The following is a 56886-nucleotide window of genomic DNA, read 5'->3' as shown; positions in this document are numbered from 1 at the left end:
TCACGCTCGAGGGCGTCGACGGCGCCGGCAAGTCCACGCAGGCGCGCCTGCTTGCCCGTGCGCTCGAGCTCGCTGGCTACCAGGTTGTGAGCCTGCGCGAGCCGGGCGGCACTGCCATCAGCGAAAAGATCCGCGCCCTGCTGCTCGACCCCGCCAATACGGCGATGGGCGACACCTGCGAGTTGTTGCTCTACGAGGCGGCGCGCGCCCAGTTGGTGCACGAGGTCATAGCTCCCGCCCTCGCTGTCGGCAAGGTAGTCCTGTGCGACCGCTTCTACGATTCCACGACCTGCTACCAGGCGTTTGCCGACGGCCTCGACCGCCAGATGGTGCGCGATGCCAACAACCTGGCTGTCGCCGGTACGCATCCGGCGCTCACGCTCGTCTATCACATCACGCCCGAGCAGGCGGCACTGCGCATGGCAGCCCGCGGTGCGGCCGATCGCATGGAGGCCAAGGGCATGGCCTTCCAGGAGCGCGTCTACCAGGGATTTTGCGCTATCGCTGCCGAGGAACCCGCCCGCGTAAAGCTCATCGACGCCACTGCGTCGATCGCAGACGTCTTCGCGCAGACGGTTGAGCAGGTTCGCGTCTACGGCCTCGACATTTCCCAGGACGCTGTCACCGCCGCGCTTGCCAAGGAGGCCGAGTAACATGGCCCCCGCTCAGGCAAGTCTGCTGGCCAAGCTCGACACCCAACAGCGCGTGCGCGACTTCTTGACCAACGCCATCGCAAGCGGCCGCGCATCGCACGCCTACCTGTTTTTGGGCGCGCCCGGCGCCGGTAAGCTCGACGCCGCATGGGCGCTTGCCCAGGCATTCCTGTGCGAGCAGGGCGGCTGTGGCTCGTGCGACAGCTGCGTACGCGTCGCCCGCCATACGCATCCCGACGTGCACTATTACACGCCCGAAAGTGCTACGGGCTACCTCATCGCGCAGACCCGCGAGCTGCTCGACGACGTGCCCCTGGCACCCATCCGCGCCAAGGCAAAGGTCTACATCATCGACCGTGCCGAGCAGCTGCGCGCCAACACCGCCAACGCGCTGCTCAAAACACTCGAGGAGCCGCCCGAGGGCGTTATGTTCATCTTGCTGGGCACCTCGGCAGACGTGATGCTGCCCACCATCGTGAGCCGCTGCCAGTGCGTGCCGTTTCGGCTGGTGTCGCCCGCCGTGGCCGCGCAGGCTGTGAGCCGCGCCACCGGCCAGGACCTCGCGCGTTGTCGCATGGCGGTCGCCGTGGCGGGGAGCCCTACGCGCGGCATCGAGTTCCTTAGGAGCGCCGAGCGCCAGGACGCCCGCCGCCAGATGGTTCGCGCCATCGATTCGCTCGTCGCCGCCGACGAGGCCGACGTGCTCAGCCGCGCCAAGTCGCTGATCGTCGCCGTCAAGGCTCCGCTCGCCGAGGTCAAGTCCACGCAGGAAAAGGTGCTCGAACAAAACGCCGACTACCTGTCGCGTGGAGCATTGAAGCAGCTTGAGGACCGCAACAAGCGCGAACTCAACGCGCGCGAGCGTTCGGGTATCATGGAAGCGCTGGCGAGCGCGCGGACGCTCATGCGCGACGTGCTGCTGACGCTTCAGGACGAGGCGGCCGACGTGGTGAACGAAGACGTGCGCGACACGATCGCCCGGCTTGCCGCGGCGACGAATGTTGCGGGTGCCACCCAGGCGCTCGAGGCGGTTGCCACCGCTGAGCGCAACATCGCCAGAAACGTTACTCCCCAGCTGGCCATCGAGGTCATGCTGTTCGATATCAGGAAGGCACTGAAATGCCGTTAGTCGTACCCGTTAAGTTTACCTACGCCTCGCGCGACCTGTGGTTCGACCCACAGGATCTGGATATCCTCGAGGCCGATTATGCCATTTGCTCCACCGAGCGCGGAACCGAGATCGGCCTGGTTACGGCCGATCCCTTCGAGGTGCCGCTCGACGAAATCGGTCAGCCGCTCAAGCCCGTGTTGCGCGTAGCGAGCGACATCGACCTGCAGCTTGCCGATGACCTGGCTATCCAGGGTGACGAGGCCATGGTCGACTTCCGCCGCCTGGTCAAAGAGCTCGACCTCGAGATGAAGCCGGTCGGCGTCGAGTACCTGTTTGGCGGCGAGAAGGCCGTGTTCTACTTTGCGGCCGAGGAGCGCGTCGATTTTCGTCAGCTGGTCAAGGACCTGTCCTCGACGCTGCACATTCGCGTCGACATGCGCCAGATTGGCGTGCGTGACGAGACCCGCCTGGTGGGCGGCTATGCCCAGTGCGGCCAGGAGCTCTGCTGCACGCGCTTTGGCGGACAGTTTGAGCCGGTTTCGATCCGCATGGCAAAAGAGCAGGACCTGCCGCTCAACTCGTCCAAAATTAGCGGCGTCTGCGGCCGCCTGATGTGCTGCCTGCGCTACGAGTTCGAGGCGTACAAGGACTTTAAGAGCCGCGCGCCCAAAAAGAAGACGCTTATCGATACGCCGCTTGGCAAGGCGCGTATCCAGGAATATGACACGCCGCGCGAGCAGCTGGTGTTGCGCCTGGAGAACGGCAAAGTCTTTAAGGTCAACCTGGCCGATATGACCTGCTCTGAGGGCTGCAAAAAGAAGGCCGCCGAGCAGGGCTGCAACTGCCGCCCCGACTGCGTGACGCGCGATGTGCTCGAGCGTATCGAGTCGCCCGAGATGCGCCTGGCGCTTATGGAGCTCGACCGCGAGAACGGCGTCGACGTGGGCGATGGCCTGTCGAGCGCCGACCGTCTGGCGGGGACGACGATGCCCAAGCGCCGCCGTCGCGATGCGGACGCCGATACCCGTACCGGTCAGAGCCAGGGCGAGGGTCGCGGCCGCGGTAAGGGTCGCGGCAAGGCCGAGGCACCCGAGGCCGAGGAGACTGCCGGTGGACGTCGCCGCCGCAAGCGCTCGGGTTCGGGCGATGCCGGCGAGGCCGCTCCCGCAGGCAAGAATTCCCCCCGCGAGCGCGAGGCTCAGCAGCCCCAGCAGCAAAACCGCGGCGGTGGCATGAATCCCACGCGCCGTCGCCGCCGCCATTTGTCGAGCGAGGAGCGCGAGGACGCCTTCCGCGCCGCAGCCGCTCGCGAAGCCGGTGCCGCCCCCAAGGGTGGTTCGGGTTCCGATGCGCCTGCCGACAAGGGCGGCAAGCAGCGCAACGATGACGAGCGCACCCCGCGTCCGCGTCGTCGCCATTCCTCGGGCACGCAGCAAAAGCCCTCGGTGCCCTCCGTGGCCGATCAGGTCTCGGATGGCGAGGTCAAGGTCACGCGCCGTCGCCCCGGAGATGGCGGAGGGGCGGCCGCCAAGGCCGCGCGCGGCGCTGCTCGCGACGAACACGAGTCGCGCGAAGATCGTGGTGGCGAGGGTTCGGCCGACCAGGGCCAGAAGCGCCGTCGCCGTCGTCGTTCCCGCAAGCCGCGTCAAGATGGCGGTGAGGGCTCGACCCAAAACCCGTCCGCATCGCAACCGCCCACCGGCGAATAGTGCCCGCAAACGGATTTAACCTGCCTGACCCCAAACGCGTCGGGGTACCATAGCGCTGAATCAACAACCCTCCCTGCGACCGAGCGTAGGGAGGGTTGTGTCGTGAAGAGACATTTGAATGTGTTGGGATGCCTGCAAGGTGCCGGCATCCTACCGTTTGCGGACGAATTGTTACCGTTTGCCGAGCAGGCGGCGCACGAGGCGCTTGAGGCGTTGTCGCCCACGCGATGTGCTGGCTGCGAGCGCGCCGGCGCGCTTATTTGCCAAGACTGCCTGGCCGCGCTCGCGCTCATTGACCCACGTTATAGCTGCACCCGATGCGGAGCCCCGTTTGGAGACTTGCTGTGCACCGAGTGCTCGGTCGAGGGTGCGTCTTCGGCGATGGCCGAAGCGCTCGACCGGTGCCTGGCATGTGCCGTTTACACGCATCCGCTGCCGCGGATCATTAAAGCGTACAAAGACGCGGGCGAGCGACGTCTGGCGCCGTATCTGGCAGAGCTGCTATACGACACCGCCTTACATGCCCAGGTCGCGGCACCCGAACGCTACGGCGGTGTGTTGTCCGGCGCCGATGCCGTGGTGTTTGTGCCCGCGACGGCGGCGGCGTTTCGGCGACGCGGTTTCGATCATATGGAAGCCATCGCGCGCCCATTTTGCGAGCTGTCTGGTGTTCCGCTGCTCGACGCCCTCGTTAAGTACGGCCATGGCGACCAGCGTGAACTCGGTCGTGAAGAACGCCGTGAACGCGCCCGAGGCATGTACGAGACCGTTGAGGACGTGCGGGGCCGCCGCCTGCTGCTTATCGACGACGTTATCACCACGGGTGCGACGATGGCAGCGGCTTCGGCGGAACTCAAGCGCGCCGGTGCCGCGGCCGTTGATGGCCTCGCTATCGCACGCGTTTGGTAGGGGTGATTCGTGTGGCGGTAAAGATTGAGCGGTGCAACGAGCCGACAGGCGAACAGCTAGCGGCTTCCATAATCCTAACAGGCGCCTCGGCGCTACGCATGATGCGCGCCGAGCGCCGGCAGATGGGCTACATCGGCTGGAAGGACCTTAAGCCCGATGAAGAGCGCCATATATTGTACGCGGCGCTCCCAAACGGGTGCCTCGGGGCTCCCCGTAGGGGAGCTCCGGGCTTCATGGGGACACGAATGGTCCGCTCCGACCTGCAAAATCTGTGCTCACGGTGCGAATGACGCCCCTAACCTTAAACTTTAGCTTGAACTTAGCTATAATGCGCTACGTTCCTGCCAGGCTGTGGTTGCGGACGGACGAAATGTCCATCCTAGTCCAAGACAGACGCGGTCAAAGGGATCCACGTAAGCGACCGCGTGCGCGCGGCGCGATCATGGCGCGTCCTAGATGTAAGCCGCACCGTCCGTTCTACTTTCTTTGGGGCAATACCGCCTCGCGGGCGAGCGGGCCAGTCGTGAAGGTGGCTATGGCCTCCCGAGCAAACACCCCGGTGCGCAAGTGTGGGGTCAAATACCAGGTCAGCTGGTGGGAACACCCGTTATTCCGCGCAACGCACGGATTGTATACGACACAGAAGGCAGGGTAGTGGACATGGTGAGGGGCAGCTTGATGCACGCGGCTCGGTTAGGTGCTGGGACCGCGGCGGTCATTGCCGTATTGGGCTTGAGCGGATGCGCGTTCAACCCACTGTCCACGTTCACGACGCCCACGATTGACCAGATCGAGCGCGAGACCGTTACCCCTACGGTGTCGGACGATGCCCTGGTCACTCCCGGTACCCTGACGGTTGCCCTCGATACCTCCGATGCTCCGCAGGCCATGCAGGGCGCCGATGGTAACCTCACGGGCTACGCGGTCGATGCTGCCCGCGCCCTTGCAAGTCGCATGGGCCTCAAGGTTGCCTTCGTCGATGCGTCTTCTGCCGATTCCGCGCTTGGCGACAAAAAGGCCGACATCTTCATTGGCGACATCAATTCCACGGATGGTGACATCAGCACGCTTGGTACTTGCCTGTACGACGCTGCGGCAGTGTTCGGAAAGACGAGCGACGGCGAGTCGCTGAGCGTTTCCACCGAAACGCTTAACACCGCTACCCTGGGCGTTCAGACCTCTTCGGCCTCGCAGGAAGCGCTCGCCAAGCAGAGCATCACGGCCAACCAAAAGACCTTCTCCAACATCAACGAGTGCTTTGAGGCGCTCGAGTCCGGCGAGATCGACTACGTGATTTGCGACTCCACGGCCGGCGGCTACCTTGCGCGCCTGATGAGCCAGGTCTCTTACGTCGGCGCGCTCGAGACGCCCTCGACGCTCGGCGTCGCGGGCCTCGCGGCCAACGATGAGCTATGCCGTGCCGTGAGCGATGCCCTCGACGGTATCACGGTCGATGGCACGCTCGAGGCGGTCCACTCCGTCTGGTACGGCACGATGCCCTATGACCTCACCACCAAGACGGTCTCGGGCGCCGACGTGCAGTCGACCGACACCGGATCCAGCGAGTCCGCATCCTCCGACTCGAGCAGCGAGGGTGCAACCTCCGAGGATAAATCGTCCAGCCAGGAGGGCATTATCACCGACGACGACATTAACAAGCTCAATAGCTAGTTATTGCTAGGGGTGGCGTCTCCCATGCGCTAGGAGAGAGGCCTCTTCACGGTTTCAACACGCATTGCCGGGCTTTCCCAACAGGGGAGCCCGGCTTTTTTGTTTCCATAAAACCAGCAGGTCAAAGACATTTTTTAGGTGCAAAGCCAAAGTCGCCGTCGCCCTCCTATAGCGCACTTTGCCACAGAAAAGTGCGAGACTTCGGTATGCGGTATCAAGCAATCGTTATTCGGGTCTTTGGGAATCCGCGTGATTAAATGCACGGCAATGGGTACATAGCCAGTACAGTAAGTCCCCGAGGCAGATTGGAGCCACGTATGGATATCAAGGTTTCTGGACGCAAGACGACGGTAACCGATGCTCTGCGTGCGCATGTGGATGAGAAGATCGGCGAGGCGCTCAAGGTTTTCGATATCGAGCCCATGACGGTCGACGTTGTACTTCGCTATGAGAAGAACCCCTCGAACCCCAACCCGGCAATCGTCGAGGTTACGGTTCGTGCCCGCGGTTCGGTGATCCGCGTTGCCGAGCACGGTGCAGATATGTACGCCGCCATCGACCTCTCCGCCGATAAGGTCACCCGCCAGCTGCGCAAGTTCAAGACCAAGGTCGTGGACAACCGCCAGGGCGGTGCTAGCGCGGCGGATGTCGCACCGGTCGAGCGCGTCGAGGATCTGGCCGACCTGCTGCTGCCCGAGGAGGAGGACGACCTGCTCGTCCGCGAGAAGGTCATCGATGTCACCCCGATGACTGAGGAGCAGGCACTGGTGCAGACCGATCTGCTCGGCCACGACTTCTACGTGTTCGAGAACGCGACGACTGGCCTCATCAATGTGGTGTATCACCGTAAGAATGGTGGATATGGCATCATCAAGCCCCGCATCGAAACACTTGACGAGTAAAATACGTTAACTTGCATGAGTTAACGGTTGGCGGCCATCCCATGCGGGTGGCCGCCTTTTTACGTAAGGAGTCGCTTTGATGGACAAGGCTGCATCTACCGGCCATTCTGACCGCTGCCGCATCGTCGTCGATACCTGCTGCGACTTTAGCCCCGAGGTCGCCGCGAACCTCGATGTCGATATCCTGGGTTTCCCCTTCATTATCGATGGCGAGGAGCGCACGGACGATATCTGGTCGAGCATGAGTCCTAAGGAGTTCTACGACCGCATGCGCGCCGGCGCTCGCGTGTCTACCTCCGCCGTGTCGCTCGGTCGCTATATCGAGTTCTTTACCGAGTGCGCCAAAGAGGGCACGCCCACGGTCTACCTGTGCTTTACCTCGGCGCTGTCGTCGAGCTACAACTCCGCGTGCCAGGCGGCAGATGCCGTGCGCGCCGAGTATCCCAACTTTGAGCTCTACGTGGTCGACAACGCTCTGCCCTGCGCGACCGGTGCGCTCTTGGCGCTCGAGGCCGTGCGCCAGCGCTCAGCGGGACTGACCGCCAAGCAGCTGGTCGATTGGGCAAACGAGGCAAAGACCTACGTCCACGGCTACTTTACGCTCGAGAGCTTTGACGCGCTGGCTGCCGGCGGCCGCATTCCGCCCGCGGCGGCACAGCTCACGGCAAAGCTCGACGTCAAGCCCGAGCTCTCCTACGACCTTGCCGGCTCGCTTTCGCTGATCGGCGTCAACCGCGGCCGCAAGAAGGCGCTCAAGTCCATCCTCAAGTCGTTCCGCGAGAACTACGTGCCCGACCGCACCATGCCCATCGCCATCATGACGGCCGATGCCGAGAAGGACGGTGATTGGCTCGAGGCCGCCATCCGCAAGGAGGAAGGCTGCGCCGACGTCACCATCATCCGTAGTTCCGTCGGTCCCACCATCGGCTCGCATGTGGGCCCCGGCATGGTGGCTTGCGCGTTTTGGGGCAAGAACCGCGCCGAGAAAGCCTCGCTTTCCGACCGCATCGCACGCCGTGTGCGCGGTGAGTAGACAGGCGCTGCGGCTGCAAGTGCCCTCAAGTCACGGCCGAAACGCTGGCACCGAGTATTTAACCTGGTAACAACACCCAACCCAAAAGGAAAGGTTTCATGGCAAACAAGCTCTCCGTCGCATTTATCGGCACCGGAATCATGGGTGCCCCCATCGCCGGCCACATCCTGGATGCCGGCTATCCCGTCACGGTCAACAACCGCACCAAGTCCAAGGCCGCCGCGCTTATCGAGCGCGGCGCTGTCTGGGCCGATACGCCGGCAGATGCCGTGGCGAACGCCGACGTCGTCTTTACCATGGTGGGCTATCCCTCCGAGGTCGAGGAGCTCTACCTGGCGGGCGACGGCCTGCTCGCGTGCACCAAGCCGGGTGCGGTCTTGATCGACCTCACCACGAGCTCGCCCGAGCTTGCCCGTGACATTGCCGAGGCCGCCCAGGTTTCTGGTCGCATGGCGTTTGACTGCCCCGTCACCGGCGGCGAGTCGGGCGCTATCGCCGGTACGCTCACGGCTATCGTGGGCGCCACCGAGAACGACATTGCCCCGGTTCGCGATATCCTTTCCACCTTTGCGGCCAACATCTGCTGCTTCGATGGCGCCGGCAAGGGCCAGGCTGCCAAGCTCGCCAACCAGGTGTCGCTGGGCGCCTGCATGGTCGGCATGGCAGACGCCATGGCATTTGCCGAGCTGAGCGGCCTTGATCTGGAGAAGACCCGCGAGATGATCCTGGGCGGTACCGGCAAGTCCGGCGCCATGGAGAGCCTGGCACCCAAGGCGCTCGACGGCGATTACAAGCCCGGCTTTATGGTCGAGCACTTCATTAAGGACCTGCGCTTGGCGCTCGCTTATGCCGATGACCGCGAGCTCGCGCTGCCCGGCGCCGACGTCGCCTTTACGCTCTATGACATGCTCGACGCCATTGGTGGCGCCAAGCTGGGCACCCAGGCCATCACGGTCCTCTACAAGGAGGAGGCCGACGCCATCGCCGCCGGTCTGGACTGGTCGCAGTATCGTCCCGAGGAGCACGGTGCCCACGAGGAAGGCTGCGGTTGCGGTGGGCATGGCGACGACCACGAGTGCGGTTGTGGCCACCATCACGGCGAGGACCACGAGTGCTGCGGCGGCTACGGCCACGATGACGGCCACGAGTGCTGCTGCGGCCATCATCACGAGGAGTAGCGCCCATGAGCTGGACGTTCGTGGTGCTTGCGCTGGTGCTTTTTCTCTTTGCGATCTACATCGGCTTTTTGTGCGGCCAGTGGGCGTGCGAAAAGCGCGTCATCACCAAGCGCGACTACTGGATTGCCAACTTTGCAGGAGCGGCGGCAGTCGTCCTGCTGACCTGGGTGTTCTCGCTGTTCCCGCTGGTGCAGTTTGCGCCGATCGGCTGGCTCGGCGGCTTTATCGCCGGCCTTAAGATGAGCTTTGGCGAGTCCGTCGGTCCGTGGCGCAAGCACGACGAGGTCTTTAACGTCAACAAGGCTCACCGCGCCGCCGCCGACGCGGGCGATGCCGAGGAGCGTCGCCGCGCACGCCGCAATGGCGCGGCCGACCGACAGCTCATCTCGGTCACCGATGACAGCAAGGGTGCTGGCAAGCACGCTAAGAAATAGTAAGAAGAGGTAACTATGGCAGAAAACAAGGAAGAACAGCTCACCGACGAGGAGCTGGCACAGCTTCAGCTGGCAGAGGAGAACGAGAACGCCGTCGACCGTCTGGTCAAGGAGCTCGGCTGCCCCACGCGCCGCATCCGTCAGTTTGCCGCCCGCGTGCTGCACCTGCTTGCCGAGCGCGATCCGCAGCGCGTCGTGCCCTGCGTGCCCGCGCTGATCGAGGCACTCGACCGCCCCGAGGCTCAGACCCGCTGGGAGGCCCTCGATGCCCTGGCGGCGCTTGCCACCACCTGCCCCGAGCAGCTGGGCGATGCCTTTGAGGGCGCCGAGACCGCGCTGTTCGACGAGATTTCCTCCACGCTGCGCTATGCCGCCTTCCGCCTGCTGTGCGTGTGGGGCGCCACGAGCGTCGAGCGTTCGCGCGAGGCTTGGCCCATTCTGGACGAGGCCATCCAGTGCTACCACGGCGACCTCGAGTATCGCGACATGCTCGGTTGCCTGTACGAGTTTGGCCAGGGCGAGATCGACGCCGAGGTCGCCGAGAAGCTTGCGCTGCGCCTTAAGTTCGATGCCGAGAACGGCAAGGGCAGCTATCTCAAGGCCCGTTCGAGCGAGATTTGCGAAATGCTTGTTAAACGTTTTGGCCTGGATCTCTCCAAAAAGAAGAAGCGTGCTAGCGTTAAAAAATCTGAGGCCGCCGAAGACGAGGAGTAACAGATTATGGCGCACGATGTAGTCCTGATTCCCGGTGACGGTATCGGTCCCGAGATTACGCAGGCCATGCGCCGCGTGGTCGAGGCCACCGGTGTCCAGATCAATTGGAACGTCCAAGAGGCCGGTGCCGGCGTCATGGACGAGTTTGGCACGCCACTGCCTCAGCACGTGCTCGACGCGGTCGCCGAGACCAAGGTTGCTATCAAGGGCCCCATTACCACGCCGGTCGGTACGGGTTTCCGCAGCGTCAATGTGGCCCTGCGAAAGCACTTCGACCTGTATGCCTGCGTGCGCCCTTGCCTGTCGCAGCCGGGCGACGGCTCGCGCTTCCGCGACGTCGACCTGGTCATCGTGCGTGAGAACACCGAGGACCTCTACGCCGGCATCGAGTTCGATGAGGGCGCTGCCGAGGTCGAGGAGCTCTCGCAGCTCGTCGAGCGCTCGGGTCAGAAGACCTTCGCCGCGGATTCCGCCATCTCAATTAAGCCGATTTCCATCGCCAAGAGCCGCCGTATTGTGGAGTACGCCTTTGAGTACGCCCGCCGCTGCGGTCGCAAAAAGGTGACGGCCGTGCATAAGGCCAACATCATGAAGGCGACCGATGGCCTGTTCCTGCGCGTTGCGCGCGAGGTGGCCGCCAACTATCCCGATATCGAGTTCAACGACAAGATCGTCGACGCCACCTGCATGGGCCTGGTCCAGAACCCCAACGACTTCGATGTCCTGGTGCTGCCCAACCTGTACGGCGACATCGTGAGCGACCTGTGCGCCGGCCTCGTGGGCGGTTTAGGGATGGCCCCCGGCTCCAACATCGGTGCCGACTGCGCCATTTTCGAGGCTACGCACGGCTCCGCGCCCGATATCGCCGGCCAGGATATCGCCAACCCCACGGCCGAGATCCTCTCTGCTGCGATGATGCTCGATCACCTGGGCGAGAACGATGCTGCCAATCGCATTCGCGCCGCCGTATCCGCCACGCTCGACGAAGGCGAGCAGGTTACCGGCGACGTGCGTCGTGCCCAGACCGGCTCCGTTGAGGGCGCTGTGGGCACGCAGGCCTTTGCCGACGCCGTTATCGCTCACCTGGCCTAAGGCAGGCACACTGCAAACGCCTAAATAGTACTTAAGTGTTTGCGTATAACCTAAGAATCAATACGCCCGGCGTCTCGTCGGGCGTATTCTATTGAGGACTATGTTTCCTAACAAGGAGTAACTGATATGGGTCTGATTCAAAAGAAGGACGAGAAGGACGAGATCGACGGCATCCAGATCATCGAGCGCGGCGAAGGCCCCGACGGTGACGAGGACGAGAAGATCGACTTGGTCGCCGGTACGTCTGCCGAGCACATTGCTGCCGGTACGACGGCCGAGGAGGAGGACGCCCGCCTGGAGGCTCAGATTGCCGCGGATGCCGCTGACGAGAACCTCATGCCCGAGGAGCAGGACGAGGACGACTCCGACGTGGACGACCATGCATCCAAGCACAAGAAGACGATGATTGCCGCCTTCGTGCTTGCAGTCGTGATCGCTGCTGTGGTCGGCTTCTTTATCGGCAACGGTGGTTTTGGCGGCAAGGGCGTCGGCTCGGCGACCCTCACCGAGGACCAGCTCGATTCGACCGTGGCAAGCTATAGCTACAACGGCAAGAAGAGCGACATCACCGCGCGTGAGGCCATCGAGAGCCAGTACAGCCTCGACACCGTCAAGGATAGTGACGGCAACTATACTGCTCCTTCTGCCGACGTCATCCTGTCCTACGTGCGCAACAAGATCCTGCTGGATGCTGCCGAGGACGAGGGCATTACCGTTTCTTCCAAGGAAATGAAGAAGTACGCCGAGGATTCCATCGGCACCTCCGACTACAAGACCATGGCCACGCAGTATGGCGTGTCCAAGGACCAGGCCAAGCAGATCGTCCGTCAGTCCGCGACGCTGCAGAAGCTCTACAAGAAGAAGGTCGGCGATAGCTCCGCAAGCATGCCGACCGCCCCGACCGAGCCTGCTGATGGCAACGAGGAGACCGCGAGCAAGGACTACGCCGACTACATCATCAACCTTGCCGGCGACGAGTGGAATAGCGAAAAGGGCACCTGGAAGGACGCCGATAGCACCTACGCTAAGGCCTTCGCTGACGATGCCTTTACGGCCGATAGCGCTACCTATAAGCAGGCCATGACCGCCTATTACACCGCCTACCAGCAGTATTCCTCGCAGGCTTCGAGCGCCAGCTCCAAGTGGACCGAGTATGCTAACGGCCTCTACGCCAAGGCCAACATCAGCATCTACGGCCTGTTTGCGTAAGGTTTGCCTGCACTACTGCGCGCTAACCGATTTACCTGGTCAAGCCCGCTAGGACGACAACGTTCTAGCGGGCTTTTTGTTACCGAAACCACTAGGGTAGGCCTCGCGCCCGCGCAAATGCTTCATCGGGTTTCCCTGATTCATCTGGGAAAACAACTGCAAGCGATTGCAAGTAACCGGTGAACGGTCGAAAACTACCGTTCACCGATAATCTCAAAACTGGTTCTAACTGGTATTAAGTCAAAAAGACCAATTCACATATCTTCACAATGACCTGCAATTTTTCTTCACGCTATTTTTAGCCGCCCTGCGTTGTTTAGACACCGGGAAAGATCCGATTTTTTGCCAAAGCATTTCGAAACGGTTTCAAAACCGCAGGTAGAAGTGTTAACGACCGGTAAACGGTCGATTTATCACCGTGAGCGGTGCAAAAACGTTTTACCGTATGAATCAACGAAAGCGACCTCTTCTGGGGTGATATAGTGACAACAACACGTCACGTGGTTACTACCAGTTTAGAAACCACTGGTCTTCAAAGAACGCTTTCTAAGAAGCTTTAAGGGCGAGCGCCCGCTGGCTTCCGAAAATCATCGGACTCAGATCGTACACACCTTCGGAAGGGAAATTTGAATGGTTGGCTTTATTCTTACCGGTCATGGACAGTTCGCACCCGGCCTTGCAAGCGCTATCGCTATGGTTGCCGGCGACCAGCCTGCTTTTACCGTCGTTCCTTTTGAGGGCGACCAGGCCGCATCCTACGGTGAGGATCTCCGCGCCGCTATTACCGCCATGCGCGAGGAGTGCGATGGCGTGCTCGTCTTTACCGACCTGCTTGGCGGCACCCCGTTCAACCAGTCGATGATGATTGCCCAGGATGTCGACAACGTCGAGGTTCTGACTGGCACCAACCTTCCCATGGTTATTGAGCTTCTGTTCCTCCGCGGCAATGCCACGCTCGCCGAGCTTGGCGAGCAGGCCGTGACCGTTGGCCAGACGGGCGTCACCGCCCAGACGGTCGCATCCGTTGCCGGCTCCGAGGAAGAGGATATCTTCGGCGACGAGGACGGCATCTAATGGCCGATTTCGGAGCCAACGTCCTGAGCTCCTCGGTCGCCCTTTTGGGCCTGCTTGTCATCATGGGCTTGATTTACACCATCTGGTCGCAAATCAACATGAAGAAGAAGCAGAAGTACTTCAAGGAGCTGCACACCGAGCTCAAGCCGGGTCAGGAGGTTCTTTTCGCCGGCGGTATCTACGGAACCGTCAAAGGCATCGAAGGCGAGAAGGTCCAGATCAAAGTCCGATCCGGAGCCGTCGTAGATGTTTCGCGTTACGCGATTCAGGAGATCAAGTAACTGTCGTCAGCAAATATCGAAAGGAAGCTGATCAACATGGCAGAACCCAACATTCTTCTTACCCGCATCGATAACCGACTGGTTCATGGTCAGGTTGCCACCCAGTGGAACTCCACTCTGGGCTCCAACCTCATCCTCGTCGCCAACGACGACGTGGCGTCCAACACCATGCGCCAGAACCTCATGAAGATGGCCGCTCCCGCCGGCGTTGCTACGCGTTTCTTCTCCCTGCAGAAGACCATCGACGTCATTGGCAAGGCGAGCCCGCGCCAGAAGATCTTCATCGTGGCCGAAACACCGGAAGACGTGCTTACGCTCGTCAAGGGCGGTGTGCCTATAAAGAAGGTAAACATCGGCAACATGCACATGTCGGAAGGAAAGCGCCAAGTCGCCACCTCCGTCGCAGTTAACGACGAGGATGTCGCTGCGTTTAAAGAGCTGCAGGAATTGGGGGTGGAGTTGGAGATCAGGCGCGTTCCGAGCACGCCTGTTGAGGACACGAGCAAGCTCTTCTCGTAATCCTCGTGATCCACGTTGTCAGGAGTGAAACCCTGACGTTCTGTACGTGATATCCAAAGTGCGTACATACATTTTGAAAGGAGGAGCAAGATGGAATACTCGATCATCCAGATCGCTCTGGTCTTCGTCGTCACGTTCATCGCGGCAATCGACCAGTTTGACTTCCTCGAGTCTCTCTATCAGCCCATCGTCACCGGCGCCGTCATCGGTCTTATCCTTGGCGACCTCAACACCGGTCTTCTCGTGGGTGGTACCTATCAGCTCATGACGATCGGCAACATGCCGATCGGAGGCGCTCAGCCGCCTAACGCCGTCATCGGCGGCATCATGGCAGCCATTCTCGCTATCGCCACGGGTCTCGAGCCCAACGCGGCAGTCGGCCTTGCCATTCCGTTCGCTCTGCTTGGCCAGCTTGGCGTTACCCTGGTCTTCACGCTTATGTCCCCGCTTATGTCCACGGCCGATAACATGGCTCACAACGCGGACACCAAGGGCATCGAGCGCCTGAACTACTTCGCCATGGCTCTGCTCGGCCTGATCTTCGCTGTCGTCGTCACCCTGTTCTTCATCGCTGGCGCTACCATCGGTCAGACCATCGCTTCTGCCATCCCGACTTGGCTGCAGACCGGTCTGTCCGCTGCAGGCGGCATGATGCGCTTCGTCGGCTTCGCCGTCCTGCTCAAGGTTATGATGAACCGCGATATGTGGGGCTTCTTCCTCATGGGCTTTGGCCTCGCGCTCATCACCGTTGCCAACGATTCGCTGGCAACCCCTGCTCTGCTCATCCTCGCTCTCATCGGCTTCGGCATCGCTTTCTGGGACTTCCAGCAGCAGACCGAGCTGAAGGGTGCAGCTGTTTCTGACGGAGGTGACTTCGAAGATGGCATCTAATGAGTATGTGATCCCGGAGCACTACGAGGATCTCACTCCTGCTCCGCAGCTCGACCAGAAGACCCTCAACAAGATGGCTTGGCGCTCCTGCTTCCTGCAGGCATCGTTCAACTACGAGCGCATGCAGGCCGCTGGCTGGCTTTACTCCATCATCCCCGGTCTGGAGAAGATCCACACCAACAAGAACGACCTCGCGGCTTCCATGAGCCACAACCTGGAGTTCTTCAACACCCACCCGTTCCTCGTCACCTTTGTTATGGGCATCGTGCTTTCGCTCGAGCAGAACAAGGTTGACATTCCCACGATCCGCGCCGTCCGCGTCGCCGCAATGGGCCCGCTCGGTGGTATCGGTGACGCCCTGTTCTGGCTGACGCTCGTGCCTATCACGGCCGGCATCACCTCCAACATGGCCATCAACGGCAACGCCGCTGCGCCGATCATCTTCCTGGTGATCTTCAACGCCGTCCAGTTCGCTCTGCGCTTCTGGCTCATGAACTGGTCCTACAAGCTTGGCACCAGCGCTATTGACGCTCTGACCGCCAACATGCAGGCCTTCACGCGTGCCGCTTCCATCATGGGCGTCTTCGTCGTTGGTTGCCTGGTCGTCACCATGGGTGGCACCCAGATCAACCTCGAGATCCCCAACGGCACCACCCGTGGCCTCTCCGCCACTACCGTGATCGTCTCCGAGAAGGAGGCCGAGAACTTCACTGGTATGGAGGGCATCGATACCGAGACCGCTGAGGCCGGTACCATCGCCATGACTAATGAGGACGGCGACGCCCTCACCGCCACCGATGCCGACGGCAACCCTGTCGAGTGCGGCGTCACCGATCTGGGCAACGGCATGGAGTCCGTTACCTACGGCACCGTTACCGAGGATCCGGTCAACTTCTCTGTTGCCGACACCCTCAACACCATCGTCCCGAAGCTCGTCCCGCTTATGCTTACGCTGCTGCTTTACTACATGTTCGCTAAGCACAGCTGGACCCCGACCAAGGGCATTCTCCTGCTCTTCGTCCTTGGCATCCTGGGCGCTGGCCCGCTTGGTCTCTGGCCGAGCATCTGGTAAGGCTCTAGCTTGAGGGGTGTGTCCCTACGCGGCTCACACCCCGACCCCTTAAGCCATGTGTATGTTAAAAGCCGCGTGCTCGAAAGAGCGCGCGGCTTTTGTTTTCTTGATGATTCGGGTGTGGCAGACAGATAATGCTAAACACCCTAGGTAGTTAGCCGAATTCGAGCAAAAGGGAGGATAGGATGGCGATCGGAGCGCGTAAGCAACCGCTGTACGATCAGCTGGTCGATATTCTGACCGAAAAGATCGACCATGAATATCGCGCCGGTGACATGATTCCTTCCGAGCGCGAACTTTCGGAGCGCTATGGTCTCTCGCGCACTACGGTACGCTTGGCTCTGCAGGAACTGGAGCGTTTAGGACTGGTGGTTCGGCAGCACGGTCGCGGTACCTTTGTGACCGACCGTTCGGCAAAGGCAACCAATCTCATGCAGTCCTACAGCTTTACCGAGCAGATGCGCGCGATGGGTCGCGACCCCGAGACCACGATTCTCGAGTTTTGCGAGATGGAGGCCGATAAAAATCTGGCCGAGCATATGGGATTGCGTATCGGTGATCGCATTTTTAAGCTTAAGCGCCTTCGTTCTGCCGACAACATGCCCATGATGGTCGAACGCAGCTATCTACCAGTTCGTCAATTTTTGTCCCTAAAGCGACCGCTGCTGGAGCGTAAGCCGCTTTACGATGTGATTGAGCAAGACTTTCAGCAAAAAATACGCGTGGCCGAAGAGGAGTTCTATGCGAGCATAGCCCGTCCCACCGATGCCCACCTTTTGGAAATCGTCGAGGGCTCGCCTGTGCTCGATTTGGTTAGGACTACGTATAACGAGTCAAACGAGGTTGTGGAGTATACGCTCTCGGTTGCTCGTGCCGATCAGTTTAAATACAAGGTTTACCACCAGCGTAGCGACTAGTGTTTGCACCGTTTCCATATGATGATTCTTTGTATTTAACTGGTTACTACCAGATAACCAACCGAAGTGTATAATTGCACGTCAGAGGATTACTTCTAGAGAGAGGTATTAGAAATGTTCGAGAAGAGTGTCGAGGAGCTCACCGAGCTCGGCGCCCAGATCACCACGGCCGAGATTGCTCAGCAGCCCGAGCTTTGGCGTGATACGCTCAACATCTATCACGAGAACAAGGAGGCCATCGAGGCCTTTCTGGCCGAGGCTCGCGCTATGGGCGAGGGCCGTCTGTCCGTTGTCTTCACCGGTGCCGGTACGTCCGACTACGTTGGCGATACCTGCGCCCCGTACCTGCGTCACGCTGGCAACACTGATCTCTACGACTTTAAGCCCATCGCTACGACCGACATCGTGAGCGCCCCGCGCGACTTCCTGCGCGCCGAGGATCCCACGCTCGTGGTTTCCTTTGCCCGCTCTGGCAACAGCCCCGAGAGCCTTGCTGCCGTCGCCGTTGCCAAGGAGCTCGTCCACAACGTCAAGTTCCTCAACATCACCTGCGCTCCCGAGGGCAAGCTCGCCGTCGAGTCTGCCGATGATCCCAATGCGCTGACGCTGCTCATTCCGCGCGCCAACGACAAGGGCTTCGCCATGACCGGCTCCTACACCTGCATGACCCTGCTCTCTACCCTCATCTTTGACGAGGCTTCCGACGAGCAGAAGGCCGAGTGGGTCGAGACCATCGCCAAGATGGGCGAGGAGGTCATCGCTCGCGAGTCCGAGGTTGCCGACTACCTCGCTGGCGACTTCAACCGCGTGACCTACTTGGGCTCCGGCTCCTTTGGCGGCCTTGCTCAGGAGAGCCAGCTCAAGATCCTCGAGCTCGCTCACGGTCTGGTTGCTACTTCCTACGACACCTCCATGGGCTATCGTCACGGACCCAAGTCTTTCGTCGACGATAAGACGCTCGTCTTCGTATTCGTCAACAACGACGCCTACACCCGTCAGTACGACATCGACATCCTCAACGAGATCGGTGGCGACGATATTGCTCAGCACACCGTTGCCGTTCAGCAGGATGGCGCTACTGTCTACGAGGGTGAGTCCTTCACCTTTAAGGGCTATGAGGCACTCCCCGAGGGTTACCTTGCTCTGCCGTTCGTGATGTTTGCCCAGGCAATCAGCCTGCTCAACTCCGTGCGCGTGGGCAACACGCCCGATACGCCGAGCCCCACCGGCACGGTCAACCGCGTGGTCAAGGGCGTGACGATTCACCCCTTCACCGCTTAATCGCGTCCCCCTGTAAGGGCGCCCGTCCGCTCATAACGGCGGGCGGGCGCTTTTTGTTTTACGTGAGCTGGGTATAAGCATCACCACAGTCAACTGCTTTAGAAGCAAGGAGTGCATATGAGCACGTACGCAATTAAGGCTGACAAGTTCTTCTTGCCGGCAGGCCCGCAACTGGGCGGCTATCTTATGGTCGAGGATGGCGTCTTTGGCGCCTGGCAGGCCGACGAGCCCTCTTGCGAGATTAAGGATTACACGGGATCGTGGATCGCACCGGGTATGGTCGACACCCACATCCATGGCTTCTATAACCACTCGACTACCGATAACGATCCCGAGGGCATCGATATCAGCTCGACCGAGCTCGCCCGTCGCGGCACCACCAGCTGGCTGCCCACGACGTTCACCGATGGCGTCGAGCAGATTAAGGACGCCTGCGCCGCCATCGCCCAGGCGGACGAGGGTCGCGGCCCCGACTTCTGCGGTGCTCGCATTCAGGGCATCTACCTGGAAGGCCCTTTCTTTACCATGAAGCACGTGGGCGCGCAGAACCCCGCTTATCTGATCGACCCCTCCGAGGAGGTCTTCGATCAGTGGCAGGAGGCTGCGGGCGGTCGCATCGTTAAGAGCGCCATGGCGGCCGAGCGCGACGGTGCCGCTGCTTATGCGGCTGCTCTGAACGCCAAGGGTGTGGTGACCAGCATCGGTCACTCCGACGCCGCCTACGATGAGTGCATCGCCGCCATCAACGCCGGCGCCAGCTGCTTTACGCATACCTATAACGGCCAGCGCGGGTTGCATCACCGCGAGCCCGGTGTCGTGGGTGCTGCCATGTCCACGCCCGAGACCTACGCCGAGATCATCTGTGACGGCAAGCACGTAAACCCTGCCGCCATCAAGGCGCTGCTGCAGGCAAAGGGCTGGCAGCACACGGTGCTCATCACCGACTGCCTGGGTTGCGGCGGCATGCCCGAGGGCAGCTACACCAGTGGTGGTATGGACGTCATCATGAAGGACAACCTGTGCTGGCTCGCCGACGGCAAGAGCATTGCCGGCTCGGTGCTCACGCTTGCCCAGGGCGTCAAGAACATTGTCGACTGGGGCATCGCCAGCGCCGATATCGCCATTCGCATGGCAACCGAGGTGCCGGCACGCTCCGCGCACATCGAGGATAAGTGCGGCAGCATCATGCCGGGTCGCGACGCCGACTTTGTCGTGTTCGACCATGAGCTCACCCTCGTCGAGACGTATGTTGGCGGCCAGAGCGTCGGCAACGCCTTTACCGAGTAACGATAGAAAAAGACGGCGGGCCCGAATCTGCTCGGACCCGCCGTATGGGTTAAACGCTCAAAAGCACCTTCACAGTTACAGCTTGTTAGCGATCTTCTTTGCCGTGCGCTTAACGCCGGCCACCAGGCCTCCTGCAGGATGCTCCTTCTCGTAGGCTAGGCGCTTCTCGCGCTTGGCGTACTCCTCGACGATGATGTCGCCATACTCGTCTTCGATCTTGTCGAAGAAGTCGACGGCGCCCTTAATTTCCTCAGCGGTCGGGTGTCCCTTTTGGACACCGCCGGTGAGCTTGAACGGTCCCCACGTATCAAAGCCGGGGCAGCCGTAGACACCCATAAAGATGGCCTGCCTCATGCGGCAGATGCCATCGATATCCTTGCCGTACCACTTGTTTTTGCCACCGTAGGTCATAAGGCCAAACACCTTGTCCTGCGGCTGCAGCACGTTTGTGAGCACGCGTGCCATGTCCTTGTCGATCTCGGAGTAATAGATGCCCGTGGCGACACCGATCAGATGATATTCGTGCAGGTTGGGATACTCGTTTTTGCCGAGCGCCTTGACGTCGAGGGTATCGATCTCGGGGTGTGCCTCGACGATGGCGTCCACGAGCTTTTTCGTATTGCCGTGATGGCGCGAGGCGTAGAGGATGATGGTTCGCATAAGAAGGCCTTTCAGCTGTAATTGCATCAATGTCTGTATGGTACCCCGTTACATGGCTGGGATACCGGACGCATCGATGAACGTGCGGGTTTGTCCTTTGGTTAGGGCCGAGACGGGTACTTGCGAGCAAAAAGCAGTTGTTCGAAAGGATGGGCAATGGAATACGCTCTCTCCAACGATTCGATTTCTATTAAGGTGTCCACGGCTGGTGGTTCGTTTACCTCGATCGAGGCCGGAGGTCGCGAGTATCTGTGGCAGGGCGATTCCGCCGTGTGGTCCGGCCAGGCACCGATTTGCTTCCCGATTTGCGGAGGCTTGCGCGATAACAACGCCATGACGTTTGCCGGGCATCATGTAAAGCTCGCTCGCCATGGGTTTGCGCGCAAACAGGAGTGGAAGCTGCTGAGCCAGAGCGAGAACGAGCTGGCGATGTGCCTGGCTTCGGAGGATAACGCCGCGCTGCTGAGCGATTATCCGTATCCGTTTAAGCTTGTCGCCCGCTATACGCTCGAGGACGCTGCCGTGCGCGTTTCCTACGAGGTCACCAACGAGGGCACCGAGGACATGCCGTTCTTTATTGGCGGTCATCCCGGCTTTAGGTGTCCGCTCGATGAGGGCGAGGCCTATACGGACTACGAGCTGCGCTTTGAGAAGGACGAGGCTGCTGAGCTTTGCACTGCCGTCCCCTCGACTGGCTTGATTGACGTGGCAAACCGCTCCAAGAACCCCATGGTGGGAAAGACGCTGCCCCTGTCGCACGAGCTCTTCGATTTTGCGGAGACCATCTTTGACGTGCTCGAGAGCCGCCAGGTCACGCTTTCCAAGAAGGGCGAGGACAAGGGCGTCCGCCTGAGCTTTGAGGGCTTCCCATATCTCATTGTGTGGAGCAAGCCCGAGGGCGATTTTGTGGCAGTTGAACCCTGGGGTGGCCTTTCGACCTGCTCCGATGAGGACGACGTGCTTGAGCATAAGCGCGGCTGTCTTGTCGCCAAGCCCAAGGAGACCGTCGTTCGCTCGTTCACGATTGAGATTCTGTAATTCCGTTTTGTCGACTCGTATCGCGAGGCACAAGGAGCCTGCGAGATAAGGAGCTAAAAATGATCCTCACCGTTACGATGAACCCGTCTGTCGATACGCGCTATCAGCTCGATGAGCTCGTTATCGACGACGTTAACCGTGTGACGCCCGAAAAGACCGCTGGCGGCAAGGGCCTCAACGTGGCCCGTGTGCTGGGTCAGCTGGGCGACGACGTTGTGGCAACCGGTCTGCTCGGCGGCCACATGGGCGCCTACATGGCTGAGCTCATGGACGCCAACGGTATTAACAACGACTTTGTGCCCATCAAGGGCGAGACTCGCATTTGCCTCAACATCCTCCACGCCGGCAACCAGACCGAGCTGCTCGAGAGTGGCCCGACAATTGCCCCCGAGGAACTCGATGCCTTTACCGCCAAGTTTACTGAGCTTGCGGGCAAGGCCGACGTCGTCACCATTTCGGGTTCTCTGCCCCGCGGTGTCGAGGCAGACTACTATGCCAAGATCACGGGCATTGCCGAGAACGCCGGCGCCAAGGTATTGCTCGATACCTCGGGTGCCTCTCTCGAGGCTGCGCTCAAGTCCGAGGTCAAGCCCGAGCTGGTCAAGCCTAACCTGACCGAGATCAACGGCCTTCTGGGTACGAGCTTTACCACCGACGATGTGGATGAGCTCCGCGCCGCGCTCGCCTCTGACGCCCGCTTCTCCGATATCCCCTGGGTCGTCGTATCCATGGGCGCTGCCGGCTCCGTTGGTTTCCATAACGGCCGTGCGTTCCGCGCCAAGACGCCCGACATCCCTGCCGTTAACGCTACGGGCTCTGGCGATTCGACCATTGCCGGCTTCGCACATGCGATTGCTGCCGGAGCCGACGACGAGACGGTGCTGCGTACCGCCAACACCTGCGGCAAGCTCAATGCCATGGATCCCATGACTGGCCACTTGGTTATGGATCGTTGGGACGAGGTTTACAACGGCGTTGTCGTGACCGAGCTGTAGGAGCTTGTGCTGCGGCCCCGGCATCGGTTGCTAGCTCATGTCGACGACAAGTGCGGTAGCATTATGCCGGGGCGCGACGCCGACGTTGTCGTGTTCAATCCCGACCTTACCCTGGTCGAGACGTATGTGGGCGGCAACAGCGTCGGCGGCGCGTTTGCCGAGAGCCGCTAAAGAAACGATCCGAGAGGGGATTTAGATGATTTACGGTGCATTGGGCGATATCGAGGAGTACCGCGGAATGCTCAAGGGCCTCGACGTGCTGATCGACTGGCTCGAGGAGAACGACCCGGCGGAGCTCGAGGTCGGCAGCCATCCGATTCTGGGCGACAAGGTCTTTGCGAACGTCATGGCTCCCACGACGCGTCCCGAGGCCGAGGCCCACTACGAGACGCATCAGCGCTATCACGACCTGCAGGTCGACGTCGAGGGTCGCGAGGCTTTTAAGGTTGCCACGGGCAGCCTGACGCTGGTCCAGGAGTTTGACGAGAAGGACGACTACGATCTGGTCGATTCCGACGCCTCGATCGCCGGCGATCTTGCTGACGACAAGTTTGCGCTGTTTGTTGCCGGCGAGCCTCACATGCCCACGCTCGAGTTCCCGGGCGATGGCGCGCAGCCGGTCAAGAAGATCTGCTTTAAGCTGCTTGCAGACGCTTACTGGGAGGAGTAGCGCACTGCTCGTGAGCTAGCGTGGTTCCCCTTGGGGAGCGCGTTTAAGCCCCGCTGATCGTGGTTCCTTTGGGGATTGCGGTTGACGGGGCTTTTTGTTGAGTAGGGGAGTTGCCGGCGGCGTTGTGCCTGGATTGGCGGATGTGTGCCCGAAATCGGCAACAAAAAAGCCGCCCGAGGGCGGCTATCTTGTGCAATGGAGCCAGCGACCGGGCTCGAACCGGTGACCCCCGCTTTACGAGAGCGGTGCTCTACCAACTGAGCTACGCTGGCGGCCATGTGATGACGCAACTGAGGCGTCAACGGCTGTCTATGATACGGGACATCGCACATCCGCGCAAGGGTTCTGACGGCTTTTCTCACTTTAAATGCACTAATATTGGAGACGTGATGTCTTGCTCTTACGGGTCTCAAAGAGAATGGGGCAGCGATGGCTCAACCCAAGATCCTTCTCACGCGTATCGATGACCGGTTTATTTACGGGCAAGACGTTGAGCTGTGGAATGAGGCGACTGGTTCCAACCTTGTCCTGATCGTCAACGATGAGATCGCGGCGGATTCGCGCAAGTGGGCCCCTATGAGGGTGGCGACACCCGAGGGTGTCTGGACGCGGTTTTTCTCGGTGCAAAGGACTGTCGACATCATTCATACCGCGACGCCGCGCCAATGGATTCTCATCATGGTGGCGTCGCCCACGGATGCGCTCGCACTGGTTAAGGGTGGTGTGCCGATCACCAAGATCAGCATTGGCCATATGCAGGCAGGGGAGGGCAAACGCTCTGTAACGCCCGCAGTCGCCGTAGACAACGCAGATGTCGCAGCCCTCAAAGAGCTGCAGGCGCTCGGCATAGAGCTAGAAATCCGCTATCTCCCCAGCTCCAATCCCGACCCCATCCAACTAGTCATTTAAGAACGTCCCCAATGACTAGGTAGCAAAGCGCCCGTCGGCGGTGGTGCCGGCGGGCGCTGCTGTGCGATATGTTGCGTTGTGGACTTAGTGCCTCATAAAGTGGTATTCGATGACATTGCTGTAGGGGTGACCAGGGCCCACAATGCCCTGCGGGAACAGCGGCTGATGCGGCGTGTCGGGGTACATCTCGGCCTCGAGGGCAAAGCCGGCGCCCCAGTCATAGTTGGCGTCGTCCTTGGCATGCTCGTCGCCCAGCCAGTTGCCGGTGTAGAGCTGCACGCCCGGGGCAGTGGTGTAGTAGTCCAGTTCGCGACCGGTCCACATCTCCTCGACGTGCATCGCGCGGCGCAGGTTACGGCCGTACTGATAGTCATCGATGCACAGGCAGTGATCGTAGCCACGTGCCTGCTTAATCTGCGGGTCGTCGGCTTCCATGCCGGGAGCGACGGGGTGCAGCTCGCGAAAGTCAAACGGCGTGCCCTCGACCGGAGCAATCTCGCCGGTGGGGATGTTCTGCTCGTTAATAGGCAGGTAGTGGGCAGCGTTAGCAACAAAGAAGTGCTCGCAGTCCATGCCGGCGTTATGACCGGCAAGGTTAAAGTAGGCGTGGTTGGTCATGGACACGTAGGTGGCGCGGTCGCTCTCGCAGCCATACTCGATACGGAAACGTCCGGTGCGCGTCACGGTAAACACGGCCGTAAAGGTGCGGTTGCCGGGCAGGCCCAGCTCGCCATCCTCAAGCGAGGTGGTCATGCGCACGGCGTTGTGGACCTCGTCGAGCTCAGCATCCCACACGCGCTTGTGCAGGCCGCGCTCAAGATCGCTGTGCAGGTTGTTGACGCCTTCGTTGGTGGGCATATGCCAGTCCGTGCCGGCGATGGTGATCGTGGCACCCGCGGTGCGGTTGGCCACGGGGCCGATGGTCGCGCCAAAGCAGGCGGGGTTGTCAAAGTAATCCTCGAGCTTATCGAAGCCCAGCACCACATCGCGCACGTTGCCGGGAATGTCGGGCACGTCGATGCCCAACACGGTGGCGCCATAGTCCATAATGCGAACGCAAATCTCGGGCCCGTTGAGGGTGTAACGATGAACGGGGGTACCGCACGGCGCGGTGCCGAAAAGCTCGGAAGTGATCATTTGGTTCCTAACATCGAGATATTTCGGACAAACTGTAGCGCGAACAGGTGAGATTATCACTACACCCCACTAAAGCAGGGAGTATTTTTCTCAAAAAAGTGATGATTGGAGCTGTGCGGGCGTTCATTTTTGACGCGCATGGGTCTGATACAATTTGTTCGTTACTGTTTGAATGATATGCACGCATAGAACGGCGAGGATTCATCGTGATTAAGGCAGAGCGACAGGATAAGGTTCGTCAGCTGCTCGATGAGCAGGGCACGGTTTCGGTTAAGGAGATTTCGGATGCGTTAGGTGTCTCGGACATGACGATCCGTCGCGACCTTGAGGAGCTTGCAAGCCTGGGCGAGATCGAGCGCGTGCACGGCGGAGCCCGTAGTGCACAGGGCCGTCCCCACGCTATGTTGCGCCACGAGTATTCGCACAGCGAAAAGCGCACCAAGCATGCCGAGGAAAAGCTGCAGATCGCGCGCCGCGCTGTGGAGCTCATCGAGGAGGGCTCGACCATCTTTTTGGGTACGGGCACCACGGTTGAGCAGATGGCCTCGATGCTGCCGGCGTTTCGCCTGCGCATTGTGACCAATTCGCTTTCGGTGTTTAACCTGCTCGAGGCGCGCGAAGACTGCGACCTGTGCCTCGTGGGCGGTATGTACCGTCGCCGCACCGCCGCTTTTGTGGGGCCAACGGCCGAGGATACTCTGCGTGCGTTGGGTATCGATGCGGCGTTTATCGGCGCCAACGGCATTCTGGATGGCGACGTGTCTACGTCTAATATGGATGAGGGTCGTATCCAGCAGCTCGCCTTTAGCAAGGCCGACTCGCGCTATCTGATCGCCGACTCCAGCAAGATCGGCAAGCGCGACTTCTACACCTTCTGCCGCCTGGACAATTTGGACGCTGTGGTGTGCGAGCCGGGTATTACCGCCGAGGATCGTGTCGCCATCGAGGAGCACACGCAGATCATTTGTTAGCTAACGCTATGGGATTGCCAACAAGCGCTGGGGGAGGACTTTTGTCTCCTGCCATTGTGGGGAATCAGCGCGTCAGAGCTACGCGATATGACGCGTAAATGAGGACTCCACTATCAAATCGTCTCAATCTGTAACATCTAGACGTCCAAAACCGGTCTTAGTGTTACAGATCGAGACAAAAGAAAAAGAACATTAGGACTTGAAAATAAAGTTTTGATAAGGGATTCGCCCAGTTAAGACGGTGCGGCAGACAATTGAGATTAGTTTGCCTCCGGAGTCGTAAGCATAATGAGTCAGTTCGATGACCGGAAGTTTTGCAACACCATAATTACTGGCTTCGGAATCGCTAAGCTGACGTGCTCTATAGCTTTCCCTAACAGATTGGATAGACTTGGACAAGTCGTCCATGATTCTGCTAAATGCCTGAAAATCTAACTGGTTATTCGGAACGCGCGACTTTGAAATGAAGAACGTATCAGCGCCTATGAAGCTGCCTTCAAGTTCGTAGGTCAATTCAAGACGCTGAATTTCATCGCGACTTTGACATCCAAATTGTTGGAGCATCATTACGGAAATTGGACGACCTGATGTGAGGCCGCCGAAATGTTTGGTGATGGCATCCGGATCAACGCCATCGCAATGGCTTGCAAAGTCAAAGTCTAAAAGTGAATTGAGTTCGCTAACGCGTTTCGGTGCAACAAACGATCCCTTACCTTGGATTCGATAGATACTTCCACGACGCTCCAGCTCACTCATGGCAAGTCGGACGGTTGTTCTGCTTACGGCGTATTCGTCGCAGAGTTCCATTTCTGTTGGAAGTTTATCGTCTGCTTGATATTCATCGACGATCTGCTTGAGCAGCGCGTCGGTGAGCTGTAAATAGAGTGGCCGTTTTTCGTGTGTATCGAGCATTAGAGCCTCAGTTTGCATGTTGGTTATACCTGATGGTTGCCTCAGTCGGGATGTAACGTGGGCAAGGTAACCTTAACGTATCACAGAGCGGCTCAGCATGACGATCTGATGCCTGTATCCACGAAGGGCTTGTCCGAGCGTGAAGATATTCTGGGGCAGGCAAATCCCGTTCATGGAGTCCCCGATATGTTGGAGGTCAGCGCCGGCTGCTTTTGCTGCAAGGCCTATTTTCTTAATGGTCTCGCTGTCGCAGGAGTCTTGACTCGTCCCGTTCGCCGCCATGACGAGAACCTTCTCTTCAATTGACTTGCCTACGTTGTGGGATCGTACAAAGTCTACGATGGCGCGCAGGTCTGCTTCTTGGAAGCAAGGGACGGTGTAGGGGGCGGGCACGAGAAGGATATCGACGCCGAGGTCAACAAACTTGCGCGCAATTTCGAGCGTCATGACAGGTTCCGCAACGCCCGCTCCATGCATTTTTCCGGCTATGACCAGGCCATTGAAATGCTCTTTGGAGAGTTTAATCGAATGGGCGATTGCATCGTTGGAGACGCCGGTTCCAGGGTTGCCCGTCAGGCAGATGAAATCAAATCCGAGTTCGTTAGCCTTTTCTAAGGTCTTGGGAGAGACGCGACGACCCATGGGGATTTCCGTTCGGGATTCAGACATCTCTGCCTCGTTATCAACTGGCTCCAGATTGACGCCAATGGGCCTTCCGCATGCTCGCTTCACCCAAGTGACCGGGTTTTCATTGAGATCATCTGGAATACCGGCAATAACTGGATCGAACACATCGAGCGCGTTAAACAGAAGTAGGTCGGCACCTGCGGCACGTTCGATTTCTGCATTAGTAACGCCGCCGAGAAATTGGGAAGAGGGTACGTTTTCCGCCATGATGGTACGTCCCTCGGAAGCCAGAATTGCCTGCTTTAGATCCATGGGTGACGTGGCGGCAAAATCGGATGCGGACATGTTCAGTAATCGTTTGGGCATTGTTACTTCCTTTGACTAGAACGACAGGCTTGTGACATTGTCTCTAATATTGTTACAACAATATATTCAATATGTTATATCCAATCGGTGAACGGTTGCAAGCTTATTGTACTGTTTGGAAAAAATAGCCTTTAGCTGGGAAAACCTTATATTAATCAACTACCGTTCACCGAATAAGTATTTGAATTCTTGACATATCGACAAAGCGGAAAAAGAATTGGTTATGACAAATCGCGCAAATGATATTACATTTCGCACGAGAACGTATTCACTTACATACGTGGATACAAACGGGGACGACGACGGTTGAGTCCGGATAAATCGTTGTGTGCCCGGGAATCATGAAAGGATGTGTTATGGACGCTATCGTCAAATTCCTTGAAAAACACCAGCCCCTCTTCGACAAAATCTCGAGGAACATTTATCTGGTGGCGATCAAGGATGGCTTTCTCTCGAATATGCCAATTGTGCTGTTCTCGAGCCTGTTCCTTCTTCTTTCGACGCTCCCTGCCTATGTAGGCATCACGCTTCCGTCTGAGGTGCTGGATTTCTTCAATAAAATCTATGCATATACCATGGGGCTTCTTGGCATTATGGTGGCCGGCACCACGGCGAGCTCACTTGCCATGTCGATGAACCGTCGCATGCCTTCGGGCAAATCTCTCAACCCCACCTCGTGCATGGTTTGTGCCATGTGCGGCATGCTCTTGCTATCGGTGACGAACGATGTTGTCTCGATTGGCGGAGCAGATACATCTGTTTTTGAAACCGGCTATATGGGAACCAAGGGTTTTCTCGCTGCGTTCGTAGCCGCATTCTTGACCGTTAATATCTATAAGGTGTGCATTAGCCATAATGTGACGATCAAGCTCCCCAAAGAGGTCCCTGGCTCTATTGCGCAGAGTTTTCGCGATATCTTTGCATTTGGGTTTTCGATCCTTGCGTGCGCTTTTATCGATCTTGCGAGCCGCAAGCTGCTTGCTGTGCCGTTCGCCAATTTGGTATCCGCTCTCATCTCGCCGCTGTTCTCCGCGGTCGACACCTATCCTGGCATGGCGCTTATCGAAGGCGCCGTCGCACTTTTCCAATTTATGGGTATCCACGGTGCTTCGGTTGTCATGAGTCCGATCAATGCTGCGCTCTACGGCAATACCGTTACCAATCTTGAGGTTTTCCAAGCAGGTGGACACCCGTCAATTGCTCTCACGCAGGACTTTACAAGCTTCATCGGCGGTCTGGGCGGTTCTGGCTGCACGTTCATCGTTCCTATTATCCTGATCATGTTTATGCGCTCCAAGCAGCTTAAAGCCATGGGCAAGGCATCGATTATCCCGGTGATTTTTGGAGTTAACGAGCCCGTTATCTTCGGTATGCCGATTGTTCTCAATCCCTATATGTTCGTGCCCTTCCTAGTGGCTCCTATGGTCAACGCCATTATCGGTAAATTTTTCATTGACGTCATTGGAATGAACGCCCCCATGTATACCATGCCGTGGGCGCTTCCCGGCCCAATTGGTGCGTTCCTCACCACGGGTCTCGATCTGCGTTCTCTCGTATTGATGGCAGTGCTGTTGGTCGTTGACTTTGTGATTTACTATCCGTTCTGCAAGGCGTATGACCATCAGCTTTGTTTGGAAGAGTCTGCAAAGGAGACTGCAGGAAACTCGGATGCAGATGCTATTGCCGAACAGGAAAATGTCGCAAAAGCTCTCGAGGCGGTAAAGGACAAGGCGGAGCAGATCCGCGTGCTTGTGCTTTGCCAGGGTGCCGGCACTTCGACTCTCTTGGCAAATGCTCTTCGCGAAGGTGCCGCTGCTAAGGGTATCGATTTGGTTTCTCAGTCCGGTGCGTACGGAAGCCACTATGAGACGATGGATCAGTACAACGTGATTGTTCTGGCGCCCCAGGCACGCATGTACTATGACGCTATGAAGGCCGATACTGATCGCCTTGGAATTAAACTGCTCACCACAAGGGGCAAGGAGTATATCGACCTTACCAACGATCCCGAAGGTGCAATTGACTGGATCGTTCAGGAGCTGGCCAAATAGTGGATGAACTCCGTCGTTGATTCGTCGGTGTATAGTACGGCCCCGCAGCTTATTGAGCTGCAGGGCCGTATTTCGTTGAGTATCTAATTGAGACAATGAACGCAACCGTCGTGAGATCTCATTGGCGCTCTCCGAGTCACCGACAAGCTGCCTTCAATCTATGTGACCAATTCGCTTTCGGCCTTTAGCCTGCTCGAGGCGCGCGAGGATTGCGAGCTGTGCCTGGTGGGCGGGATGTACCGTCGCCGCACCGCCGCCTTTGTGGGCCCCATGGCCGAGGATACCCTGCGCGCACTAGGGATTGACACGGCGTTTATCGGTGCCAACGGCATTCTGGACGGCGACGTGTCCACGTCCAACATGGACGAGGGCCGCATCCAGCAGCTCGCCTTTAGCAAGGCCGATACGCGCTATCTGATTGCCGACTCCAGCAGGATCGGCAGGCGATACTTCTGCCCCCCCTGCCGGCGCAGGGGTACCGCTTTACAATGACGCGTAAATGACTTTGGGCAACAAGGATGAGGCTATTCTGAGATATGACTAGACTCCGTATTTCGTCTTTATGTCCATTGAGAATGAATCGTAGTCTTCATAGAGCCCTTCTCTGCTTTCATCCTCGGCGTGGTTTACACGTTCAAGGAGCTTATCCTTTGAAGCCTCTTTTGTTATTGCGGACTCGCCATCGGGTATTGTGGCTTGCAAGAATAGTTCTAGAGCATGGACGTCTTTGAGTATGTAGCCCGTCGAACGACCCGCTCCTGTTTTTTCGATTGCGCTGCAACTAACAAGCTGGCCGAGGGTTCGTTTAACGGTTACCTCGCTGATATCGGGGCAGCTGGACCGGATGTCGGATTTCTTAATGACGCCGGGTCTCTGTTGAAATAGAACAGCGATGCGCGCTTGCTTCGACATGGGACGAGTGCTTGATTCAATTAAGGTACGCTGCTCGAGCTGTCGGTAGGCGGCCAGGGTTGTTCCGAGCATGAAACGGATAAAGGGTACTTCGGTGTTTTGATTTTCATTCCATCCAGTGGAGCTTGCAGCGAGAGCGTTGTAGTAAAGCGCTTTGTTGTCTTCAATAAGTCGTTCGATGCTGATGTAACGCGCAACGTCGTATCCAGTCTTTTCGAGCAGCAGCGTTGTAAGGAGCCGGCTCATCCTGCCATTGCCATCGTTGAAGGGATGAATGCTAACAAAATCGAAGATAAAGCGGAGCGATATAAGGAGGGGATCGCAAACTTGGCGAGATAAAGCATCGTTGAGGGACTGGCAGGCTTCTTTAATAAGTCCCGGGGTTGCTAGAGCCGAAGGGGGCCTAAAGCGCACAAATCGATTACCTTGATCGTCAATGGAGACGATTTCGTTATCGCCATCTTTCCAATGGCCTCCATACGAGATTGCCGTGTGCGCCATGAGGTCACGATGCAACTGCAGAATGACCGATGGCGTTACGGGAATGGAATCGTGTTGCTCGTGAATAAGCGACAGCACATCTCGGTATCCAGCGATTTCTTCCTCTGCGCGGGAGCTTGGCTTGGCGGAATACGCCATGATCGCTTTGAGTCTTTTTTGGGTGGTAACAATTCCTTCAAGTCCGTTGGAGGATCGGGTGCTTTGGATCTTAGCCTCCTCCATTAGGGACGATAGAAGCTCGGGTTTGACTTGACTCAGAGCAAGCTGACGGCCTTTATGCTCGCGTATCGAGAGGAGGAGGTTGGTGATTGGAGTTGCTTCGAGTTCCGCTGGGACTGTGGTGTAATCGAACTGGCGCATGCGGCTCCTTTCGGTATCACGAACATACTTTCGATATCATAATACCATTAAATGATACCGAAAGTATGTTCGTGATACTGAAAACTAGAAACCATGCTTCATAACTGCTTGGAAAGTTCGGATTTGACTATCTTATGGTCTTGATCTGTAACAGGTAGACGGTCGAAAGTGGGCTACGTGTTACAGATTTAGATATTTCTGCTCGGGCGTTCTGTTTGTCTCGATCTGTAACAGCTGGGACCAAAAAACTCGGCTAGATGTTACAGATCGAGACGAATGATTCGCTCGGGCTCACCAAAAACAAAAAGGCCGCATGCGAACCCGTGGAGGGATTCACATGCGGCCGACAGGGGGTATGCGGCAAAAGTTAGGCCATAAGCAGGCCGGTCTCCGCGACGTTCTTGTACCAGTACGCGCTCGCCTTGGGATAGCGCTTCTGGGTCTCAAAGTCGATGTAGAACAGGCCGTAGCGCTTGTTGTAGCCGTTGGTCCAGGAGAACTGGTCCTGCAGCGACCACACAAAGTAGCCGTCGACGTTCACGCCGCCGTCAATCGCCTTGAGGATCCATGCGAGATGCTGACGCATGTAGTCGATGCGAGGGGCGTCGTCGATAAAGCCGTCCTCAAAGTCGTCCTTATAGCCCATGCCGTTCTCGGTGATGTAGATCTTTTTGTAGTTGGGGTAATCGTTCTTAATGCGGAGCAGCAGGTCGTAGAGGCCCTCGGGATAGATAATCCAGTCCCAATCGGTGGTGGGTACGCCTTCGCGCACGCATGACTCGCCCACGCCCTTGAGGAACCAGCGCGAGGAGCCCTTGTCGCCGGTGCCATTGTGGTTGATGTCGTTTTCGCCCTCGGCGGCACGCAGGAACTGGCACTTGTAGGTGTTGACGCCCAGGCAATCGTTGTAGGGGAGCGCGGCGGTCAGCGCGGCGATGTCCTCGTCGCGGACGTCGAGCTCGCCGCCGGCGATGTGGGCCAGCTTGGTCGCAGCCTCCATGGTGTCGGCTGCATAGTGGCCGCGGAAGGTGGCGTCGAGTACCCAGCGGTTGTTGATGACGTCGGCCATGCGAGCTGCCTCGCAGTCGGCGGCGTTGTTGGGGTCGAGGGGATACTTGGGCTCCAGGTTCTGGACAATGCCGATCTCGCCCTCAAAGCCGCCCTCATGGAAGGCGACGACAGCCTTGGCGTGGGCCACCATCATGTTGTGCATGAGCTGGAAGGCCTTGTCCAGACGGTACTTCTCACCGTGCGGCCAGTTGCCGACGATGAAGCTGCCCTCGGCGGTCGCGGGGATCTCGTTAAAGGTAAACCAGTGCTTGACCTCGGTGAACTCGGCAAAGCAGAACTTGGCGTACTCGACAAAGGCATCGATGGTCGTGCGCGTCAGGAAGCCCTCGCCGCCGTCCTGGTAGAAGGCCTCGGGCGTGTCAAAGTGATCGAGCGTGACATAGGGGATAACGCCAGCTTTGTTGCAGGTGGCAAAAAGCTCGTGATAGAAAGCGACGCCCTCGGGGTTAACCTCGCCGGTGCCACTGGGGAAGATACGGCTCCAAGCGATGGAGACGCGAATACCGTTGATGCCGAAGCGCTGGCACAGGTCGATATCGACCGGATACTTGTTGTAGAAATCGCTTGCGGGGTCGGGGGAGAAGCGACCCTGAGCAGCCAGGAAATCGTCCCAGGGCACTTTGCCCTTGCCGTGCGTGCGGGTCTCGCCCTCAACCTGGTAAGCGGCGGTGGCGCCGCCAAACACAAAGCCGTCGGGGAACTGCATGGGATTGGTCATGAGTCATCCTTTCTGTGGGATAGGAATAGGGAGAGGTGCCCGAACTGGGGATCCGGGCACCAGCAGAGGGAGGAACTAGTCGAGGTTCTCGCGGAGCCACTTGATGGCGCCGGCAGGGTCGCGGGTAAGGTCGATATATTCCTTACCGCGCGGGGCGAGCAGCTTAATGCCCAGACGATCGGTGTCGGCCTTCATGTCGTTGTAGTAGCTACGAACCTGCGGGGCGAGCACGATGACGTCGTACTGATCCATGATGGCGGTGTGCTGGCCATAAGCGCCGGCAGAGGAAGCGATGTTCTCTCCGGTCTGTGCGGCACCTTCCTTGATGGCGTTGGCGAGCATGGCAGAGGTGCCGGCGCCGGCGCACAGGACGAGGACCTTCAGGCCATCGACATCCTTCTTGGCGGATGCATCGGCAGCGGGCTCGGGCTGATCGGCGACAGGCTTGCTGTCGGCGGCGGCAACAGTCGTCTCGACGGAAGCGGTAGCCTGCTCGACAGCGGGCGCAGAGGGCTTGGCGGCGATGGCAGCGGCACCATTGGACTCGAGACCCAGCTCGGCGGCGCGCTCGGCCTCCTGGTCGCAGAGCAGCTTATCGTATGCCTTCAAGAACGGCAGGTAGATGATAGCGTCCAGCAAGATGATAATCGCGACAAATACCAGGGCGATAAGCTGGAAGTTCGTGGTGATGAAGATGCCGATGGGGGCAGGGGTAGCCCAAGGCACCACGAAGGAGAAGCCGTTCATGCCCACGTTATCGATAAAGAACTTGGCAACACTCACGTTGACGCAACCAGCGGCAACAAAGGGGATGAGCATGTAGGGGTTAAGGATCATCGGCGCGCCAAAGAGCAGCGGCTCGTTGACAGCAAAGGCAACAGGAACAATCGAGGCCTTACCGACGGCTTTGAGCTGCTTGGACTTCATAAAGAGAATCAGCAGAAGCGGCACGATGAACGTGGCGCCGGTGCCGCCGAACTCACCCACGAGCGACATGTTAAAGGTGAGGGAGTGGGCGGGGTGACCACCGGCCAGCAGAACCTGCAGGTTCTCGGCCTGGTTGGCAAGACGGATGGGGTCGATGCCCGGCTGGACGATCGAGGGGCCGTGGACGCCGATGAACCAGAAGAACGCGGTGGCAGCCTGGATAAGGATAAGGCCAGGATAGGTTTCTGCAGCGGTAAAGAGCGGGGAGAGCAGTTTGATAAGCAGCTCGGAGAACGGAACGCCCATGAGGTTGCGCACGACGACATCGATGATGCCGCAGATGATGACAGCACCGCCAAAGGGGATGATGTCGCGGAAGTTCTGAGCGATGGCGCCCGGGACCTCCTTAGGCAGCTTAATGGTCAGATCGCGCGAGACGCAGAACTTATAGACCCACACGGTAATGAACGCGGCGATATAGGCCGAGAACAGACCGCGCGTGCCCATGCTGGTGCAATCGAAGACCGAAAGTTCGGAGCCGTTGAACTTGGTGGTGAACTGCGTAACAGCGAGCAGCAGCATGCTGCACTGGGCGGCCACCATGGTGGAACCGTCGTTGAGCACTTTGCCGGCGGGCATGCGACGGTTCATGGAAGCCGTGAAGTTCTTGGCAGTGGTGCCGGCAACCATGATGCCCATGACGCCCATGGTGAAGTTGTAGAGCTTGTTGCACCAGTCGATGAGCGGCTGGGGCAGCGTGACGCCGACTACGCCGGGAAGGGTGGCAATGAGCAGAAAGATCGAAGAGGTGAGGACAATGGGCATGCACCCAAGGAATCCGTCCTTGATGGCCTGGAGGTATATGTTCCTCGAGATCTTCTCAAAGAACGGTTGATGCTTTTCGAGCATCTTTACGATGGCGTCCATAGAGCTCCTTTGCTACTTGATGCGCGATGCATGTGGATGGAACTGGTCGTCGATGGATGGTCAGGACTGCCCGGAAACCTTCCTGCTTAAGGAAGGCATTGCGAAATGACAACGTTGTCATTTCGTTAATGACAACGTAAGACATTTTTGGAAGAGCAACAAGGATATACGGGTGAGCGGTCGATATTGTTCGGTAAACGGTTGATTTATCAGTCAGGCAGGTAGTGTATGCTAGAACGCAAAAAGCAAGCGATAGAGAACCGAGTGGAGAAGCAGTGGCAACGATGGACAAGAAAAATGTCTCAATGAATGATGTGGCGATTGCCGCTGGTGTTTCTCTCAAGACGGTTTCGCGCGTGATTAACGAGCCCGATAGCGTGCGAGAGTCGACACGCGATAGGGTCCATGCTGCCATGGAGGCGCTTGGGTTCCGGGCGAACTTTGCCGCGCGTTCACTCAAGTTGGGCCGTTACGGGTGCATCGGCGTGGTGATGTTTCACTTGTCGGGCGGTGCCGTGGACATGATTGACGGTATCGCCGATGCCGCCGAAGAGCGAGGATTTGCTCTCACGATGATTAAGAAGCGCGCAGGGGAGAAGATGACCCTTGCCGAAGCGGCGCGTAGGATGTCGCAGCTGCCTGTTGATGGCATGATCTTCAACCTGCGTCAGATGGTCGATGACTTTGATACTTTTGAGGCACCGAAAGACCTCAAGACGGTGATTATCACACCGATGGAACATCCTACCTGCTCCACCGTCAGTGACGACCAAGAGGGCGGCGCGCGCATGGCGTGCGAGTACTTCTTGGATCATGGTCACAAGAACGTGTATTTCGTTTCGGGTAAGAAAGAGTCGCTGTCGAGCCAGTGCCGTATGAAAGGTTGGCGTGCGGCACTCGAGGCGCGTGGCATTGAGCCGCCCGAGCCTCTGCAAGGCGATTGGAATGCGGATAGTGGCTATGCCGCGGGCCTTGTGCTTGCCGATAAACCCGATTGCACGGCGGTCCTCGCTGCTAACGACTGCATGGCAAACGGCGTGATGATGGCTCTACGTGACAAAGGGCTCAGTGTGCCCGACGACGTGTCCGTGATCGGCTTTGACGATGAGCTCTACAAGACGATTCCCAACTCGATTCTGACGTCGGTGAAGTTTCGCCACCGCGAGCTGGGCATCCGTGCGCTCAACGAGGTCGTTGCGGGCCTAGAAGCTCCGAGCTCCAGAAGCCGTACGCTTGTCTCGGGCGTGCTGGTCGAGCGTTCCAGCGTAAAGGACCTGCGGGCGTAGACGTGCTCGGCCTATTCCGTTTGTCTCAATCTGTAACAGCTAGGACCCAAAAACTCGGCTAGATGTTACAGATCGAGATTTTTGGCCCGGCTTATTCCGTTTGTCTCAATCTGTAACAACTAGACGGTCAAAAGTGGTCTACATGTTACAGATTGAGACAAACGGCCCGCCCTCGGTCCGCCCAAAAACAAATACGGCGGATACGACCAAGGATGCTGAGGCATCCACCGGGAAGGTCGTATCCGCCACACGGAAAGAGGTGCATGGACGCAGCGCCCATGCGATCGGGAATGGTAAGGTGCACGGCAGCGTGATGGTCACGGCGGCCGATGGCGTTAACTAGTCCAGACGACGGGTCTGCGCCACGTGCTTATACCAGTATGCGCTTGCCTTGGGCGTGCGCTTCTGGGTTTCAAAGTCAACGTAGAAGAAGCCATAACGCTTGTTGTATCCGTTGGTCCAGGAGAACTGGTCCTGCAGGCTCCACAGGAAGTAGCCGCCCACGTTGACGCCCACCTCCATGGCCTTGAGCAGCCAGCGCAGGTGCTGCTCGATGTAGTCGATGCGCGGCTGGTCGTCCACAAAACCGTCCTTGTAGGGGTCCTTGTAGCCCATGCCGTTCTCGGTGATGAAGATCTGCTTGTAGTTGGGGTAGCGCTGCTTAATGTAGACGAGCAGATCGAACAGGCCCTCGGGATAGATGATCCAGTCCCAGTCGGTGGTGGGGATGCCGGGCTTGTTCACATGCTCGCCAATGCCCTTGACGCGCCAGCGGCCGGTGCCTTTCTCGCCCGTACCGTTGTGGTGCAGGTCGTTTTCGCCGTCGTAGGCCTTCAGGAAACGGCACTGGTAGTTGTTAACGCCCAGGTAGTCGTTGTAGAGGGCGGCCTCGCGCATGATTTCCAGATCCTCGTCTAGGATCTCGATGGTACCGCCCGAGACGGCGGCCAGGCGGTTGGCGCACTCGAGGGTGTCGGGCGCGTAGTCGCCGCGGAACGTCGCGTCGAGCAAGAACTGGTTTTGCAGCACGTGCTCGTTGTTGGCGGCTTTGATGTCGGCGGGGTCGTTCTCGTTGAGCGGATACTTAAACTCCAGCGACTGAATGACGCCGATCTTGCCCTTAAAACCGCCGTTGTGGAAGGCCAGTACTGCCTTGGCGTGGGCGAGCATCATGTTGTGCTCGCACTGGAAGGCCTCGGCCAGATGCGCCTTGACGCCACCGGGGAAGGTGCCCTCGATGTAGGTGTTGGAGGCATCGGCCCAGATCTCGTTAAAGGTGAACCAGTAGGTCACCTCGTCGGCGTACTCCTTAAAGCAGAAGGTGGCAAAGTCCACAAAGGCGTCGATGGTCTCGCGGTTGAGGAAGTCGCCCTTCTCAAAGAGGGGAAGCGGCGTATCGAAGTGATGCAGCGTGACAAACGGCTCAACGTGGTGCTTGTGGCATTCGGCGAAGAGATCGTGATAGAACTGGACACCCTCGGGGTTAATCTCACCGATACCGTTGGGGAAGATGCGGCTCCAGGCGATAGAGAGGCGAATGCCGTTGATGCCAAACTCCTCGCACAGTTCCAGATCGACGGGGTACTGGTTGTAGAAGTCCGAAGCGGGATCGGGGGAGAAGCGCCCCTGGGCCTCCAAGAAGTCGTCCCAGGCAACCTTGCCCTTACCGTGAGTGCGGGTCTCGCCCTCTACTTGGTAGGCAGCAGTGGCGCCGCCAAAGACAAAGTCCTCGGGAAACTGCGCAGGCGGGTTAGTGACGCTAGCAGGGTTAACGGACATGATGATCCAATCGTCTAAATCGAAGGGCCAGCCGGTCTTGGATGGTCGGCTGGCCCTGAGCGTTACTTACTTCGAGAGTTGCTCGCTTACGAAGGCGAGAGACTTATCACCGTTCTGGGAGAGCTCGATGTACTGTTTACCGCGGCAAGCGACGCACTTGTTGCCCACGCGCTCGCAGTCCTTCTGCAGGTCGGCCAGGTAGCTGGCGGCCTGCGGGGCCAGGACGACCAGGTCAAAGTCGGGGAGCATGTCAACGTGGTTGCCATATGCCTCGGCAGCGGTCTCAAGATTGATGCCGCGCTCTTTGGCGGCCTTGGCCAGTGCGTTGGCGAGCAGGCCCGAGGTTCCGCCGCCCTGGCAGAGCACGAGCACGCGCTTGCCGTTGAGGTCGCTGGCGGTCGTTGCCTCGGCAGCGGGTGCTGCAGAAGCGGCGGGGGCATCGGCCTTCACGGCCTCGGCAGCAGCGCCGGCGGCAACGCTCTTGGCGTCAGCCTTGCCCTGGAAGGCATCGTTGAGCTTGGCAGCCTTCTCGGCGTTCTTGGCGGCGAGCTCCTCCTCGGAAATCTCGGCCTCCTCGGCGCACTTCTGGGCGTCATAGGCACGGAAGAACGGATAGTACAGAACGAAGTCGACGACCAGGATAAGGGCGAGCATCACAAAGGCGAGCGGCTGGAAGCCCAGGCCCATGATGGTGCCGATGGGGCCGGGGACGGTCCAGGGCAGGGTGTACATAAAGCCGTTCATGCCCAAGAAGTCGATAAAGATCTTGAGGATCCAGATATTGGCGATCGGGGCAAAGACAAACGGGACAAAGAAGACGGGGTTGAGCACGATGGGTGCGGCGAACAGCAGCGGCTCGTTGACGGCAAAGCACACGGGGACGATAGCGGCCTTACCGACGGCGCGCATCTCCTGAGACTTGGCCAGGAAGCAGAACATAAAGACCAGGACGAGCGTGGCGCCGGTGCCGCCCATGCAGACGACGAAGTACTGGGCACCCTGTGTCAGGACAGCAGAAGCGTGCTGACCGGCCTGGAACGCAGCCAGGTTGTCGGTCATGTTGGCAACGAGAGCGGCAGCGATGGCGGGCTCGACGATCGAGGGGCCGTGGACGCCCACGAACCAGAACAGGCTCATGGCGCCGTAGATCACAGCGAGGCCGATGTAGCCGTCGGCAGCGGTGAACAGGGGCTGGAACACCTGGATGACGCCCTGGGCAAAGCAGAAGCCAAAAGCAGCGCGGAAGACAATGTCAAAGACCCAAAAGACGGTGATGCAGACGGAGAAGGGGATGATGTCCTTAAAGGTCTGCGAGATGTTGGGCGGAACCTGCTCGGGCATCTTGACGGTGATGTTGCGCTTAATGAAGAACTTGTAGATGATGCCGGTCACAAACGCAGCGATAAAGGCGGTCAGCAGGCCTTTGGAACCAAGGTAGGTGGTGTTGAAGCCGCTGGCAGCGTCCGTGGCGATCGTGTCGCTCGAAAGGAGCAAGAAGCCGATGATGGCCGCGCACATGCACGAGATGAAGTTGATCTGGTTGTTCTTGGGCAGATCGCGGTTCTGAGCGTCGGCGAAGTGCTTGGCCGTGGTGGCGGCACAGGCGATGGCCAGGATGCCCATGGAGTAGTTGTAGCACTTCCATAGGGCGTTGTTGATGTCATCGGGCCAGTAGAAACCCCAGATATTGGGAACCGAGGCTACCAGGCAGAAGATGGACGAGAAGATGATGATGGGGATGACGGAGATAAAACCGTCGCGGATCGCCTTGAGGTACTTGTTGCGGGCGATCGCGTTGAAAAAGGGCTGCCCCTTTTCGATGATGGCGATGAGTTGCTCCATGCAAAGCTCCTAAGAGTCGGTGGGTTGGCAACGATGGTAGCTTTTGACGTTTGGTTGCCAAAATGTTGACGTTGCCATTTTGCGACACAAAATAAGACGCGAACCGATGGCCCCTGTGCCTGTGGACCGTCGATTCCTTGCGCGTAAACGTTTGAGCCGCCCGGTGGCTCTGTGTTTGCACAATGGCAACGTTAACATTTGGTCGACAAAAGCTGTTCGGGGAAGCAAAAATGTCGGTGAACGGTAGGTTTTGGGTGGTGAGCGTATGGTGGGGGAGGCGTTGGATATACTTGAAGGCGTTAAAAATGACTGCGTAGGGTGTCACCAATGGCATCGTTGACATAGAAAGATCGACCTATGGCCGCTGTTAAAAAATCGGTATCCGTTAAGGATGTGGCGCGTCTCGCGGGCGTCTCGGAACAGACGGTCTCGCGCACCGTTCACGATTCGCCCAGCGTGCGCCCCGAGACCAAGGAGCGCGTGCGTGCCGCCATGCGCGAGCTGGGGTATCGCCCCAATTTTGCCGGTCGATCGCTGCGTCGCGGTAAGTTTAAGACCGTCGGCGTCGCCATGTTCAATATTACCGGCACCGGCAACCTCGACCGTATGGAGGGCTTTGCCGCCGCCGCCGATAAGCACGGCTATGCCATCACTCTCACTAAAGTAGACGGGCATCCGTATACCCTCGAGGGCGCATCGTCGCGCATGAGCGCACTGCCGGTGGACGGCATGGTTGTGATTATGAACCGCATGCCGGCGGACTTTGGCACCTTTGAGCCGCTGCCCGGTATGCAGACGGTGCTCGTTACCATGCTGGAGCACCCGCTGTGCTCGACGGTTGATAACGATCAGTTCGATTGCTCGCGCCAGGTTGTCGAATACTTACTGGGGCAGGGGCACAAGACCGTGCACTTTATCTCATGCCCCGAGCGCTCGCTTTCGGGCATGCAACGCGAGGAGGGCTGGCGTGAGACATTGCGCGCGCATGGTGTTGAGCCGCCGCGACTCGTCCGTGGCGATTGGACGGCACAGAGCGGGTATGCTGCCGGTCAGGCTCTGGCGGACGATCCGACCTGTACGGCCATTTATGCTTCCAACGATGCCATGGCATATGGCTGCATCCGTGGGCTCGAGTCGCGCGGGAAGCGCGTGCCCCAGGACGTAAGCGTGGTGGGTGTTGACGATAGTTTGGGCGATATCGTGCCCGATCGTCGCCTGACCACGGTGCGCTTTGACAACAAGCGCGTCGGCATGTGGGCTGTCGACAAGATCGCCGGCGCCGAGGGGGTTGCGTCTGGCGTGGAGCACATGCTGATCCCCGGCATGCTCGTAGAGGGTGATACGGTGCGCGATGTACGCTAGGGTGTGGACCTGTTTGGGTTGCCACTAATTGTGTTCGATATTGTTCGCATTGATTTAAAAACCGTTCACGGGCGAAAATCGACCGTTCATAGCTCGAAATTGCGTTTTGCATTGTTCTGTTTTGTTTGAATGTTAATGTTTCTATCATACACAACGCAGCGCGTATGCCCGGACGCGATGCTCTCCATTGGTTCATGTGTGAAAGGAACGCAATATGGCAACCAAAGAAGAAATCTCGATGGTTGGATTCGAGATCGTCGCATACGCGGGTGACGCCCAGACCGATCTGCTCGCAGCGCTCGATGCTGCTCGCGAGGGTGATTTTGAGAAGGCCGAGCAGTTGCACAAGGATGCCAGCGATGCGCTCATCGGTGCCCACGACACGCAGACCAAGCTGCTTTCGCAGGAGGCCGGCGGCGGCGAGATGGAGATGACCTTCATCATGGCTCACGCTCAGGATACTCTCATGACCACCATGATCCTGGAGAAGCAGACCCGCTTTACCATCGATGCCTATAAGCGCATCGCCGCACTCGAGGCTAAGCTCGCCTAACGAGCTCTCACAACCAAGTCCCCTTCCAAAAGCTCTGCCGCTACCCGCGGCAGGGCTTTTCTGTATCCCTTCTGTCTTGGTTGCGGTGAAATTGGGCTCGACAGGCTAAGATGACCCGCTTTCCTCCGTCTTCCGAGGGGCGGTTGGCAACGCTCGCCACGAAAACGGCCCATCTACTACGTTTAACCCGATACCCCCGACCACACCCGCGTTTCATGAAAAACTGCAGGCGTTCTACCTGCGGTTTTGTTTTTGCTCCATGTGGCATGGCCGGGGATGGGCAGTTAAACGTAGTAGATGGGCCCATTTTGTGGCAGGCAGATCATGCGGCGGCCCGTTGCGCCTCCTGTCGTTCGGTTTTTCGCTGGGTGGGTATACTTCCTTTCGCATTAAACGCCGGAATGAGGAGGTATCCAAATGCCGGATAACGGGTCAATACAAAAAAGAGACGCGCATGAGATGGCTCATGGGCGTCCTGTCCAGATAACCGAGCACACGACGGTAACCGAGCTGCAGCCCAGTCTGTCCGATGTCGTGTGCGCAAACAAAAAGCTGCAGATTGGCTTTATCGTTGCGCTCGTGGTCCTGGCGCTGCTGTCGGGCTTTGTAGCTCGTCCGCATTTCGCCGATACCAAAACTTGGGACTCCACCATCGAGGTCATCGACCAAAAGAAGGGTAACGTACTGGCGCTCACGACCTCGTGCGTGGCGCTGTCTGCGGGCATTACCGCGCTGCCGGGTGATACGGGAACGCCGGTTGCCGAGCAGCTCGCGCAGCTTTCAGGCAACCTTGGTATCGTGCTTGCCGTGCTCTACCTCGAGAAATACCTGCTAACCATTTTGTGGTCGGTTGGCTTGGGCATCTTAATCCCGTTTGCGTTGGTGCTCTTTGCGGTGTCGCTCGGCATTCACGGGCGCTGGAGCACGAGCGCTGTCCTGCGCCGTGTGGCGACGCGCGTGCTGGTGGTTGCCGTGATCGGCATGGCGCTCGTGCCCGCGAGCGTATGGGTGTCGCAGAAGGTCGATGAAACGTATCGCGTAAGTATTGAGCAAGCTGAGCAAAAGGCTGCGGACGCTGCGGATGCGGCCGACACCACGGACAAGTCAGCCGAGACCAGCTCAAAATCGAACAAGAAAAAATCCGAGGCCACGGAGTCCAAAAACGTGCTCGAGCAGTTGACTGATGGGGCCTCGAGCCTTGTTACGTCGGTGACCAGCGGCGCCAAGCAGATGACCGATGAGATCGTGCGGCAGGTGACCGATCTGATTGAAGGCGTCATCGTGATGATCGTGACTTCGTGCGTTATCCCGCTGCTGGTGCTCGTGGCGTTCCTATGGCTGGGACACGTGCTGCTGGGGGTCGATATTTCCGGCCCGGCGAACTATTTGACGGGCCGCTTTCTGAGTGCTCCGTCCAAGCACGTCAAAAAGGGCGGGCAGTCCGAGTAGCTAAAACAGCTGTATATACCGGGGAATACCGCCGAAGGGCGGCCGAGACACGTTCTCGGTCGCCCTTTTGTTTGTTGAACACGTGGGCGCTACGTCCGCGCCGGGCTCAAACGGTCAGCAATCATCCGTGAATGGTGTTTGTTCAAAAAAGAACAAAGATAAACAAATTATTGTTGCAGTCGGTGTTCGAATGTGTTCAAATAAACACGAACAGTGAAGAACCGCACATTCAGATGCCCGGACCTGAACGCGATTCAACACTTCCAAACAGAAACTACGCACCTGCGTATCTCTCAAGGAGGATGTCATGAGGGTTGTAATCGCTTCCGATGCCGACGGTATGTCGATGAAGGAGTCCATCAAGGAGATGCTCATCGCCGACGGTCACGAGGTCGTCGACTATTCCGAGACCCCTGCCGCGGACTTTGTCGATTCCGCGACCGCCGTTGCCAAGGACCTGCTGGAGCACAAGGATTCCCAGGGCTTCGCATTCGATAAGTACGGCGTCGGCTCCTATATGGCCGCCGTCAAGATCAAGGGCATGGTCGTCGCCAACATTTCCGACGAGCGTTCCGCTTACATGACCCGCGAGCACAACGGCTCGCGCATGGTCACCATGGGCCCGGGCGTTGTGGGCACCGAGGTCGCCAAGAAGATCGCCCGCGAGTTCCTGCGTGCCCAGTACGCCGGCGGCCGTCACCAGATCCGTGTCGACATGCTCAACAAGATGGCCTAACGAGAGCCACCGAGAACTCGAACTTCTACCTCAACTTGTGAATTCAGACGAAAGGACGTTCTGATGAAGAAGACCATCGCAATCGGTTGCGACCATATCGTTACGGACGAGAAGATCTATCTGGCCGACCGCCTGGAGCAGGCTGGCTACAAGGTGCTCGACTGTGGCACCTACAGCCACACCCGTACGCACTATCCCATCTACGGTAAGGCCGTGGGCGAGGCTGTTGCCAGCGGCAAGGCCGACTTTGGCGTGGCCCTGTGTGGCACCGGCATCGGCATCACCAACGCCGTCAACAAGGTTCCCGGCGCCCGCTGCGCCCTGGTTCGCGACATGACCTCTGCCCTGTATGCTCGTCGCGAGCTCAACGCCAACATCGTGGGCTTTGGCGGTAAGATCACCGGCGAGTTCCTGATGGCCGACATTATGCTTGCCTTCCTGGAGGAGCCCTACGAGAAGACCCCCGAGCACGATGCCCTGATTGCCAAGATCGACGCCTGCAATAAGGCCGACGCCGAGGCTCAGGCTGACCCGCACTTCTTTGACGAGTTCCTCGAGAAGTGGGACCGCGGCGAGTATCACGACTAAGGAGGTTACGCGGTTTTACCAAACCGCGTAACGGGTCGACGCTGCGCGCCGCCCAGGCACCCCATCTCGCCGCTCAAACCGTCGCTCGCGTACATGAAGTACGCGTCGCTCCTCTTTCGCGGCGACCTGGGGCACCTGAGCGCCGCTCGCTGACGTTTGAGTGACCTGTGAGATCGCCCCTGTTGTTGCGAAGTGTTCTGGTACGGCGAGCTGCTCCGATAACACGTTTGCTTGCTTGGCTTGAGTGCTTCGCTCTTGGCTGTACTTGGCGATTTGAAGCTTTTCAATTGACGGCTCGCGTTTCTGTGAGGGGGCGCGGGCCGGTTTTCTATCAGCCCCACTGACTCGGCGGGCTGGCGTACGAAAGGGAAGGCTCCTATGGAGTTTGTTCTTGATAACGGTTCTATTCGTGTGGCACTGAGCACGGCGGGCGGGTCGTTCACTTCTATTGCGGCCAACGGCCGTGAGTACCTGTGGCAGGGTGACCCGGCGGTCTGGTCGGGCCAGGCACCCATTTGTTTCCCGATCTGCGGCGGCCTTCGTGACGGTCGCGCAATGACCATGGGCGGCCGCGAGGTCAAGCTTGCCCGTCACGGCTTTGCTCGCAAACAGGAGTGGAAGCTCGAGGAGCAGGGCGACAACATGGTTGCGCTGAGCCTAAGCTCTGCCGACCATGCCGAGTTGCTCGAGCAGTACCCGTATCCGTTTAAGATCGTTGCTCGTTACACGATCGATGCGGCAAAGGTGGCCGTGTCGTACGAGGTGACCAATGAGGGCACCGAGGACATGCCGTTCTTTGTGGGCGGTCACCCTGGCTTTAAGTGCCCGCTTGACGAGGGCGAGTCCTATGACGACTACGAGCTCCGTTTTGAGCAGCGCGAGGCCGCCGAGCTCTGTACTGCCGTTCCCTCGACGGGCCTGATTGATGTTGAGCATCGCAGCAAGAACCCGATGGTTGGCCATGACCTGCCGCTGACCCACGAACTCTTTGACTTCGCAGAGACCATCTTTGACGTGCTCGAGAGCCACGTGGTTACGCTTACCAAGAAAACCGAGGACAAGGGCGTGCGCCTGACGTTCCCCGATATGCCATACCTGATTGTGTGGAGCAAGCCCGAGGGCGACTTTGTGGCCGTGGAACCGTGGGGCGGCCTGTCCACCTGCTCCGACGAGGACGATATTCTGGAGCACAAGCGCGGCTGCCTGGTGGCCAAGCCGGGAGAGACCGTCACCCGCGGCTTTGAGATCGAGATCCTTTAACGAGCTATCGTATGTTTGGGGCGGGTTATGCCGCCCCGGAACAGGAGTTCAACATGATTCTGACCGTTACCATGAACCCGTCGATTGATACGCGCTATCAGCTCGACAAGCTGATCATCGACGATGTTAACCGTGTGACACCCGAAAAGACCGCTGGCGGCAAGGGCCTCAACGTGAGTCGCGTGCTGCTGCAGCTGGGTGACGACGTGCTCGCGACCGGCCTGCTCGGCGGCCACATGGGTGCCTATATGGCCGAGCTTATGGATGCCGACGGCGTCAAGAACGACTTTGTGCCTATTGCCGGTGAGACGCGCATCTGCCTGAATATCCTGCACGAGGGTAATCAGACCGAGCTGCTGGAGAGCGGCCCGCAGATCGCCCCGGCCGAGCTCGAGGCCTTTACGGCCAAGTTCGCCGAGCTCGCAGCGAAGGCGGACGTCGTGACGCTTTCGGGCTCGCTGCCGCGTGGCGTCGATGCCGGCTACTATGCCGAGCTCGTCAAGATCGCCGAGGAGGCGGGCGCCAAGGTGCTGCTCGACACCTCGGGCGCATCGCTGGAGGCCGCGCTGGAGTCCGACGCTAAGCCTGAGCTCGTAAAGCCCAACCTGACCGAGATTAACGGCCTGCTGGGTACGTCCTTTACGACCGATGATGTCGATGCCCTGCGCGAGGCGCTTGCCGCCGATGACCGTTTTGCCGGTATCCCCTGGGTTGTCGTTTCGATGGGCGCTGCCGGTTCGGTGGGCTTCCATGAGGGCCGCGCGTTCCGCGCCAAGACGCCCGCGATTGCGGCTGTGAACGCGACGGGTTCCGGTGACTCGACCATCGCCGGCTTTGCGCATGCCATTGCGGCTGGTGCCGATGACGTCACGGTGCTCAAGACCGCCAATACCTGCGGCAAGCTCAACGCTATGGATCCCAAGACCGGCCACCTGGTCATGGACCGCTGGGACGAGATCTACAACAACGTTGAAGTAACGGAGCTTTAGGGTTACGCGGTTTTACCAAACCGCGTAACGGCTCGACGCTGCGCGGGCCGCATTTGGACAATCTGACGTTCAACTTCAAGGGCGCGACCAGAAGGTCAGCGCCCTTTCGTTTCACGTCACCTTGTCTCAAATGCGGCCCGCTCGCTGCCGTTGCCAAAACATCGGCGTTGCCTTGCTTCGGGAATGCGGCAGATAGAGACGTTCCTTTTTTGCCGGCAGTTTGGGACACTCCTTACGGGGCACCCCCTCCACAGCGCTTATGCAAGCTTGTCGATTTGCCCAATCTCCCAGAGCGGAATATTGACGAGCGTGCCTTCGTCTCTATATGCCGCTAACGATGTTCTCACGCAGCGCTCGAGCTTGAACTTCTCGCAGGCAATCCTCAGGCTCTTTGCTTTGAGATTCTCTGCCGCCTTGACCTCGAGCGGAAGCACGGTCCCCGCATGGTCGACGGCAAAGTCAGTCTCTGCATTGCCGGAGGAGGATGACCAATACGCGGGAGTATTGCCTTGGAGCAAAAGCTCCTGTGCGACGTATTGCTCGGTCAGCGAGCCTTTGAACTCCGTAAAAACAGCGGGCCCGTTCAGAACAATGGCTGGCGTGAGGCCGGAGAGTGCTCCGAGGATGCCGGTGTCGATGCAGAACAGCTTGAAGCCCGAGAGATCCTCGTAGCTTGTGAGCGGTGCTCTTAGGGCGGAAACACGTGGTACCTTATGAACGATTCCATAGTCCATGAGCCACTGGAGGCTTTCCTCAAAATCGCGTGCGCGCGCCCCGGGACGAAGCGCGCCGTAGACGAACTTCTTGTTTTCCTTTGCGAGCTGGCCGGGAAGGGATTTCCAAACCAGCCTCATGCGCTCGACGATGCGGGCTGGCGCATGCTTGCCAAAATCGGATTCATAAGCTTCGATGATTTGCTGCTGAAGCCTGCGGGCCTCGATGAAATCGTGGGAGGCGGCGAAAGCGGAGACAACTTCTGGCATGCCTCCGACAACGAGGTATTCCTTGAGCAGGCGCTCGAGCTTTTCGGAAACGTTTGCCAGCAGGTCCATGTCTGCGGCAAGGATGGCATCTGCGAGCGGATCGCCATCGACGGCACGAACGAACTCGACAAACCCCATGGGGCGCATGGTAAGCTGGTCGATCTTGCCGACGGGGAAAGACTCGTTTTCGCGTCGGAGCGCGAGCCCCATATAGGAGCCGGCTGCCACGATATGGTATTCCGGCGCCAGCTCGTTGAAGTATTTGAGCGAGGTGATGCCACGCGGTGCCTCTTGGATTTCGTCGAAGATGATGAGCGTGTCTGTCGGCGTTATGGTCTGGCCGCGCAGGAGCTCTATCTGGGAGATGATGCGTTTGGGGTCAAGGCTTCCGTCGAACAGCGAACGTGCGCCCGGTTCGAGCATAAAGTCAAAACGGATGACGTTTTGATACTGCTGGCCTGCGAATTCGTTGAGAAGCCAGGTTTTTCCCGTCTGGCGGGCCCCCTTAAGCAGGAGGGGCTTGCGGTTTGCCCTAGATTTCCAAGCGATGAGTTCGTCCATTAGCTGTCGCTGCATACTGCCCCCTAACGATCATGGTTAGTATAAGACCGTCTTGGTCTTTCCATCGAAAAATGTGGGAGTAAACCACGTTTTTCCATCGAATAATGTGGGAGGTAACCACGTTTTTCCATCGAATAATGTGGGGTTTAGGTCGGCACCTGGGGCGCTCCTTCTCTGCCGGCAGTTTGGAACACTCCTTGTTTTGGTGCAAATTAGCTACCCTTGCATCAGAAAACGGCGCCCCCCGGCGATGTTGCCGGGGGGCGCCGTTGTCGTGTAGGTGGCTATGTCGTGGGGGCTGCCGTTGAGCGTCCGGGTCTGTGCTCTACAGCGAGTCGATAAAGCGCTGCTGGGCGGCACGTCCTGCCTCGTCCCACTTAAAGACGCCGGCGTTGTCGAGCACGTGGCCAAACACCACGCCGACCTCCTCGTGCAGGATATCGATGGCGTTGTCGGCCGTAAGCTCGTCGGCGCGGCGGGCAAAGACGTCCTCAGCCCATGCGGCGTGGCTGCGGCAAAGATCATCGCCCTCGAGCGCACCGGCAAGGTCGTAGCTGGCATCGACCTTGGCTGCCAGCAGATGCTCACGGACAGCGCCAAGCTCGGGAACCAGGCGCGGCGGCAGAATGGCAAGGCCCATGACTTCGATCAGGCCGATGTTCTCCTTCTTAATGTGGTGGTACTCGGCATGTGGGTGGAAAACGCCTAGCGGGTGCTCGTCGGTCGTGATATTGCAGCGAAGCGCCAGGTAGGCCTCGTAAATCTCGCCGCCGGCGTTGCCGCGGGAGTCCACGCGGCGAATGACGGGCGTCACGGTGTTGTGGGCCACGCCGTCGGCTGTGTGCGCGATGACGCCCACCGACTCATCGGTCCACTCGCGCCAGGCGAGGATAATCTTCTCGGTGGCGTCGAGCAGCTGGGCGCGGTCGTGCGAGCGCAGTCGCAGCACCGAAAGCGGCCACTGCAACACGGTACCGCTGACCTGGTCAAAGCCGGGCATGCTAAACTGCGAGACCTCGGCGGCGTGCATCATGGGGAACTCGTGCGCGCCGCCCTGGAAGTGGTCGTGCGACAGAATCGAGCCGCCCACGATGGGCAGGTCGGCGTTGGAGCCAATAAAGTAGTGCGGGAACAGGTCGACAAAGTCGAGCAGGCAGGTCAGCCCCTTGCGGTCGACGTGCATCGGACGATGCTCGGAGCTCATGGCAATGCAATGCTCGTTAAAGTACGCGTACGGGCTGTACTGGAAACCCCAGCGCTCGCCGTTGAGCTGGATGGGGATAATGCGCAGGTTCTGGCGAGCGGGGTGAGCGCCGCCGTCGGCTGCGGCAGAGCGTCCGGGATAGCCCTCGTTTTCGATGCAGAGCTGGCAGGCAGGATACTTCTCGCCCGTGTTCTTGGCTGCACCTGCCGCGGCGATATCGCGCGGGTCCTTCTCAGGCTTGGAGAGGTTGATGGTGATCTCAAGATCGCCCCAGTTGGTGGAAGTGCTCCATTTGATGTTGCGCGCGATGGCGGCGCGGCGCACGTAACCGGCGTCACAGCACAGGCCGTAGAACCAGTCGGTCGCGGCGCGGGGCTCGTTGACGCCCATACGTCCGTTGAACTCCTCGTTTACAACCGAAGGCCTCGGCATGAGCGCGCCCATGATGCGCATGGCGAGGCGGTCGCGGCCCGACGCCGTGTCCTCGGCGGCGCCGTTGGCAACGGCAGCCTCGGAAAGCGCGGCAAGCGTGCCCTCCAGGTCAAAGTCGGGGAGTGTATTGGGGTGCAAGAGCGAAATCTTCTCGGTCTTGAGCGCCCAAGCCATGTCGAGTGCGGGGCCCGTGGCGCCGATGCACTCCAAAATGGTGTTGTATGCCCAGATGCGATCGTCCTGGCCGATCATCGATCGGTGGATAGCGTACTCGATCAGGTTCTGCGCGGCCTCGCGCACGTCAGTCATTACAGCCATGCCGCGTAAGCCCCCTTGTCAGAGATGGCGTAGTGACGGGCAGAGCCCTCGCCCAGCCAGCCGTTCATCTTGGTAATGAAGGTGTCGACCAGATCGAGCGGCACGAAGGCCTGGATGGTGCCACCAAAGCCGCCACCGTGGATGCGGACGGCGCCGCGGCCGTCGAGCACGTGCTCGGCCAGCGCTAGGGCATACATGGAAGGCTGCTCGGAACCCAGCTTGGCAACAACATTCTGCAGGTACATGGCAGAGCTGGCGCCGGACTCGCGCGTCAGGACTAGGAACTGGTCAATGTCGCCGGCGTTCAGGGCTGCCCAGCGCTTGTCGACCAGGCCATTCTCGTACCAGTAGTGAACGGCGCGCAGGCAGGCACGGTCGCCCAGCTTGGCGCGCAGCTCGGGGAGCTTGGCGTCAAAATCGGCAACGTCGACCTCGCACAGGCGTGCCTTGCCAAACTCGGCGGCAACGTCCTGCATCTCGCGCGGAACGGCGGCGTAGTCGTCGGTAGCTGCCACATGGTCGGCGCCAACCTTAACGAGCACGAGCGCGTAGCCATGATCCTCAAAGTTGAGCTCGAGCTTCTGGGTCTTCGGCTGAGCCTGATCCTCAAAGTCCATGTAGGCAAGGCCGCCCAGGCACACGGCAGCTTGGTCCATCAGACCGCAGGGCTTGCCGTAGTAGTTGTTCTCGGTGCGCTGGCTCATCTGCGCAAGCGCGACGGGCTCAATGGCGGGCGCGCCCCAGAGCGTCTCCATAGCGCGGCCGTATGCCGCCTCGACAGCAGCGGAGCTCGAAAGGCCGCCGCCCGAGGGGACGGAGCAGGTGAAGGCGAAGTCGAAGCCCTGGGGCTCAACGCCAAGCGCTGCGATCTCGTGGGCCATGCCGCGGACGAGGCTCGCGGACGTGCCCTTCTCGGACGCTTGAATATCCAGCGTGTCGAGCGTGATCTCAAAGGTGGGGTAGCCCTCGTCGGCGACGCGAATCTTGTTGGTGTCGGTCGCTACGGCAATGCCGTCAACGGCGACATCGAGCGAGCCGGCGATGACGTGGCCGCCCTCGTGGTCGGTGTGGTTGCCACTGATCTCGGAACGGCCGGGTGCGTGCACGTAGAGCACCTGGCGGTCGCCGATGGGGCCAAACTCCTCCTCAAACAGCTTGGTGAGCGTGGCGAATGTCTTTTCGTCGGGGGTGGTCATGAGGGTCCTTTCCTTGGCGCGCACGGGTGAGTTTTGCGTCGTTATGAGTACGTTAACAACTTGAAGCGGCATGAACCAAGTGTTCACGATACCGCACGTTACGGGCTATGTTAACGTACTCATAACACATCGCTTATCACTTTTTGAGAATCTGGTAACCGGTAGAAATTCAGCCGTGAACGGTATTGCCGTATGGACTTATAGAGCAGAAGGGTTGCGGATTGAAAAAGTAGAGTACGTTAACATGCGTCCGACGATAGCGGGCCTCGGCGCGGGGTGTGTTTCTGCCCGGGCCGGCATGCACGCTATTCAGATCTCGCAAGGGTGAAGGTGATCCTGTGGCAAGGCGCCCGTCCAACGATACAGGTACGCGTCCGGTCTCCATGGCCGACGTCGCCCGCGCTGCTGGCGTTTCGCAGCAGACGGTTTCGCGCGTCGCCAACGGCTTGCCCAACGTTAACGAGCAGACGCGCCAGCGCGTGCAGGCAGCCATGCAGGAGCTCGGTTTCCGTCCGAGTTATGCCGGTCGCTCGCTGCGCGATGGCCGTTACCATTCGGTCGGCCTGTGCATCAACGATGTCACCAAGTTTGGCAACCTCTCAATGATCGACGGCATCGCCAGCGCTGCTCGCGAGCATAATTGCGCCATCACGTTGGTCGAGATGTCCAAGACCGAGGAGTTTTCGCTTGCCGAGGCCACGCGTCGTATGGCCGCATTGCCGGTGGACGGCATCATCATCGGCATGAGCCGCATGGCGCCCGATTTTGAGACGTTTGATCCACTGCCGGGCATTGGCACGGTCATCGTTACCATGTACGCGCACCCGCGGGTGACCACGGTCGATTCCGACCATTACGGCTGCTCGCTATTGCTTATGGATCACCTGTTTGAGCTGGGGCACGAGCAGATTCGCTATATTGGCGGCCCGTCGTTCTCGGTCGACGAGCAATTTCGTCGCGCCGGTTGGCAAGATGCACTCGAGCGTAAACACATCGAGCCGGTAGAGCCGCTCGAGGGTGACTGGTCTGCCAACAGCGGTTACGAAGCCGGCAGGTATCTGGCCGAGCACGACCGCACCATGACGGCGATCTATGCGGCAAACGATCAGATGGCAAATGGCGCGATTGCCGCGCTGCGTGATAGCGGTCTTCGCGTGCCCGAGGACGTAAGCGTGGTGGGCGTCGATGATTCGCTCGATGATTTTGTAGCACACAACGAGCTCACGACCGTGCGATTCGATCTACATCAGCGCGGACGCGAGGTGTTCGAGCATGCGGTTCCCGAGGCGGGTACGGCGGGCAAAACCGTTGCCATTCGCATTCCCGGTCAGCTCATTATTCGACATAGCACGGCGATACCGCGCGCATAGTTTGTGCAGGTAAACGGCGATTTATTGCATTTCAATAACAATCGGTATGGATGCTGACGGATAGCCGTGGCTATGAAGGCGAGTGCTATGATAGACGGGTTCTTTTGTCTATCTAGGAGGCTTTGCCTGATGGAGATCACCAAGGATATCCGCTACATCGGTGTCGACGATCACGACATTGACTTGTTCGAGGGCCAGTACGATGTGTCCGAGAACGGTATGGCATACAACAGCTACGTTATCTTGGGCGAAAAGATCGCTGTCGCCGATTCAGTCGACGGCGGTTTTGTTGACGAGTGGCTCGGCAACCTCGAGGCCGCGCTCGACGGCCGTACGCCCGACTACCTGGTCGTCCATCACATGGAGCCCGATCACTCCGCCGGTATCGCCGCCTTTATGGAGCGCTATCCCCAGGCACAGATTGTGGCCAGCATGGGCGCCTTCCGCATGATGGTCAACTACTTTGGCACCGACTACCCCGAGCGCAAGATGGTCGTCAAAGAGGGCGACGTGCTCGATCTGGGCGGTCACAGCCTAACGTTTGTCGGCGCCCCCAACGTGCACTGGCCCGAGGTGCTGTTCTCTTACGAGTCCACCGACAAGGTGCTCTTTAGTGCCGACGGCTTTGGCAAGTTCGGTGCTAACGACATCGAGGACCCCGAGGGTTGGGCCTGCGAGGCTCGCCGCTACTACTTTGGCATCGTGGGAAAGTTCGGCAAGTTTGTGCAGGCTGTGCTCAAGAAGGCCGCCGATCTGGATATCCAGATCATCTGCCCGCTTCACGGCCCCGTGCTGACCGAGAACCTGGGTTACTACCTCGACACCTACAACACCTGGTCGAGCTATCAGCCCGAGGACGAGGGAATCACCATTGCCTACGCGAGCGTCTACGGCCATCTGAAGGCTGCCGTTGAGGAGCTCGCATCTGCGCTCGAGGCTCGCGGCCAGAAGGTCTCCGTCTTTGACCTGGCTCGCGACGACATGGCCGAGGCCGTTGAGGACGCGTTCCGCTATGACCGTCTGGTGCTCGCTTCTATCACCTATCAGGGCGAGATCTTCCCGTTCATGAGCACCTTTATCCACACGCTTGCCGAGCATGCCTACCAAAACCGTACCGTGGCGCTTGTCGAGGCCGGTTCCTGGGCGCCTGCAGCTGCCAAGGTTATGACCAAGGAGCTCGAGGGTATGAAGGACATCACCCTGGCGCAGAACAAGGTGACCGTTCTGGGTTCGCTCAACGACGTCTCGCGCGCCCAGATCGAGGCCCTCGCCGACGAGCTTTCCAAGTAGCGATACGTTCACTCTTAACGCACAAACCACCACAAAGGGGACAGGCACCTTTGTGGTGGTTTTTGTTTAAGCGCCGGCGATGACGAGATTTGGGCGGGCGTTGTCGACGATCTCGGCGATTGAGGTGGCGACGGCGTGATCGGGGTCACGGTCCATCACGATGGCGTTGACGTCGCTCAGCTCGGCAAAGCGGTACATGCCGCGTCCGTTGACCTTGCTGGCGTCCATGAGGGCAACGCCTTGACGGGCGGCGGAGATCATGGCTGTTTTGGTCTCGGCCATCTGCGGAAAGTCGGTCGTAAAGCCGCAGCCGGGAACAAAAGCGCCGGGGCACATGACGGCAAGGTCGGCATGGACCATTTGGAGCGCCTGCATGGTGAGCGGTCCGTACAGATAGCGATGACCTTTGCGCAGTGCCCCGCCCAGCATGACGACATCGACCGAGGGCATGCTCTCATCGATGTAATCGGCAATGGTGATATCGGCCGTAATGACCGTGATGCCGTTGCGCTGATCGAGCAGGCGGACGAACTCGAGTGCCGTGGTACCGGAGTCGACGAGCACCGTGTCGCCGTCGCTGACGAGATCGATGGCACTTTGGGCAATGGCCTGCTTGGCGGCAACGTTGACGTTAATACGCCGGTCCTGCGTGGAGACGGTCAGCCGCTTTTGGAGTGATACGGCGCCGCCGTGCGTGCGGCGCAGCTTGCCGGACTCGGCAAGGGCGTCCAGGTCGGCACGGGCGGTGACGGAGGACACGCCGAAGGTCTGGGCAATTTCTGCCACCTGAACGGAGGCGTTATGCTCGAGCATCTCCATGATTGCGGCGCGCCTCTCGTCGGCGAAAGCTCGGCTTGTTGCGGGGGCCATAGCTGCTCCATCCTCAACCTAAATTTGCAGGAATTGTGTTGAGCCTATTTTCGTTCATTTTCTTTTTTAGTAAGAAAACGCCTTTCGATTACTTATTTTTTCTATAAAAGAAAGATGATTCGCTCGAAAACTTCAATATCGGAGAGCGGAATGTGGCCCGAATCCCTTCCGTTTGCTTTTCAAAAACGAGTGTCTTGAGCTGTGTGCCGGTGATATCTCATGCGTGTGGCGTCGTCGATTTTCATACAATGAGCGCAGCAAAACGCAAGGTAAAACGCCTTGCGGACACGTACGCCCGATGTCCAGATGCGGGCGAGGGAGAGGAGCAAACGCTCATGGCACTTGTTACCACCGAAAAGATGCTCAAGGACGCTCAGGCCGGCCACTACGCTGTTGGCGCTTTCAACGTCGAGAACCTCGAGTTTGTTATGGCCGTTCTGGCCGCTGCCGAGGAGACCAAGTCCCCCGTCATCATGCAGACCACCCCGGGCACCATTAAGACCGCTGGCCTGGATTACTTCTATGGCATGGTCAAGGCTGCCGCCGAGCGCGCTTCCGTGCCCGTTGCTCTGCACCTCGATCACGGCGACGGCTATGACCGCTGCATGCAGGCTTTCCGCACGGGTTACACCTCCGTCATGATCGACGGTTCGCACGAGTCCTTCGAGGACAACATCGCTTTGACCAAGTCCGTCGCCGATGCTGGCCGCGCCATGGGCGTGCCCGTCGAGGCTGAGCTCGGTAAGGTTGGCGGCAAGGAGGACGACGGTCCCGCGGTTGAGGGCGAGAGCCCCTACACTGATCCGGCCGAGGCCAAGGAGTTCGTTGAGCGCACCGGCTGCACCTCGCTGGCCATTGGCGTTGGCACCAGCCACGGTGTGTACACGAGCGATCCGCACATCGAGCAGTCCGTGGTCAAGGCAATCCGCGACGCCGTCGACGTGCCGCTGGTTCTGCACGGCACCTCCGGTGTGCCCGATGAGCAGGTTGCTGAGGCTGTGAAGAACGGCATCTGCAAGGTCAACTACGCCACCGAGCTGCGTCAGGCCTTCACCAAGGGCTTCATGGCCTACATGGCCGAGAACCCTGCCTGCTTCGATCCCAAGAAGCCGGCCAAGGAGGGCATGCG

General features: G+C 59.0%; 52 protein-coding genes and 1 tRNA gene (1 of these 53 only partly in view). 39 read left to right on the top strand and 14 right to left on the bottom strand.

Going from position 1 to position 56886, the window contains the following annotated elements; all coding sequences use genetic code 11:
• The 20 genes from tmk to nagA all read left to right on the top strand — a co-directional run.
• A protein-coding gene (tmk, locus tag ACEXKH_RS04550; protein ID WP_373573234.1) for a dTMP kinase crosses the window boundary here: on the top strand, positions 1-653 show its 3' portion. The gene continues 31 nt to the left of window position 1, outside the view; 653 of the gene's 684 nt are visible here — the last part of the coding sequence; its start codon lies beyond the left edge, outside the window; the stop codon is at positions 651-653.
• A gap of 1 nt (position 654) precedes the next feature.
• Entirely contained in the window at positions 655-1782 is a 1128-nt protein-coding gene (locus ACEXKH_RS04545) for a DNA polymerase III subunit (protein ID WP_373573233.1), read from the top strand.
• Complete coding sequence (locus tag ACEXKH_RS04540; protein WP_373573232.1) at positions 1773-3473, top strand: PSP1 domain-containing protein; 1701 nt, start codon at positions 1773-1775, stop codon at positions 3471-3473. Before ACEXKH_RS04545 ends, ACEXKH_RS04540 begins: the two co-directional genes overlap by 10 nt.
• 102 nt (positions 3474-3575) lie before the next feature.
• Entirely contained in the window at positions 3576-4382 is an 807-nt protein-coding gene (locus ACEXKH_RS04535; RefSeq protein ID WP_373573231.1) for a ComF family protein, read from the top strand.
• Between the two features lie 678 nt (positions 4383-5060).
• On the top strand, positions 5061-6053 hold the full coding sequence (locus tag ACEXKH_RS04530) for a substrate-binding periplasmic protein (protein ID WP_373573230.1): 993 nt from the start codon (positions 5061-5063) through the stop codon (positions 6051-6053).
• Between the two features lie 317 nt (positions 6054-6370).
• Positions 6371-6955, top strand: coding sequence for a ribosome hibernation-promoting factor, HPF/YfiA family (gene hpf, locus ACEXKH_RS04525; RefSeq protein WP_035137685.1), 585 nt, complete (start codon positions 6371-6373; stop codon positions 6953-6955).
• Between the two features lie 79 nt (positions 6956-7034).
• Positions 7035-7988 carry a DegV family protein gene (locus ACEXKH_RS04520; RefSeq protein WP_138113329.1) on the top strand — a complete coding sequence of 318 codons (954 nt, stop codon included), beginning with the start codon at positions 7035-7037 and terminating at the stop codon, positions 7986-7988.
• Between the two features lie 98 nt (positions 7989-8086).
• The gene (locus ACEXKH_RS04515; protein ID WP_373573229.1) at positions 8087-9166 is read left to right on the top strand and encodes an NAD(P)-dependent oxidoreductase; all 1080 of its coding nucleotides are present in this window, start codon (positions 8087-8089) and stop codon (positions 9164-9166) included.
• A gap of 5 nt (positions 9167-9171) precedes the next feature.
• On the top strand, positions 9172-9600 hold the full coding sequence (locus ACEXKH_RS04510) for a hypothetical protein (RefSeq protein WP_055310425.1): 429 nt from the start codon (positions 9172-9174) through the stop codon (positions 9598-9600).
• 15 nt (positions 9601-9615) lie between these two features.
• The gene (locus ACEXKH_RS04505) at positions 9616-10314 is read left to right on the top strand and encodes a hypothetical protein (protein WP_138113325.1); all 699 of its coding nucleotides are present in this window, start codon (positions 9616-9618) and stop codon (positions 10312-10314) included.
• A gap of 6 nt (positions 10315-10320) precedes the next feature.
• Complete coding sequence (locus ACEXKH_RS04500) at positions 10321-11406, top strand: isocitrate/isopropylmalate dehydrogenase family protein (RefSeq protein WP_022094615.1); 1086 nt, start codon at positions 10321-10323, stop codon at positions 11404-11406.
• A gap of 126 nt (positions 11407-11532) precedes the next feature.
• Positions 11533-12615 carry a hypothetical protein gene (locus ACEXKH_RS04495; RefSeq protein WP_373573228.1) on the top strand — a complete coding sequence of 361 codons (1083 nt, stop codon included), beginning with the start codon at positions 11533-11535 and terminating at the stop codon, positions 12613-12615.
• A gap of 630 nt (positions 12616-13245) precedes the next feature.
• Complete coding sequence (locus ACEXKH_RS04490) at positions 13246-13689, top strand: PTS sugar transporter subunit IIA (RefSeq protein ID WP_035137680.1); 444 nt, start codon at positions 13246-13248, stop codon at positions 13687-13689.
• A complete protein-coding gene (gene yajC / locus ACEXKH_RS04485; protein ID WP_022094612.1) occupies positions 13689-13970 on the top strand; it encodes a preprotein translocase subunit YajC in 282 nt (93 codons plus the stop codon). The genes ACEXKH_RS04490 and yajC overlap by 1 nt, the downstream gene beginning before the upstream one ends.
• A gap of 36 nt (positions 13971-14006) precedes the next feature.
• Positions 14007-14489 carry a PTS N-acetylgalactosamine transporter subunit IIB gene (gene agaV / locus ACEXKH_RS04480; protein WP_022094611.1) on the top strand — a complete coding sequence of 161 codons (483 nt, stop codon included), beginning with the start codon at positions 14007-14009 and terminating at the stop codon, positions 14487-14489.
• A 90-nt stretch (positions 14490-14579) separates the two neighbouring features.
• A complete protein-coding gene (locus tag ACEXKH_RS04475; protein ID WP_022094610.1) occupies positions 14580-15380 on the top strand; it encodes a PTS mannose/fructose/sorbose/N-acetylgalactosamine transporter subunit IIC in 801 nt (266 codons plus the stop codon).
• A complete protein-coding gene (locus ACEXKH_RS04470) occupies positions 15370-16452 on the top strand; it encodes a PTS system mannose/fructose/sorbose family transporter subunit IID (RefSeq protein ID WP_055310429.1) in 1083 nt (360 codons plus the stop codon). The genes ACEXKH_RS04475 and ACEXKH_RS04470 overlap by 11 nt, the downstream gene beginning before the upstream one ends.
• 185 nt (positions 16453-16637) lie before the next feature.
• Positions 16638-17369, top strand: a complete 732-nt coding sequence (locus ACEXKH_RS04465) for a GntR family transcriptional regulator (protein WP_117564750.1) — start codon at positions 16638-16640, stop codon at positions 17367-17369.
• Positions 17370-17483: 114 nt separating this feature from the next.
• Positions 17484-18650, top strand: coding sequence for a tagatose-6-phosphate ketose isomerase (gene agaS / locus ACEXKH_RS04460; RefSeq protein WP_373573227.1), 1167 nt, complete (start codon positions 17484-17486; stop codon positions 18648-18650).
• Between the two features lie 117 nt (positions 18651-18767).
• Positions 18768-19937 (top strand): N-acetylglucosamine-6-phosphate deacetylase, encoded by a 1170-nt coding sequence (nagA, locus tag ACEXKH_RS04455; protein WP_271743212.1) that lies wholly within the window; start codon positions 18768-18770, stop codon positions 19935-19937.
• A gap of 75 nt (positions 19938-20012) precedes the next feature.
• Here the strand turns inward: nagA and ACEXKH_RS04450 are convergent, their stop codons facing one another.
• Complete coding sequence (locus ACEXKH_RS04450) at positions 20013-20597, bottom strand: flavodoxin domain-containing protein (RefSeq protein WP_035137672.1); 585 nt, start codon at positions 20595-20597, stop codon at positions 20013-20015.
• A gap of 156 nt (positions 20598-20753) precedes the next feature.
• Between ACEXKH_RS04450 and ACEXKH_RS04445 the strand changes: the two genes are divergently transcribed.
• The 4 genes from ACEXKH_RS04445 to ACEXKH_RS04430 are packed head-to-tail and all read left to right on the top strand — an operon-like array spanning position 20754 to position 23300.
• Positions 20754-21635, top strand: coding sequence for an aldose 1-epimerase family protein (locus ACEXKH_RS04445; protein WP_373573226.1), 882 nt, complete (start codon positions 20754-20756; stop codon positions 21633-21635).
• Positions 21636-21694: 59 nt separating this feature from the next.
• Positions 21695-22630, top strand: a complete 936-nt coding sequence (locus ACEXKH_RS04440; RefSeq protein WP_271743214.1) for a hexose kinase — start codon at positions 21695-21697, stop codon at positions 22628-22630.
• A 6-nt stretch (positions 22631-22636) separates the two neighbouring features.
• Entirely contained in the window at positions 22637-22801 is a 165-nt protein-coding gene (locus ACEXKH_RS04435) for a hypothetical protein (protein ID WP_373573225.1), read from the top strand.
• A 25-nt stretch (positions 22802-22826) separates the two neighbouring features.
• Positions 22827-23300 (top strand): YhcH/YjgK/YiaL family protein, encoded by a 474-nt coding sequence (locus ACEXKH_RS04430; RefSeq protein WP_373573224.1) that lies wholly within the window; start codon positions 22827-22829, stop codon positions 23298-23300.
• A gap of 196 nt (positions 23301-23496) precedes the next feature.
• Here the strand turns inward: ACEXKH_RS04430 and ACEXKH_RS04425 are convergent.
• Positions 23497-23572, bottom strand: a tRNA-Thr gene (locus tag ACEXKH_RS04425).
• A 157-nt stretch (positions 23573-23729) separates the two neighbouring features.
• Here ACEXKH_RS04425 and ACEXKH_RS04420 point away from each other — a divergent pair.
• Positions 23730-24209, top strand: coding sequence for a PTS system mannose/fructose/N-acetylgalactosamine-transporter subunit IIB (locus ACEXKH_RS04420; protein WP_373573223.1), 480 nt, complete (start codon positions 23730-23732; stop codon positions 24207-24209).
• Positions 24210-24293: 84 nt separating this feature from the next.
• Here ACEXKH_RS04420 and ACEXKH_RS04415 read toward each other — a convergent pair whose 3' ends face one another.
• Positions 24294-25346 carry an aldose epimerase family protein gene (locus ACEXKH_RS04415; RefSeq protein ID WP_373573222.1) on the bottom strand — a complete coding sequence of 351 codons (1053 nt, stop codon included), beginning with the start codon at positions 25344-25346 and terminating at the stop codon, positions 24294-24296.
• Positions 25347-25552: 206 nt separating this feature from the next.
• Here ACEXKH_RS04415 and ACEXKH_RS04410 point away from each other — a divergent pair, with 206 nt between their 5' ends.
• Complete coding sequence (locus ACEXKH_RS04410) at positions 25553-26317, top strand: DeoR/GlpR family DNA-binding transcription regulator (RefSeq protein ID WP_373573221.1); 765 nt, start codon at positions 25553-25555, stop codon at positions 26315-26317.
• A gap of 192 nt (positions 26318-26509) precedes the next feature.
• Here the strand turns inward: ACEXKH_RS04410 and ACEXKH_RS04405 are convergent, their stop codons facing one another.
• Together ACEXKH_RS04405 and ACEXKH_RS04400 are read right to left on the bottom strand one after the other, a co-directional pair.
• Positions 26510-27229: a GntR family transcriptional regulator gene (locus tag ACEXKH_RS04405; protein WP_172678010.1), complete on the bottom strand. Its 720-nt coding sequence runs from the start codon at positions 27227-27229 to the stop codon at positions 26510-26512.
• A gap of 72 nt (positions 27230-27301) precedes the next feature.
• Entirely contained in the window at positions 27302-28222 is a 921-nt protein-coding gene (locus ACEXKH_RS04400) for a DUF7916 family protein (protein WP_022094155.1), read from the bottom strand.
• Positions 28223-28578: 356 nt separating this feature from the next.
• On the opposite strand from ACEXKH_RS04400, the gene ACEXKH_RS04395 reads away from it, so the two are divergent.
• Both ACEXKH_RS04395 and ACEXKH_RS04390 read left to right on the top strand, forming a co-directional pair.
• On the top strand, positions 28579-30273 hold the full coding sequence (locus ACEXKH_RS04395; protein ID WP_195361259.1) for a PTS lactose transporter subunit IIBC: 1695 nt from the start codon (positions 28579-28581) through the stop codon (positions 30271-30273).
• A gap of 162 nt (positions 30274-30435) precedes the next feature.
• Positions 30436-30765 (top strand): hypothetical protein, encoded by a 330-nt coding sequence (locus ACEXKH_RS04390; RefSeq protein ID WP_373573220.1) that lies wholly within the window; start codon positions 30436-30438, stop codon positions 30763-30765.
• Positions 30766-30813: 48 nt separating this feature from the next.
• On the opposite strand, the gene ACEXKH_RS04385 is transcribed toward ACEXKH_RS04390, so the two are convergent.
• The 3 genes from ACEXKH_RS04385 to ACEXKH_RS04375 form a co-directional block, all read right to left on the bottom strand.
• The gene (locus tag ACEXKH_RS04385) at positions 30814-32046 is read right to left on the bottom strand and encodes a Fic family protein (protein ID WP_373570080.1); all 1233 of its coding nucleotides are present in this window, start codon (positions 32044-32046) and stop codon (positions 30814-30816) included.
• Between the two features lie 367 nt (positions 32047-32413).
• Positions 32414-33835, bottom strand: a complete 1422-nt coding sequence (gene lacG / locus ACEXKH_RS04380; protein ID WP_373573219.1) for a 6-phospho-beta-galactosidase — start codon at positions 33833-33835, stop codon at positions 32414-32416.
• A 75-nt stretch (positions 33836-33910) separates the two neighbouring features.
• On the bottom strand, positions 33911-35689 hold the full coding sequence (locus ACEXKH_RS04375; RefSeq protein WP_373573218.1) for a PTS lactose transporter subunit IIBC: 1779 nt from the start codon (positions 35687-35689) through the stop codon (positions 33911-33913).
• Positions 35690-35973: 284 nt separating this feature from the next.
• Between ACEXKH_RS04375 and ACEXKH_RS04370 the strand changes: the two genes are divergently transcribed.
• Positions 35974-36975, top strand: coding sequence for a LacI family DNA-binding transcriptional regulator (locus tag ACEXKH_RS04370; RefSeq protein WP_373573217.1), 1002 nt, complete (start codon positions 35974-35976; stop codon positions 36973-36975).
• A 339-nt stretch (positions 36976-37314) separates the two neighbouring features.
• On the opposite strand, the gene lacG (ACEXKH_RS04365) is transcribed toward ACEXKH_RS04370, so the two are convergent.
• Complete coding sequence (gene lacG, locus ACEXKH_RS04365; protein WP_373573216.1) at positions 37315-38754, bottom strand: 6-phospho-beta-galactosidase; 1440 nt, start codon at positions 38752-38754, stop codon at positions 37315-37317.
• Positions 38755-38820: 66 nt separating this feature from the next.
• Positions 38821-40596, bottom strand: coding sequence for a lactose/cellobiose PTS transporter subunit IIB (locus tag ACEXKH_RS04360; protein WP_196025650.1), 1776 nt, complete (start codon positions 40594-40596; stop codon positions 38821-38823).
• 357 nt (positions 40597-40953) lie between these two features.
• Here ACEXKH_RS04360 and ACEXKH_RS04355 point away from each other — a divergent pair, with 357 nt between their 5' ends.
• The 7 genes from ACEXKH_RS04355 to ACEXKH_RS04325 all read left to right on the top strand — a co-directional run bounded on the left by ACEXKH_RS04355 (position 40954) and on the right by ACEXKH_RS04325 (position 47533).
• Positions 40954-41958: a LacI family DNA-binding transcriptional regulator gene (locus ACEXKH_RS04355; protein ID WP_373573215.1), complete on the top strand. Its 1005-nt coding sequence runs from the start codon at positions 40954-40956 to the stop codon at positions 41956-41958.
• A 214-nt stretch (positions 41959-42172) separates the two neighbouring features.
• Positions 42173-42511 carry a PTS lactose/cellobiose transporter subunit IIA gene (locus ACEXKH_RS04350; RefSeq protein WP_089572387.1) on the top strand — a complete coding sequence of 113 codons (339 nt, stop codon included), beginning with the start codon at positions 42173-42175 and terminating at the stop codon, positions 42509-42511.
• Positions 42512-42970: 459 nt separating this feature from the next.
• Positions 42971-43960, top strand: coding sequence for a hypothetical protein (locus ACEXKH_RS04345; protein WP_373573214.1), 990 nt, complete (start codon positions 42971-42973; stop codon positions 43958-43960).
• A gap of 307 nt (positions 43961-44267) precedes the next feature.
• A complete protein-coding gene (gene lacA, locus ACEXKH_RS04340) occupies positions 44268-44696 on the top strand; it encodes a galactose-6-phosphate isomerase subunit LacA (protein WP_006234830.1) in 429 nt (142 codons plus the stop codon).
• Positions 44697-44759: 63 nt separating this feature from the next.
• Positions 44760-45284, top strand: a complete 525-nt coding sequence (gene lacB, locus ACEXKH_RS04335; protein WP_006234831.1) for a galactose-6-phosphate isomerase subunit LacB — start codon at positions 44760-44762, stop codon at positions 45282-45284.
• A 378-nt stretch (positions 45285-45662) separates the two neighbouring features.
• A complete protein-coding gene (locus ACEXKH_RS04330; RefSeq protein WP_373573213.1) occupies positions 45663-46544 on the top strand; it encodes an aldose 1-epimerase family protein in 882 nt (293 codons plus the stop codon).
• Between the two features lie 53 nt (positions 46545-46597).
• Positions 46598-47533 (top strand): hexose kinase, encoded by a 936-nt coding sequence (locus ACEXKH_RS04325; protein WP_195361267.1) that lies wholly within the window; start codon positions 46598-46600, stop codon positions 47531-47533.
• 257 nt (positions 47534-47790) lie between these two features.
• Here ACEXKH_RS04325 and ACEXKH_RS04320 read toward each other — a convergent pair whose 3' ends face one another.
• The 3 genes from ACEXKH_RS04320 to ACEXKH_RS04310 all read right to left on the bottom strand — a co-directional run bounded on the left by ACEXKH_RS04320 (position 47791) and on the right by ACEXKH_RS04310 (position 52227).
• Positions 47791-49092 carry an ATP-binding protein gene (locus ACEXKH_RS04320; protein ID WP_373573212.1) on the bottom strand — a complete coding sequence of 434 codons (1302 nt, stop codon included), beginning with the start codon at positions 49090-49092 and terminating at the stop codon, positions 47791-47793.
• Between the two features lie 310 nt (positions 49093-49402).
• Positions 49403-51031 carry a UDP-glucose--hexose-1-phosphate uridylyltransferase gene (locus ACEXKH_RS04315; RefSeq protein WP_373573211.1) on the bottom strand — a complete coding sequence of 543 codons (1629 nt, stop codon included), beginning with the start codon at positions 51029-51031 and terminating at the stop codon, positions 49403-49405.
• The gene (locus ACEXKH_RS04310) at positions 51022-52227 is read right to left on the bottom strand and encodes a galactokinase (RefSeq protein ID WP_373573210.1); all 1206 of its coding nucleotides are present in this window, start codon (positions 52225-52227) and stop codon (positions 51022-51024) included. The genes ACEXKH_RS04315 and ACEXKH_RS04310 overlap by 10 nt, the downstream gene beginning before the upstream one ends.
• A gap of 383 nt (positions 52228-52610) precedes the next feature.
• Between ACEXKH_RS04310 and ACEXKH_RS04305 the strand changes: the two genes are divergently transcribed.
• Entirely contained in the window at positions 52611-53597 is a 987-nt protein-coding gene (locus ACEXKH_RS04305) for a LacI family DNA-binding transcriptional regulator (RefSeq protein WP_161156063.1), read from the top strand.
• 129 nt (positions 53598-53726) lie between these two features.
• Positions 53727-54887: an FprA family A-type flavoprotein gene (locus ACEXKH_RS04300; RefSeq protein ID WP_373573209.1), complete on the top strand. Its 1161-nt coding sequence runs from the start codon at positions 53727-53729 to the stop codon at positions 54885-54887.
• 66 nt (positions 54888-54953) lie between these two features.
• Here the strand turns inward: ACEXKH_RS04300 and ACEXKH_RS04295 are convergent, their stop codons facing one another.
• Complete coding sequence (locus ACEXKH_RS04295; RefSeq protein ID WP_373573208.1) at positions 54954-55757, bottom strand: DeoR/GlpR family DNA-binding transcription regulator; 804 nt, start codon at positions 55755-55757, stop codon at positions 54954-54956.
• Positions 55758-56092: 335 nt separating this feature from the next.
• Between ACEXKH_RS04295 and ACEXKH_RS04290 the strand changes: the two genes are divergently transcribed.
• The coding region (locus ACEXKH_RS04290; RefSeq protein ID WP_373573207.1) for a class II fructose-bisphosphate aldolase at positions 56093-56886 on the top strand (794 nt) is incomplete at its 3' end.

The organism is Collinsella aerofaciens ATCC 25986 (assembly GCF_964259375.1).
GTDB classification, from domain to species: Bacteria; Actinomycetota; Coriobacteriia; order Coriobacteriales; family Coriobacteriaceae; genus Collinsella; species Collinsella aerofaciens_BO.
Note: the sequence above shows the minus strand (reverse complement) of the source record. Positions and strands in the feature narration are given on the sequence as shown.

What these genes read in the sequence shown, in the direction of transcription:
- ACEXKH_RS04420 (WP_373573223.1), top strand. Translation starts at nt 23,730, where the DNA reads ATGGCTCAACCCAAGATCCTTCTCACGCGTATCGATGACCGGTTTATT.
- ACEXKH_RS04500 (WP_022094615.1), top strand. Translation starts at nt 10,321, where the DNA reads ATGGCGCACGATGTAGTCCTGATTCCCGGTGACGGTATCGGTCCCGAG.
- ACEXKH_RS04355 (WP_373573215.1), top strand. Translation starts at nt 40,954, where the DNA reads ATGGCCGCTGTTAAAAAATCGGTATCCGTTAAGGATGTGGCGCGTCTC.
- ACEXKH_RS04405 (WP_172678010.1), bottom strand. Translation starts at nt 27,229, where the DNA reads ATGCTCGATACACACGAAAAACGGCCACTCTATTTACAGCTCACCGAC.
- ACEXKH_RS04440 (WP_271743214.1), top strand. Translation starts at nt 21,695, where the DNA reads ATGATCCTCACCGTTACGATGAACCCGTCTGTCGATACGCGCTATCAG.
- ACEXKH_RS04310 (WP_373573210.1), bottom strand. Translation starts at nt 52,227, where the DNA reads ATGACCACCCCCGACGAAAAGACATTCGCCACGCTCACCAAGCTGTTT.
- ACEXKH_RS04345 (WP_373573214.1), top strand. Translation starts at nt 42,971, where the DNA reads ATGGCTCATGGGCGTCCTGTCCAGATAACCGAGCACACGACGGTAACC.
- ACEXKH_RS04300 (WP_373573209.1), top strand. Translation starts at nt 53,727, where the DNA reads ATGGAGATCACCAAGGATATCCGCTACATCGGTGTCGACGATCACGAC.
- ACEXKH_RS04445 (WP_373573226.1), top strand. Translation starts at nt 20,754, where the DNA reads ATGGAATACGCTCTCTCCAACGATTCGATTTCTATTAAGGTGTCCACG.
- ACEXKH_RS04470 (WP_055310429.1), top strand. Translation starts at nt 15,370, where the DNA reads ATGGCATCTAATGAGTATGTGATCCCGGAGCACTACGAGGATCTCACT.
- ACEXKH_RS04490 (WP_035137680.1), top strand. Translation starts at nt 13,246, where the DNA reads ATGGTTGGCTTTATTCTTACCGGTCATGGACAGTTCGCACCCGGCCTT.
- ACEXKH_RS04515 (WP_373573229.1), top strand. Translation starts at nt 8,087, where the DNA reads ATGGCAAACAAGCTCTCCGTCGCATTTATCGGCACCGGAATCATGGGT.
- ACEXKH_RS04520 (WP_138113329.1), top strand. Translation starts at nt 7,035, where the DNA reads ATGGACAAGGCTGCATCTACCGGCCATTCTGACCGCTGCCGCATCGTC.
- lacG (WP_373573219.1), bottom strand. Translation starts at nt 33,835, where the DNA reads ATGACCAATCCCATGCAGTTCCCCGACGGCTTTGTGTTTGGCGGCGCC.
- ACEXKH_RS04540 (WP_373573232.1), top strand. Translation starts at nt 1,773, where the DNA reads ATGCCGTTAGTCGTACCCGTTAAGTTTACCTACGCCTCGCGCGACCTG.
- ACEXKH_RS04430 (WP_373573224.1), top strand. Translation starts at nt 22,827, where the DNA reads ATGATTTACGGTGCATTGGGCGATATCGAGGAGTACCGCGGAATGCTC.
- agaS (WP_373573227.1), top strand. Translation starts at nt 17,484, where the DNA reads ATGTTCGAGAAGAGTGTCGAGGAGCTCACCGAGCTCGGCGCCCAGATC.
- ACEXKH_RS04465 (WP_117564750.1), top strand. Translation starts at nt 16,638, where the DNA reads ATGGCGATCGGAGCGCGTAAGCAACCGCTGTACGATCAGCTGGTCGAT.
- ACEXKH_RS04320 (WP_373573212.1), bottom strand. Translation starts at nt 49,092, where the DNA reads ATGCAGCGACAGCTAATGGACGAACTCATCGCTTGGAAATCTAGGGCA.
- ACEXKH_RS04350 (WP_089572387.1), top strand. Translation starts at nt 42,173, where the DNA reads ATGGCAACCAAAGAAGAAATCTCGATGGTTGGATTCGAGATCGTCGCA.
- ACEXKH_RS04295 (WP_373573208.1), bottom strand. Translation starts at nt 55,757, where the DNA reads ATGGCCCCCGCAACAAGCCGAGCTTTCGCCGACGAGAGGCGCGCCGCA.
- hpf (WP_035137685.1), top strand. Translation starts at nt 6,371, where the DNA reads ATGGATATCAAGGTTTCTGGACGCAAGACGACGGTAACCGATGCTCTG.
- ACEXKH_RS04510 (WP_055310425.1), top strand. Translation starts at nt 9,172, where the DNA reads ATGAGCTGGACGTTCGTGGTGCTTGCGCTGGTGCTTTTTCTCTTTGCG.
- ACEXKH_RS04545 (WP_373573233.1), top strand. Translation starts at nt 655, where the DNA reads ATGGCCCCCGCTCAGGCAAGTCTGCTGGCCAAGCTCGACACCCAACAG.
- ACEXKH_RS04325 (WP_195361267.1), top strand. Translation starts at nt 46,598, where the DNA reads ATGATTCTGACCGTTACCATGAACCCGTCGATTGATACGCGCTATCAG.
- ACEXKH_RS04450 (WP_035137672.1), bottom strand. Translation starts at nt 20,597, where the DNA reads ATGCGAACCATCATCCTCTACGCCTCGCGCCATCACGGCAATACGAAA.
- nagA (WP_271743212.1), top strand. Translation starts at nt 18,768, where the DNA reads ATGAGCACGTACGCAATTAAGGCTGACAAGTTCTTCTTGCCGGCAGGC.
- ACEXKH_RS04360 (WP_196025650.1), bottom strand. Translation starts at nt 40,596, where the DNA reads ATGGAGCAACTCATCGCCATCATCGAAAAGGGGCAGCCCTTTTTCAAC.
- ACEXKH_RS04305 (WP_161156063.1), top strand. Translation starts at nt 52,611, where the DNA reads ATGGCCGACGTCGCCCGCGCTGCTGGCGTTTCGCAGCAGACGGTTTCG.
- lacB (WP_006234831.1), top strand. Translation starts at nt 44,760, where the DNA reads ATGAAGAAGACCATCGCAATCGGTTGCGACCATATCGTTACGGACGAG.
- lacA (WP_006234830.1), top strand. Translation starts at nt 44,268, where the DNA reads ATGAGGGTTGTAATCGCTTCCGATGCCGACGGTATGTCGATGAAGGAG.
- ACEXKH_RS04505 (WP_138113325.1), top strand. Translation starts at nt 9,616, where the DNA reads ATGGCAGAAAACAAGGAAGAACAGCTCACCGACGAGGAGCTGGCACAG.
- yajC (WP_022094612.1), top strand. Translation starts at nt 13,689, where the DNA reads ATGGCCGATTTCGGAGCCAACGTCCTGAGCTCCTCGGTCGCCCTTTTG.
- ACEXKH_RS04475 (WP_022094610.1), top strand. Translation starts at nt 14,580, where the DNA reads ATGGAATACTCGATCATCCAGATCGCTCTGGTCTTCGTCGTCACGTTC.
- ACEXKH_RS04370 (WP_373573217.1), top strand. Translation starts at nt 35,974, where the DNA reads ATGGACAAGAAAAATGTCTCAATGAATGATGTGGCGATTGCCGCTGGT.
- agaV (WP_022094611.1), top strand. Translation starts at nt 14,007, where the DNA reads ATGGCAGAACCCAACATTCTTCTTACCCGCATCGATAACCGACTGGTT.
- lacG (WP_373573216.1), bottom strand. Translation starts at nt 38,754, where the DNA reads ATGTCCGTTAACCCTGCTAGCGTCACTAACCCGCCTGCGCAGTTTCCC.
- ACEXKH_RS04530 (WP_373573230.1), top strand. Translation starts at nt 5,061, where the DNA reads ATGCACGCGGCTCGGTTAGGTGCTGGGACCGCGGCGGTCATTGCCGTA.
- ACEXKH_RS04330 (WP_373573213.1), top strand. Translation starts at nt 45,663, where the DNA reads ATGGAGTTTGTTCTTGATAACGGTTCTATTCGTGTGGCACTGAGCACG.
- ACEXKH_RS04375 (WP_373573218.1), bottom strand. Translation starts at nt 35,689, where the DNA reads ATGGACGCCATCGTAAAGATGCTCGAAAAGCATCAACCGTTCTTTGAG.
- ACEXKH_RS04395 (WP_195361259.1), top strand. Translation starts at nt 28,579, where the DNA reads ATGGACGCTATCGTCAAATTCCTTGAAAAACACCAGCCCCTCTTCGAC.
- ACEXKH_RS04495 (WP_373573228.1), top strand. Translation starts at nt 11,533, where the DNA reads ATGGGTCTGATTCAAAAGAAGGACGAGAAGGACGAGATCGACGGCATC.
- ACEXKH_RS04315 (WP_373573211.1), bottom strand. Translation starts at nt 51,031, where the DNA reads ATGGCTGTAATGACTGACGTGCGCGAGGCCGCGCAGAACCTGATCGAG.
- ACEXKH_RS04385 (WP_373570080.1), bottom strand. Translation starts at nt 32,046, where the DNA reads ATGCGCCAGTTCGATTACACCACAGTCCCAGCGGAACTCGAAGCAACT.
- ACEXKH_RS04415 (WP_373573222.1), bottom strand. Translation starts at nt 25,346, where the DNA reads ATGATCACTTCCGAGCTTTTCGGCACCGCGCCGTGCGGTACCCCCGTT.
- ACEXKH_RS04400 (WP_022094155.1), bottom strand. Translation starts at nt 28,222, where the DNA reads ATGCCCAAACGATTACTGAACATGTCCGCATCCGATTTTGCCGCCACG.